Here is a 56,300-nt window from a genome sequence, read left to right as displayed (position 1 = left end):
GTCCATCGGGTGCTGCTCGCCGTCCAGGACGAGGTCGACGCGCTGGGCCTCAGGGGCCCAGACGCGGAACCCGTCAGCCGGACTCGTGGTGCTGGTCGTCATCGTGCTCACTCCTCGCTTGCGGTCTCGGCCGCATCGTCGGGCCGCGTCAGGACGGCGACGGGATACTGCTCCAGCAGCGCCGCGAGACGGACCTCGCCGCCCTGCAACTCACGGCCGGTCAGCACGTCGACGAGCCGGCCTTCCGGCAGGGTGACCGTGGTCGACTTCCAGCCACCGTGCTCCGCGAGCCGGAGCGAGAGCCGGGTCGCCACCGTGGTCACGCCACCACGTGAGAACGCGACGACGTGGTCGGCGGCCGGCCCGTCAGCTCCGATGGGGGTGTACTCGGCGAACCGCGACGGGTGCTCCCGTCGCAGGCGCAGCAAGCGACTGGTCACGAGGAGCTTCGCCGCTCCGTCCGCGTCGACCGGCGGCAGCCACCCCTCGTCGAGACGGGCCAGCACCGCACGACGCTCGGCGTAGTCGACCGGGCGACGGTTGTCGGGGTCCACGAGCGATCGGTCCCAGAGCTCGCTGCCCTGGTACACGTCCGGCACACCCGGCATCGTCAGCTGGATCGCCTTGGCGACCAGACTGTTCGACCATCCGGCCGCCTCGACGTCCGCGACGGCGTCGAGCAGCGCGGCGTTCGCACGACGGCTGTCGTACAGTCCGTCGACCGCGGCGTGCAGGGCGGCCTCGAACGTCTCGTCCGGTGCGGTCCAGGTGGTCGAGTCGCCGGCCTCGCGGGCGGCCTTCTCGACGTAGGCGTGCAGTCGTTCGCGCTCGATCGGCCAGGCACCGACGGCCGCCTGCCAGACCAGCTGCTCGAGCTGCCGGTCGGGGAAGCCGTTCGAGGTGTGGAGGGCGACGGCGTGCTCCGCCCACCGGTCCGCGACCTCACTCAGCGCGTCGATGCGGGCACGGACGTCCTCGCTGCGCTTCGTGTCGTGCGTGCTGAGCGTCGTCATCGAGGACGGCCATTCCGCCTGCCGCCGCGCCTGGCGGTGGTGGAACTCGGCGACGCTGATGTCGGTCTCGGCGGGGTCTCCGCCGACCTCGGTCAGCGAGGTGAGCGCCGTGTAGCGGTAGAACGCGGTGTCCTCGACGCCCTTCGCCATCACCATGCCCGAGGTCTGCTGGAACCGCGCGGCGAGCGGATCGGTCGAGCTGCGCAGGCGCGGAGCCAGCGCGGCGAAGGCCTCCGCGAGCTCCGGCCGGCGCGTCTCCGCCTCGTCGAGTGCGGCGTCCAGGTACTCGTCGCCGAGCGGCAGGTAGGAACGGTAGACGGGGAACGCGGTCAGGATCTCGGCGAGCGCGTCGACGGCGTCCGGCACCTCGGGGACGAGCCTCGCGAGGCGTCGGACCTCGGAACCGAGGATCCCGTCGGCGATGCCTCGCTTGGTGGTGTGCACGAGGTCGTCCCAGGCGTCACGCGTCAGCTCGATCCCCGCGAGCTGACCGAGCGTGGGCAGGCCGTCCGGGTCGACGAGCACCCGGTCGACGTCGCCCAGGGCGTCGTAGCCGGTGGTGCCGAGCGTGGCCCACTCGGCCGGCAGGTCCTCTTCGCCCTCGAGGATCTTCTCCACCCAGATGGGTGCTCCACCGATGCGCTCGGACAGTCGGTCGAGGTAGGCACCGGGGTCGAGGAGCCCGTCCGGGTGGTCCACGCGGATCCCGTCGGCGAGGCCGTCGTCGAACCAACGACCGATCTCGACGTGCGAGCCGTCGAAGACCGCCGGGTCCTCGACCCGGATCGCTGCGAGCGTGTTGACGGCGAAGAACCGTCGGTAGTTCAGCTCGCTGTCGGCGCGGCGCCAGTTCACCAGCTCGTAGTGCTGGCGGTCGTGTACCTCGCGGGCGCTCGCGTCGTCGTCCGCCGTCCCGGGAGCGATGGGCAGTCGGTGGTCGAAGTAGCGCAGTTCGCCGTCCTCGATGCTGAGGTCGTCGAGCGCACTTCGACCGTCCTCGTCGTCGCCGAGGATCGGCACCCGGATCCGACCGTCGCCGGCCTCCCAGTCGACGTCGAACGCGGCCGCGTGCTCTGCGTCCCGACCGTGCTGGAGCAGGTCCCACCACCAGGCGTTCTCCACCGGTGTCGCGACGCCCATGTGGTTCGGAACGGTGTCGATGAGGACTCCGAGGCCTGCGGCGTGGGCTGCCTCGGCGAGCGCCGTGAGCCCGTCGGCACCGCCGCGCTCCGGGTCGACCTCGGTGTGGTCGACGACGTCGTAGCCGTGGGTGGATCCGGGTTCCGCGCGGAGGATCGGCGACAGGTAGACCCAGTCGGCACCGAGGACCTGGAGGTAGTCGACGAGCGCCGCGGCGTCCTGGAGTCGGAAGTCCGCGGTCAGCTGGAGACGGTAGGTCGAGACGGGCACGGTGGAACGCTGTGGCCCGCCGCCGGACACGGTGGTCATGATGCGACCCCCGATCGCAGGAGGGTGAAGGAGGTCCCCTGCACGATCACCGTCGTCGACCCCTCGGCGAGCATCTGCTCCGGGTCACTCGATTCGACGAGCGCCCATGGCAGGCCGGGAGCCTTCGGCAGGCTGAACTCCACGCCGTTCTCGGCCGCGTTGAGCAGCAGGGCGAACGACGCCGATCCGGCGTGACGGAACACGAAGGTGATCGAGCGGGCGTCCGGGTTGTCCCAGTCCTCGTCGGCGAAGGGCTCGTCGTCGGACCGGGTGATGAAGACCCGGTCGTCTGCTTTGGAGCCCGGACCCTGGCGGAACCAGTCGGGTCGCAGGGCCGGCTCGGCGAGACGCAGGGCGATCAGACGCTTCGTGAAGCCGAGGAGGTCGTGGTCGGCGTGCTCCCAGTCGAACCACGACACCTCGTTGTCCTGGCAGTAGGCGTTGTTGTTGCCGCCCTGGGTGCGGGCGATCTCGTCGCCGCCGAGGATCATCGGGACACCGGCCGACAGCAGGACCGTCGCGAGGAAGTTGCGACGCTGACGGTCGCGGCGCGCGTTCACGGCGGGGTCGTCCGTCGGACCCTCCGCACCGTTGTTGCTGGAGCGGTTGTCGCTCTCGCCGTCGTTGTTGTCCTCGCCGTTCGCCGCGTTGTGCTTCGTCGAGTACGCCGTGAGGTCGGCGAGGGTGAAGCCGTCGTGCGCGGTGACGAAGTTGACGCTGGACAGCGGCGAGCGTCGGGACGCCTCGTAGACGTCGGGGCTACCGAGGACGCGCTGCGACATGGTGCCGAGCACGCTGTCGGCGCCGTTCCAGAAGTCGCGCACGTCGTCGCGGAACTTCCCGTTCCACTCGGACCAGCTCGCGGGGAAGCCACCGACCTGGTAGCCGGCGGTGTCCCACGGCTCGGCGATCATCTTGATCGGGGCGAGCACCGGGTCCTGCTCGATGAGCGAGAGGAACGCACTGTGGATCTCGGCGGAACCGTCCTGGCGGGTCAGCGTCGTCGCGAGGTCGAAGCGGAAGCCGTCGACGTGCATCTCGGTCACCCAGTAGCGCAGGGAGTCCATGATGAGGCCGAGCGCCGCGGGGTGGCCGACGTTGACGCTGTTGCCCGTGCCCGTGGTGTCGAAGTAGTGCTCGCGGTCCTCGTCGACGAGACGGTAGTAGGCCGCGTTGTCGATGCCCTTGAACGACAGGGTCGGGCCCATGTGGTTGCCCTCGGCCGTGTGGTTGTAGACGACGTCGAGGATGACCTCGAGGCCGGCGGCGTGCATCGCCTTGACCATGGCCTTGAACTCGTCGACCTGCCCACCGGTGTCGCCGGCGGCCGCGTACTCGCCGTGCGGGGCGAAGAAGCCGATGGAGTTGTAGCCCCAGTAGTTGCGGAGCCCCTTCTCCTCGAGGTGGCTGTCCTGCACGAACTGGTGCACCGGGAGGAGTTCGACCGCGGTCACGCCGAGGTCGGTGAGGTAGCGGATGGCTGCCGGGTGGGCGAGGCCGGCGTAGGTGCCGCGGATCTCCTCGGGCACCTCGGCGAGCTGCTTGGTGAAGCCCTTCACGTGGACCTCGTACACGATCGTCTCGGCGAGCGGGATGCGCGGAGCGACGTCCTGGCCGTCGGCGTCCCAGTCGAACGAGGACGGGTCGGTGACCACACCGAGCGCGACGTGGCCTGCGGAGTCGGTGTCGTCCATCGTCTCCGGAGCGTCGAGGCGGTGGCTGAACTGCGCCTGGCCGAGGTCGTAGCGCCCCGTGACCGCCGTCGCGTGCGGGTCGAGCAGCACCTTCGCCGGGTTGTGGCGGAGACCGTTCGCCGGGTCCCAGGGGCCGTCGACGCGGATGCCGTACCGCGTCCCGGGGACGAGGCCCTCCACCAGTCCGTGGAACACGTGTCCGGTGCGCTGTTCGAGGCGCGTCTGCTGCTCCTCCCCACCCTCGGGGAAGATGCACACGGTGACGGCGTCGGCGGTCTCCGAGTAGATGGCGACGTTCGCACCATCGCCCCGAAGGGTGACGCCGAGCGGATAGGGGGTCGAGAGCGTCATGGCGCCCTTTCACTCGAAGGGATCGATCGTTGTTGAGACGGTACACCGGCCGGATGACTTCCCCGGTTCCGGACGAAACGTGGTAATGGGCCGATCAGAACGCGAAGATGCCGATCGCGACGCCGATGGCGAGCCCCGCAGCGGCCGTCGCGGCGGCGAGGAGCAACGCGATCCGCGGGTCGACGCCCTGGTCGACGACGAGACCGAGGCGCGCACGCACCCGGCGGACCCGGCGGACGCGCGACTCCGACCAGATCTCGCGCAGGCTGGCCGCGACCTCGTGGGCGGCGGGTCGGTCCTCCGGCTTGCGGGCGGTCATCGACCGCAGCAGCGGGTGCCAGGCGGCGGGGAGCTCGGGCGGGATCACCGGGTCACGGTGCAGGCGTGCGATGGCGGCCTCGACGAGACCGCCGTCGAACTCCCGGCGCCCGGTGACGGCCTCGAGCAGGACGAGTCCGAGCGAGTAGATGTCCGTCTCGGTGCCGACGGTGTCGCCGAGCGCCTGCTCGGGCGAGAGGTAGGACGCCGTGCCGGAGATGGCCTCGGTGTTCGTGAGGCGCGACCCGCCCACGAAGTGCGCGATCCCGAAGTCGGACAGCTTCACGAGGTTCGCGTGGCCGAACGCGGCGATGTCGCTGAAGAGCATGTTGTCGGGCTTGATGTCGCGGTGCACGATCGACCGCGTGTGGATGAAGGACAGCGCGTCGGCGACCTGCGCACCGAGGGCGGCTGCGTCACGCGGGAGCATCGGGCCGGCCTGCAGCTTGTCGGTGAGCGTGGCGCCCGGGATGTACTCCATGACGAGGAACCGGTGCTCGACGCCGCGGTGGACGACGGAACCGGAGTCGTAGAGTTCGACGAGGCCCGGGTGGCGGAGTTCCCCGAGCAGACGGATCTCCCGCTCCTGACGCAGCCGGTCGTTCGCGGTCGCGGCCTCGTCGCGGAAGAGCTTCACGGCGACGGGGCGCGAGAGCAGCTCGTCGCGTGCGCGGTAGACGTTGGCGGACCCGCCGGAGCCGAGCTGCTCACCGATGCTGTAACGCCCGTTCGACAGGCTGACGCCGGTGACGACCGTCTCGGTGTGCTCGGTGAACATCGCAGCTGGATCGGTGATCGATCCGGCGTGTGCCGGCGGTCGGTGCAGGGAGTCGCTCACGGCCGCCCCCTTCACGGTGCAGTCGATGTTGGCCGCGCCACCGTGTTCTCGGCAGGCTGTTCCAGCAACCACGTTACAAGGCGTTCGTCGTTCAGGCGGATTCGTGTCGGAGTGTTGAGAACGGCTAGCGCACCTGGTAGGCGTCTGCAAGACCCCGATGCTCCCTTGCGGGCCCCGAACCGCGACGAGGACCATGGAGAGGGCCGGGGAACCCGGGCCGAGTCGTCTGCTGCGAGGAGCACCCATGTCCACTGTCGCTGAAACCGTCGTCGCCACCCTCCAGGCCAGCGGTGTACAACGCGTCTACGGCCTCCCCGGCGACTCCCTGAACGGCTTCACCGATGCTCTCCGCTCCTCCGGCGGCATCGACTGGGTGCACGTGCGCCACGAGGAGGCGGCCGCCTTCGCCGCGGCGGCGGAAGCGGAGCTGACCGGCGAGCTGGCGGTCGTCGCGGCGAGCTGCGGCCCCGGCAACCTGCACCTCATCAACGGCCTCTTCGACGCGAACCGCTCACGGGTACCGGTGCTCGCGATCGCCGCCCACATCCCGAGCTCCGAGATCGGGACCACCTACTTCCAGGAGACCCACCCGCAGGAGCTGTTCCGTGAGTGCAGCGTCTACGTGGAACTCGTCTCCCAGCCGGAGCAACTGCCGCGGGTGCTCGAGATCGCGATGCGCACCGCGGTCGAGCGCCGCGGCGTGGCCGTCGTGGTCGTCCCGGGCGACGTCATGCTCCAGCACGCGGTCTCGGAGCACGTCGCCGCCATCCGGGCGACGCGACCCCGGATCCTGCCGTCGGAGCACGAACTCGACGAGGCCGCTCGCCTGCTCAACGGCGGCAAGCGGGTCACCATCCTTGCCGGAGCCGGAGTCGCCGGAGCGCACGAGCAGCTCATCGCGACCGCGGACGCGCTCGGCGCCCCCATCGTCCACGCCCTGCGCGGCAAGGAGCACGTCGAGTACGACAACCCGTTCGACGTCGGCATGACCGGCCTCCTCGGGTTCGCCAGCGGCTACCACGCCATGCTCTCGTGCGACGTCCTCCTCATGCTGGGCACCGACTTCCCCTATCCGCAGTTCTTCCCCGAGCACGCGACCGTCATCCAGGTCGACATCCGCGGTGAGCAGATCGGCCGGCGTCACCCGGTCGACCTGCCGCTCGTCGGGACCGTCCGGGACACGCTCGAGGCGCTGCTGCCGAAGCTCGAGCGCAAGACGCACCGCAAGCACCTGGAGGAGTCGCTCAAGCACTACCGCAGCTCGCGGAAGGGCCTCGACGACCTCGCGACCGCGGACCACGACGGCCAGGCGATCCACCCGCAGTACCTCGCGAAGGTCGTCGACCAGCTGGCGACGGACGACGCCGTGTTCATCCCCGACGTCGGCTCCCCCGTCGTCTGGGCGTCGCGCTACCTCACCATGAACGGGCGGCGCCGACTCATCGGCTCGTTCAGCCACGGCAGCATGGCGAACGCCGTCTCCCACGGTCTCGGAGCCCAGGCGTCCCACCCCGGCCGCCAGGTCATCGCGCTCGCGGGCGACGGCGGACTCACCATGCTGCTCGGCGAACTCATCTCGCTCACCCAGAACAAGCTGCCCGTGAAGATCATCGTCATCAACAACTCCTCGCTCAACTTTGTGGAGCTGGAGATGAAGGCCGCCGGGTTCGTCAACTTCGGCACCGACCTTGTGAACCCCGACTTCTCGCGTGTGGCGGAGGGCATGGGGATCCACGGCGAACGCGTCGAGCGGGCGAGCGAGTTGGAGGGCGCCATCCGTCGGGCCTTCGATCACGACGGTCCGGCGCTCGTCGACGTCGTGACCGCCAGGCAGGAACTGTCGATCCCGCCGACGATCACCGCCGAGCAGATGAAGGGGTTCACCCTGTACGCGCTCCGGACGGTCATGTCGGGCCGCGGCGACGAACTGCTCGACCTCGCGAACACGAACCTGCTTCGCCGCATCCTGCCCGGTCACTGAGCGACGGCCGGATTCCCCCGCGGTATCCAGAGACCGCCGGGTAGACTCGTCTACCGTGTCCAGACTTCTCGTTACCGGCGGCGCCGGATTCATCGGCTCGAACTTCGTCCACTACGTCCTGAACAACACCGATCACTCGGTGACCGTCCTCGACAAGATGACCTACGCGGGCAACCGCGCCTCACTCGACGGCCTCCCGGCCGATCGTTTCGAGCTCGTCGTCGGCGACATCCAGGACGCGACGCTCGTCGACGAGCTCTTCGCCCGTCACGACGCCGTCGTGCACTACGCGGCGGAGTCGCACAACGACAACTCCCTGCATGACCCGCGCCCGTTCCTCGACACGAACATCATCGGCACGTACACGCTGCTCGAGGCGGCTCGCAAGCACGGCACGCGGTTCCACCACATCTCGACCGACGAGGTCTACGGCGACCTCGAGCTCGACGACCCGGAGCGTTTCACCGAGCAGACGCCGTACAACCCGTCGAGCCCGTACTCCTCCACGAAGGCCGGCAGCGACCTCCTCGTCCGCGCGTGGGTGCGGTCCTTCGGCGTCAAGGCGACGATCTCGAACTGCTCCAACAACTACGGTCCGTACCAGCATGTGGAGAAGTTCATCCCGCGCCAGATCACGAACGTGCTCGGCGGCGAGCGCCCGAAGCTGTACGGCACGGGCGAGAACGTGCGCGACTGGATCCACGCGAACGACCACTCGTCCGCCGTCCTCACGATCCTCGACAAGGGGGTCATCGGCGAGACGTACCTCATCGGTGCCGATGGCGAGAAGAACAACAAGGACGTCGTCGAGCTCATCCTCACCCAGCTCGGTCAGCCGGCGGACGCCTACGACCACGTGAACGACCGTCCCGGCCACGACCTCCGCTACGCGATCGACTCGTCGAAGCTGCGCACGGAGCTCGGCTGGACCCCGGCGTTCAGCGACTTCGAGGCCGGCCTCGCCGACACGATCGCCTGGTACCGCGACAACGAGTCGTGGTGGAAGCCGCAGAAGGCCGCCACCGAGGCGAAGTACCAGGAGCAGGGTCAGTAACCCTCAGACACCGTCACGAAGGCCCGCCCGGCATCAGCCGGGCGGGCCTTCGTCATGCAGTGCCCCGGCCCCCGAGCCCCGACACCGGCCCCTGAGCCACAACACCGGTCCCTGAGCCACAACACCGGTCCCTGAGCCTGTCGAAGGGCACCCGCCCTCGGGGTGAAACACGACTGCCCCGCCCGGAGTCGGGCGAGGCAGTCAATTCATTGGGTTCCGTGGCGTCAGTTGACGTTCGCGTAGAGCCACTCGAGCGGGTCGACCCAGGTGACGCCGTCGAGTCGGATCTCGAAGTGGAGGTGCGGGCCGGTGGACATGCCCGTGCTGCCGGTGAGGCCGAGGATGGTGCCGACCTTGATCGCCTGCCCCTCGACGACGCGGACCGAGCCGTGCTGCATGTGCGCGTAGACGCTCGAGACGAGGCGGCCGTTGATGGTGTGGTCGACGATGACGTTGACGCCGAGCGAGCCTTCGCCGTCTTCGACGTGGCGGACGACGCCGTCGGCGATGACTTGGATGGGCGCACCGTTGCCGGGGTTGAAGTCCTGGCCGTGGTGGTCGCTCGAGCAGCCGGCGCAGTCGCGGGCACCGAAGCGGTCACCGATGGTGACACCGACCGCGAACGGCCACTGGATGGTCCCGTTCGGGTTGTTCGTGAAGGTGTTCGCGGGGCGGATGCCCATTGCGGCGGCGGCTTCCTCGACGGTGCTCGTCGTGTAGTCGTCGCGGGTGAAGGTCAGCTCAGCCGATCCCTCGCTGTCGAGCGACTGCGACGCCTGGTTGCTCAGCCCGTTGCCGTCGCCGAGCTCGGCCTGCGAGGCCTCGGCCACCGACGTCGCGACGTCTTCAGCGGTGAGCAGCGCATTGGCGGGCACCGAGGTGGCCACGGCCATGAGGGCGACGAAGCCCATCGCGGCACCCGCGAAGATCTTGGTGGTGATGCGACGCTTGCGCGCGATGGTCGTCGGGCGGGGCGACGCCGGTGCGGCGGACGGACGGGACGATGCGCGGGGCTTCGAGGCCGGCTTCGGTGCAGCTGCGCGGCGTGCACGGGGAGCGTCGACGGTGGAGGCGTCGACCGTCACCGTGATGGACTCGGTGGCCTGAGCGGTGTCGGAAGCCACGGCCGGTTCGGCGATGAGCGGCTCTGCCTCGACCGGCGCGATGTCGGCGACGTCGGTGGTGTGCACGGCGTCGATCGCCTCGGCGATCATCTGGTCGACCGGGTCGATGGCCGCGGCCGCCTCCTCCTGGTCGGCGCTGGCCTCATGCGTCGGCTCCTGCAGAACGGACTCCTGGTGCTCCAGGGCGGCCGCCGCCTGACGCTCACGTTCGCGGAGTTCACGGCGGCTGAGCGGCGGCGTCTGCACGGGTGCAGCGCTGTTCTCGACAGACGTGTTCTGCGGGTCCTGAGGGTCGGGAAGCACAGGGGTGTCCTCAGGGCTTGCATGGCGTGACAAGGGGGCGGGGGCCTTTCAATGGGCTAGCAGGAAGATCTCGACGTCCGTCCGCGCGGGGGAACGCGAAGGTAACGAATGCATAAATGCTAGCAACGGGAGGCTGAAAAAGCCATGGCAGTGATCGGTTTTATCCGATAAAGACCTGGTCAAAGGCCATATGAGAGTTCTCTTATGAACGAGTCGCCACCGGAGCGCTACCGCGAGCGGCGGCGGCGCGCATGGAGTGTCACCCGATCGGCGTCGCGAAGCCCTGCTCGATGAGGAGCCGTTCGAGGACCGCGAGTAGCGGTGCATCGGCGGCCATGATGAGCTGCGTGGTGGCCGGAGCACCGTCGAAACCGGCGACCGTCGCGCCCGCCTCGGCAGCGATGAGCGCGCCCGCGACCTGGTCCCACGGCTTCAGGCCGCTCTCGTAGTAGGCGTCGAGGCGGCCGGAGGCGACGCTGCAGAGGTCGAGTGCTGCGGAGCCGATCCGCCTGACGTCGCGGAAGGTCCCGAGGAGGGCGCCGAGCACGGCTGCCTGCTCCATGCGACGCGAGGCGGTGTAGGAGAAGCCCGTGCCGAGCAGCGCCACGTTCGGTGCCACGCCTCGGTTGACCTCGAGGGCGCGGCCGTTCAGTCGTGCTCCACCGCCACGGGAGGCGGTGTAGTGCTCACCCAGGACCGGGTTCACCACAGCCCCGGCGAGGGCGGTCCAGGTGGCCGGGTCCGGTTCACCTTCGACGACCCCGATGCTGACGGCGTACGCGGGGATGTCGTAGAGGTAGTTGACGGTGCCGTCGATGGGGTCGACGACCCAGGTCAGGCCGGAGGTCCCCGTCGCGCCGCCTTCCTTGCCGGTCTCCTCGCCGAGGAATCCGTCGTCCGGTCGTGCCGCGAGGAGGCGGTCGCGGATGAACTGCTCGGACTCGCGGTCGGCTCGGGTCACGACGTCCTCGACCGACGACTTGCTCGCCGCGATCTCGACGCCCTCCCGGCGTCGGCGCAGGATCAGTTCGCCGGCCTCTGCGGCGATGTCGGTGGCGATCTGGAGGAGTTCTTCGTGTCCGGTCACCCCACCACCCTATGGCGGCCCCTCCTGCCCTTCGACACGTCGACCGCCTCAGTGCGCTGCAGCTCAGGGACCGGATCGAACCCGGGCACACGTCCGCCGCGGGCCGAGGCGGCGCAACCCGAGTGCCCTTCGACAAGCTCAGGGACCGAAACGTTCCAGGTACACCTCTCCCCGCTCACCGAGGCAGCGCAACCCGATTGCCCTTTGACACGCTCAGGGACCGGCGACTCCGGGCACCCCTCTCCCGGTCACCGAGCTTGTCGACGTGCCCACGAGGACGCCTCGTCGTTCCGGGCGCACCCCTACCGCTCACTGAGCCTGTCGAAGTGCCCACGAGGACGCCTCATCGTTCCGGGCACACCCTTCCCGGTCACTGAGCTTGTCGAAGTGCCCACGAGGTACCCTTCGACAGACTCAGGGACCGGACCCGTTCAGAACGGTGCGGGGTCCGGTTCCGTTTGATGGCGTTTGCCGTCGGGTGTCGTCCAGTCGAGGGCCCCGCCGGGCCCGTGGTCGAGGTCCCAGCCGGGGAGGTGCTTCAGCCTGTGGTGATGTCGACACAGGCAGGCGAGATTGCCGACATCCGTCGTGCCGCCGTCTTCCCAGGCGACCGAATGGTCGAGGTCACAAGCCCTGGCGCGTCGACCGCAACCGGGCGCCCGACAGGTGCCGTCTCGGAGGCGCACCGCGCGCTGGAGGTCGGCCGGAACGTGGTACTGGCCGCGCCCGACCGACAAGACCGCGCCGGTTTCCGGTTGGACGAGGATCCGGGTAAAGCTGGGCGCGTTCACCGCGATGCGGGCCGCAGTCTCCGGGTCGATCGGGCCGTAGCCGTCGAGCGTCGCCGGGGCATCGCTCACACCGGCCATACTGAGCGCCGGAACCGTGATCCGCACCGTCGGCTTGATGTGCTCCTGGACCTCGATCGGGTGCGGGAGCACCGGGCTCGACATGACGTCTTCCGGCGTGACGCCGGTGAGGGCGAGGGCTGCGAGGGCGTCGGCCTGGAGTTGTGCGCAGGTGCGGGTGTCGCCAGCTGCGCGTGACTCGGCCGCGGCGGCTTCAACGCGCTCGATGATGCCCTGCGCGATCGGCGCCGTCGTGAACAGGTGCACCCACGCCATGCCGTCCGCTGCGGGTTCGAACTCCGCCCGGCGGTCCGCCTCCGAGCGAGTTGCGCGCGCGGTGATGGACTCGGGGTGGAGGCGCTCGCGCAGGACGCGGGCACGCCTCCGGAGGTTCGCGTCGGTCAGCTGCTCCGCGGCCGGCAACACCGCCTCCAGGAACGCCGTCCGCCCTGCAGCCGGCACATCACTGAGCTGGTCGATGATCGTCCGCGCGTGCCGCGCCGAGATACGACCCGCCTCGAGCGAGGCAAGCACGGCAGGTGCTTCGTTCACGAGACGCTCGGCGCCGTTCGTCGCCCGCTGAACGGTCCGCTCAGGCGTGCGCGTCGCCATCGCAAGCGCTGCACATGCCGACCGGCGGGAGAGCGCCTGCCGCTCCGCGGGCGGAAAGATCGCCGGGACGGTGGCATCTGCGAAGGCGTCCGCGTAGGCAGCAGAACGGGCGAGTAGGCGAGCCTCCTCGGCGTCCAGAGCCGCGCGGCGACGCTGGATGTCCGCGTAGTGATCCGAGAACTCCGCGAGGCGCGCGCGCGCACTCGTCGCCAGCTCGAACTGCGGAGGCGGTGGTCTCGGTCATGGAACAAGTTCATCATGGACCACTGACATTCCAGATGGTGAGTCGAGCCGGTTGTGGAAGTTGCTCGTGTGCCCTTCGACAAGCTCAGGGACCGGTGAAGGTCGGCCGGATTGGCGGTGTTTTCCGTGTGCCCTTCGACAAGCTCAGGGACCGGAGGAGGCATGCCGGATTGGCGGGGTTCTCCGTGCACCCTTCGACAAGCTCAGGGACCGGAAAGGGTTGCTCAGGGACCGGAGAGGGTTGCTCAGGGACCGGAGCGGGTTACTGAGGGACCGGAGGAGGCATGTCGGGTTCGTGGGGTTCGCCGTTGGCACGTCGACGCTTCGACAGGCTCAGGGCGGCGCAGCTCAGGGACCGGCGGGGGTTCCCGCCAGACGCTCGCCAGCACAACGAAAAATCGCCCCATCCGAGGATGAGGCGATTTGTCCGTGGCGAGTGAGGGATTCGAACCCCCGAAGGCTGAGCCGTCTGATTTACAGTCAGATCCCTTTGGCCGCTAGGGTAACTCGCCAAGCGCGCCCGACCGACTTTCGAACAGCCAACCGAAAGCGCTTGACCAATATAGCCGTCAGACCGCCGGACGCGAAATCAGCATCGGCATCCGTCACCGGGCCGCTCAGCGATTGTCGGACGGCGCAGCTTCGGCGTACTCGTTCGCCGCTGCGGCGACCCGGCGAAGGTACTCGGGTGACGAGTTGTACGCCCGGATCCCGCTCAGCCAGCCGTCCTCCGTCCGCATGTCGTAGTCGCTCGCCCGGCAGAGGTAGTTCGCGGCCGCCATCGCCGCGTCGTCGAGGTTCTGCGGGTCGAGCACGCCGTCACCGCTCGCGTCGGTCCCCCAGTTCTCCCACGACTGCGGGATGAACTGGAACGGCCCGACGGCACGGTCATGGACCGGGTCGCCGTCGATGACCCCCTGGTCGGTGTCGGTGATCTCCTCGGTCTCGCCACCCTTCAGCGGCACACCGAAGATCGGCGGCGTCACGACACCGTCCTCGCCGAGCTTCGAGCCGTCGTGGCGACCGTGGTCGCTCTCGGCGAACCCGACGGCCGCGATCGTCGTCCAGCCGATACCGCACTCCGGCGTCAGCTCGGCCTTGCGGATGGCGGCACCGGCATAGGAACGCAGGGCACGCTCGGGGATGCCACTCGCCTCGGCGACCTCGGTGATCCACTGGGGATCGGCGAGGTCGACGTTCGCGACACCGCCGTCAGGGGCGTCGCTCTTCGGCGGGAGCTCGACGGGGACCGCATACGGGACGGGGTCCGGCTCGGGAGCGCAACCGCTCAACACGAGCACACCGATCGCCAGGGTCGCTCCGGCGAGCGCCCCTCGTCGTCCGACGATGGTCCGCTGGTCCTGCTTCACCGGGCTGCGCATCGCACCCACCCAACCACACCTGCCTGAGCGACACCGGCGCTACCATGGTCCACATGGCAGATTCATCGTTTGACGTCGTGAGCAAGGTCGACAAGATGGAGGCGGACAACGCCCTCAACCAGGCGCACAAGGAGGTCGAGCAGCGGTACGACTTCAAGAACGTCGGTGCCTCGATCGCCTGGAGCGGCGAGAAGATCCTCATGAAGGCCAACACCGAGGAGCGCGTGAAGGCGATCCTCGACGTCTTCGAGTCCAAGCTCATCAAGCGCGGCATCTCACTCAAGAGCCTCGAGGTCGGCGACCCGTTCGCGAGCGGCAAGGAGTACCGGATCGAGGCGACCCTCAAGGAGGGCATCAGCCAGGAGATCGCGAAGAAGGCCAACAAGCTCATCCGCGACGAGGGCCCGAAGTCGGTCAAGTCGCAGATCCAGGGCGACGAGCTCCGCGTCTCGTCGAAGAGCCGTGACGATCTCCAGGCCACCATGGCGCTGCTCAAGGGTGCCGACCTCGACATCGACCTCCAGTTCGTCAACTACCGCTAGCGGGCCGGACGCGGTCGATCACCTCGATCGCGTCATGATCGGTCCCCGCACCACTCTCTTCACCGGAGCACCCGCACGAGCGGGCTCGATGGTTGGAGTGGAGCAGTGGATCATCAGAGACCCGCGGACGGGTCGCATCTCGAACTCTTCCGGACCTCGCGCGCCGGCCAGGAGGTCGGTGTCCCGTGTTGGTGCGCGATCGGCGCGAATCACAGCTACGCCGACTGGCTCGCCGCCGGCCGACCGGATCCGCGGCGTCCGATGGGCTCGCGACGGCGCCTCCCGCCCGCTGAACGCTAGCGGTCGACGGCCGGCGGCTTCGTGAGGTAGCCACGTCCCCACGCGACGATCTGCTCGAACGCACGCTGTCGGACGGGCTCCTCGGACAGGAAGACGTCGTGCAAGGCGCCGTCGAGGCGCACGATCGTGACGGTCTCGCCGAGATCGAGTGCGCGTTCCGCGACCGCGTCGACGTCGAGCGCCGTGTCACTGCGCATCATCGCGTCGTTCCACCGCGGCAGCAGGACACTCCGCGCCGACAGCAGCGTGAGTGCCGGCACACGCAGCTGCAGGCCCGCGTCGACGAGCCGATGCCCTCGCAGGATCGCGTTCAACCATCCCGGATGCAACGGGAAGCCGTGGAGCGGACGCCAGGCGAAGTCGTAGTCCCAGGCGCCGTCCATCGTGCTCGACACGGAGCGGGTGTAGAACCCGAGGTCGACGACAGGGAGCTGCGCACGTGGGTCGATCCGCGATCCGGCTTGGACGAGCGGGGCGATCGCGAGCCGCCCGAGCTGTCTCGCCTGGAATTCGAGCCACGGACTGTTCAGGACGAGACCGGCGACGCGATCCTGGTTCCTGGCCGTCCAGAGACTCAGGGTGAGCCCGCCGGTCGAGTGGCCGAGGAGGACGAGTCGGCGCCGGGTCCGCCGCCCCGCGGGATGCTCCTCGGAGCCGTGCCCCATCACCGCGAGCGCGGCCTCGATGTCCTCGTCGTAGGTGCGGAGGTCGTCGACGTATCCCGGCGTCTGGTGCGGACGGAGACTCCGGCCGTACTTGCGCAGGTCGAGCGCGTAGAACCGCGCACCGAGCCTGGCCCAGAATCGCGCGAGGTGACGTTGGAAGAAGTAGTCGGACCAGCCGTGGACGTCGAGGACGTCGATACCGTCCGCGACGTCCGGCAGGAGGAACTCGCCCAGCTGTTCGAGGGGCGGCATCCGGTAGCGGACGAGGGTCGCGACGACGTCGCCCTCGTCATCCGGTTCGAGGGCCAGCGTGCGCTGCTGGAAGCCCTCGCCGAGGATGTCGGCGGTCCACCCTCGAGATCCGGCCATACCGTCACGTTACCGCGCCCGGTGATCGGTGGTCGGATGGTCGGGCTCGCGCGCCGACCACCCGACCTCCGACTACTGCTGGTACGGGTTGTGCTGCTGCGGAGCCTGCGGCTGCTGTCCGTAGGGCTGCTGCGCCTGACCGTGCTGCTGGTGGGAGCCCTGGTCGTGCTGACCCTGCTGGTGCTGCCCCTGCTGCTCGTGCTGACCCTGCTGGAACTGCTGACCGTGCTGCTGACCACTGTGCTGCTCGCGCGGAGCCTCGGCGAGGCCCTCGGGTGCGACGAACCGCGTCACGAGCACGGCGCCGATCGTGAGGAAGCCGGCGAGGGTGATCCCGTAGAGGATCGGCGAGAGGAAGCCCTGGTTGACGAAGAACGCCGGCGTGCCGTACTGCTCGACGACGCCGCGCACGATGGTGACGATGAGCACGATGAGCAGCATGACGCCGGTGCCGACGGCCGCGGCGATGCCCACCGACTGGATCAGGTCTCGGGCGGTGCGGACCCGGGTGAGCGGACGGACCATGATGAGGATGAGAGCTGCTCCCGCACCCCAGAGCGCGATGTTGACGAGGTTCGCGCCGAAGCTCAACAGGACGTCGCCGATGGGGTAGAACTCCGAGATGCTGAAGAACGACCCGATGAGGCTCACCAGGGCGACGGCCGCGGCGATACCCGCTGCGATCCCGACCGACACGAGGGCGAGACGCGTCTCGCGTGCACGGGGGTTCGGCGCCTTCGGAGCCTGCGCGTACTGCTGCGGCTGACCGTACTGGCCCTGCTGCGGCTGACCGTACTGACCCTGGGGGGCTCCGTACTGACCGGTCTGCTGCGGCTGGCCGTACTGGCCGGTGTCCTGGCCGTACTGGCCGGTGTGCTGCGGCTGGCCCGGGTGCTGGGGCTGGCCGTACTGGCCCTGCTGCGGCTGACCCCACTGGCCCGCCTGCTCACCCGTCTGCGGCTGACCCCACTGGCCACCCTGCTGCGGAGCCGGGGTCTGCTGGCTCGTCTGGTCCCACTGCTGCTGCACGGGGTCCGGGTGCATCTCGCCGTAGCGCGGCTGCTGCTGTTGCTGCTGCTGGCCGTCGGCGACGAATGCCGGCGGCTCGGACGGCGGTACGGACGTCGGCTGCTCCGACGGGACGTTCTGGGGCGCGTTGGGGTCGGTCATCCGTCCAGCATAGTGACCGACTCGCGCCGAAACCGGGTTCCGTGAAGCGGCTTGACTCGCGGCGATCGGCCGGATTGCGACCGTCGCCGGTGCGACTCAGGCGGACGGTGTCCCGTCATCCGACGACTGCGCCCGCGAGATCGCCACCATCTCCTCGCGCGGCACCACCTTGATGCGGGCACGACCCTGTGGTTCACCGAGCGCGATCTCGTGCTGGTCGAGGAGGTGCCAGCCCTCGAGGTCCGTGTAGGCGACGCCACGCGACTCGAGCAGCGCGACGACGGCCTCCTCCTCGGGTTCCGCGGGCGCCCACCAGTCCGCCTGATCGTTGATGACGTGACTGATGGTCTCCATCGCGTCCGACTTCGTGTGGCCGATGAGGCCGACCGGACCACGCTTGATCCACCCGGTCGCGTAGACGCCCGGGACGCGCTCGTTGCTCTCGGGGTGGAGGACCTTGCCCTCGTGGTTGGGGATGACGCCGTGCCGCGAGTCGAACGGCACGCCGGGCAGCGGGCTTCCGAAGTACCCCACCGCGCGGTAGAGCGCCTGGATCGGGACCTCGCGGATCTCACCCGTGCCCTCGACCCCGCCCTGACCGTCTGGTCTCGTCCGCTCGTACCGGAAGGCGGCGACCTTGCCGGAACCGTCGTCGACGACTTCGAGCGGCTTCGCGTAGAAGTGCAGGTGCAGTCGGCGCGAGGCCTGGCCGGTCTCGCGCTTGCGCCACTGCTGCAGGACGCGGTCGATGACCATGACCTGCTTGTTGCTCGCCACCGCCGCCTTCGACGCCTCGTCGTAGTCGAAGTCCTCGTCGGCCAGGATCATGTCGACGTCGTTGAGTTCCCCGAGTTCGCGGAGCTCCAGCGGCGTGAACTTCACCTGCGCGGGCCCGCGACGCCCGAAGACGTGCACGTCGGTCACGGGCGACTGCTGCAGCCCCTCGTGGACGTTGGCCGGGATCTCGGTCGGGAGCAGGTCCTCCGGGTGCTTCGCGAGCATACGTGCGACGTCGAGCGCGACGTTGCCGTTGCCGATCACGGCGATCGACTCCGCCTCGAGCGGCCAGGTGCGGGGGACGTCGGGGTGTCCGTCGAACCAGCTCACGAACTCGGCGGCGCCGTACGACCCGTCGAGGTCGATGCCCGGGATGTCGAGCGGGGCGTCCTCGACGGCGCCCGTGGAGAAGATCACGGCGTTGTAGTGGTGCTTGAGGTCGTCGAGCGTGATGTCGACGCCGAAGCGGACGTTGCCGAAGATCCGGATGTCGCCTCGGTCGAGGACGTCGCGGAGCGCGTTGATGATCCCCTTGATACGCGGGTGGTCGGGCGCGACGCCGTAGCGGACCAGGCCGTACGGGGCCGGCAGCTGCTCGAAGAGGTCGATGGAGACGTCGAACTTCCGTTCCGCCTTCAGGAGGATGTCCGCCGCGTAGATGCCTGCGGGTCCTGCGCCGACGATGGCCAGCCTGAGCTTGGTCACGGTGGTTCCTTTCGTGTCCCCGTGCGGGGTTCCGGGTGCGGCCGGTTGAGCGCTCCGGCCGTCATGCATGCGCGTCTGGGATGCCGTGCCGCTCCGGTGGAGCGGCGCCGCCATCAACTCCTTCGGTCGACGATCGCCTTCGCGAAGTGCACGAGCGCCTTCTTGACCGAGCCGTCGGGCAGCGGTGCCAGTGCCGCGATCGCTTCGTCGGCCCACTGCCGCGCCTCGGCGAAGGTCCGCGCGGTCACGGCGTGGTCGCGCAGGGTGGCGACCAGTGCGGCGAACCGGACAGGGTCGTGGTCCGTCTCCGTGACCTCGGCGTCGAGACGGGCGACGAGGGCCGCGGCTTCGGGGTCGGCGACCGCCTCGCGGCGCAGGTAGAGCATGGGGAGGGTGACGACGCCGGCCCGCAGGTCGGTGCCGGGGACCTTGCCGGTCTCCTCGGGTTGCGGCGACAGGTCGATGACGTCGTCGATGAGCTGGAAGGCGATGCCGACCTTCTCGCCGAACTCGACGACCGCGCTCTCGTACACCTCGGGGGCGTTGGAGAAGATGACGCCGCTCCGGGCCGCGGCGGCGATGAGCGAGCCGGTCTTGTCGGCGAGGACCTGGATGTAGTGCTCGACCTCGTCCTGACCCTCGCGAGGACCGGTGGTCTCGTGCAGCTGCCCCAGCACGAGGCGCTCGAACGTGGCGGCCTGGATCCGGATCGCCCGCTCGCCGAGGTCGGCCATGATCTGGCTGGCGCGCGCGAACAGGAGGTCGCCGGTGAGGATGGCGGTGTTGTTGCCGAACACCTGGTGGGCGCTGGGGACGCCGCGACGCTTGTCGGCGTCGTCCATGACGTCGTCGTGGTACAGCGAGCCGAGGTGGGTGATCTCGATGGCCTCGGCCGCCCGCAGGACGTTGTCGGTGATGCCGTCGCCGAGCTGGGCGATGAGCATCGTCAGCAGCGGGCGGACCCGCTTGCCGCCGGCCTCGAGCAGGTAGCGTGCGGTGACGTCGACGAGGTCGTCGGTGAACCCGAGCTGCTCCTCCAGACCGATCTCGAGGCGGGCCACGCCGTCGTCGATGGTCTTGGCGAGCTTCCGGTCTGCACCGGTCGCGAACATGCGTTCGGCAAGCCCGGCCTGGCTGGCCAGGTTGCTGACACGGCGGGTCGCGCTGGGATTCACAGCTCTAGCCTAGCCGGGGCAGCCCGTCACCTGTGCCGGAGGACCGGAATCCACGGGCGCGATCAGGCGATTGGCAGCTGTGGTCGGACCACATGACTCGGTTCAGCGGAGTCGCACGCCCTCCGCGTCGTAGAACGCCAGATGCGGGAACTCGTGCGCGAGGTCGAGCAGCATCGAGTATCCGTCGGTGTTGAGCGGCGGCCAGGTCCAGGCGTCGACACCCTGGGCGGTCGGCAACGCGGCGCGGAAGAGGCCCGCTTCGACGCCGGTCCCGAGGTGTTTCGGCGGCACGACGACGAGGGCGATCCTGGCCGACGGCCCGGACGCCACGAACTGGAGCCGCGCACCGGTCGCGTCGTCTCGCACGATGAACTCACGGGTACCCGGGGTGTCCGGCGGGATCTCGGTGGTGTCGTAGCGCTCGTACGGCTTCGCGAACGCGGACTTCGCCCGCCTGGCGTTCAGGAGGATGACGACGAGCACGAGACCGACGATCGCGACGCCCCAGATCCACGGGCCGCCTGGCAGGGTGTCCAACATCCCACCAGTATGCCCGGCCCGCCTGGACGACCCCGGGAGATGTGCCCTTCGACAGGCTCAGGGACCGGAAGGGGGAGGCTCAGTGGACCGGAGGTCAGGCGAGACCGCCGTCGACGGAGCGGCCGTACTCGATCGGCTCGTCGGGCACGAGGACCTCGGTGTCGCGGTTGAGGCTCTCCCCGCGGAAGAAGGGCCGCGAGGACTTCCGGCTGTACCAGAGCAGCATGAGCACGAAACCGAAGGCCAGCGAACCGACGCCGATGACGAACGTGCCGCCGACGCCGAACAGGACCGTGTAGCCGTAGTCGACGTCGAACATGTCGATGCAGCTCTGCACGAAGGCGAAGGTGAGCATGAGCGCCCCGAGGAGCGGGAAGAGGCCCTTGAAGAAGAAGTCCTGCGCGGAGCGGAAGAGCACCTTCCGGAAGTACCAGACGCACGCGTACCCGGTGATGCCGTAGTAGAAGGCGATCGCGAGTCCGAGGGAGAGGATCGAGTCCGCCAGGATATTCTCGCTCACGAGCGTCATGCCGACGTAGTAGACGATCGCGACGATGCCCATGACGAGCGTCGAGAAGGACGGCGTCTTGAAGGTCGGGTGGACGGTCGCGAACCGTTTCGGCAGCGCCTTGTAGGCAGCCATCGCGAGCGTGCCGCGCGCCGTCGGGAGGATCGTCGTCTGCGTCGACGACACCGCCGAGATGAGCACGGCGACGACCAGGATCCACGCCCACGGTCCGAGCACGAGGTCCTTCAGCGCCAGGAAGATGTCGTTCGCGTTGTCCTCGTTGGCGAGGCCGGTGCCCGTGGTACCGAGTCCGGCGTAGACCATGGCGGCGACCGTGACGGTGACGTAGGTGACCAGCAAGATGACCGTGGAGATGACCGCCGCGCGGCCCGGGATCTTCTGCGGGTCCTTCGTCTCCTCGTTCAGGGCGAGGCAGGTGTCCCAACCCCAGTAGATGAAGAGTGCGAGCAGCACCGCCTCGATGAAGCCGTGGTAATCGGTGAACGCGAACGGGTTGAACCAGTCGAGCGAGATCGGCGTCGCGTCGGGCGCGGTGCCGTTCGACGCTCCGATGAAGGCGAACACGGCGAACAGCACGAGGGCGAGGTACTGGACCGCGAGGAGGATGTTCTGGATCCGCTCCCCCAGCTCGATGCCGCGGTACGACACCCACGTCATGAGGGCGATGAACACGACACCGGTCGCGGTGACGAGCGGGACGTTCGAGGCGAGGGAGCCGTCACCGATGAGCAACCACAGGTACTGCCCCGCGATCTGTGCGAGGTTGGCGAGCACGACGATGCCGGCGAGCGCGACGCCCCACCCGCCGATCCAGCCGGTGACCGGGCCGAAGGCCTTCGTCGCCCAGGTGAAGGTGGTGCCGCAGTCCGGTACGTCGCGGTTCAGCTCGCGGTAGGCGAACGCGATGAACAGCATCGGGATGAAGGCGACGATGAAGGCGATCGGCGCCTGGGCACCCACGGCGAGCACGACGAACCCGAGCGTCGCGACGAGCGAGTACACCGGCGCGGTCGACGCCAAGCCGATGATCACGGAGCCGAAGAGGCCGAGGGTGCCGGTGGCGAGACCCTTGCCGCCGGTGGGTGATGCCGGCTGGGACCCGCTGGCCGTGTCCTGTGCTGTCATGACGGAACGGTAGGGCCGGGCGCACCCGTGTGTCAATGCTCCCGTTCGGGACCGGGCTACGGAATCAGTCGCGCCGACTCGCGGGAAGTGACGGGATCAACAGGTTCCACCCTTCGAGAATGCCGAGACGAACCCCGACGGTGACGAGACTCAGGCCGGCTTGAGTCCGCGGTGCAGGGCGACGATCCCGCCGGTGAGGTTGCGGTAGGCGACGTGCTCGTAGCCCGCTTCACGCAGCCAGGCGGCCAGCTCCGGCTGGCTCGGCCAGGCGCGGATCGAGTCGTTGAGGTAGGTGTACGCCTCGGCGTTCGACGATGCGACGCCGGCGACGAGCGGCATCACGCGCTCGAGGTAGAGGTTGTAGGCGGCGCGCATCGGGGCGAACGTCGGCGTGGAGAACTCGCAGATGACGATCCGGCCGCCGGGCTTCGTGACCCGGAGCATCTCGGCGAGGGCGTCCTTCGGGCGTACGACGTTGCGGAGGCCGAAGGAGATCGTCGTCGCGTCGAACTCCTCGTCGGCGAAGGGGAGGTCGGTCGCGTCGGCCTCGACGAACTGGATGTCGGAGCGGTCGGCGTACTTGTCGCGACCCACGGCGATCATGCCGGGCGAGAAGTCGGCGGCCACGACCTGCGCACCGTTGCGTGCCAGCGCCGCGGAGGACGTGCCCGTGCCGGCCGCGAGGTCGAGGATGCGCTCACCGGCGGCCGGACCGACCGCACGAGTGGTCGCGATGCGCCACAGGGCGTCGTTCCCGACGGAGAGGACCGCGTTCATGCGGTCGTACTTCGTCGAGACGTCGTCGAACATGGCCGAGACCTGCTCGGGCTGCTTGGAGAGGTCGGCGCGGTTCACCCGTCCATCCTACGTCCGCGCCGCTGGGAGCCGGCCGTCCGAGCACGGCTCCCAGGCTCGCGCTCAGTAGTCGATGCGTCCGTGCCGGTTGTGGAACTCCCCGGTGGGACCGTCCGGACCGAGCAGGGCGAGCGCGACGGTCGCGTCCGTCCCCTCGGTCACCGTCTGATGGCCACCGTGTCCGTTGAAGTCGGTCGCGGTGTAGCCCGGGTCGCTCACGTTCACCCGGAACCCGGGCAGGTTCTTCGCGTACTGCACGGTGAGTGTGATGACGGCCGCCTTCGACGCGGCGTACGGGATCGTCGGTACCGCGAACTCGTCGGCCTCCTCGGAGGTGAGGAAGCGGGGCCATCCCACTCCCGAGGCGACGTTCACGATGACGGGTCGGGACGAACGGCGCAGGAGGGGCAACGCGGCCTGGGTGACGCGGACGACACCGAGGACGTTCGTGTCGAGGACGTCCTGCATCGATTCCGGGGTGAGGTCGTCCACGCCGAAGGACGTGCCGAGCACACCGGCGTTGTTGACGAGCACGTCGAGCTCCGGAAGCGCCGCGAGGGCCGCGTCGACGCTCGCCTGGTCGGTGACGTCGAGCTGGACGGGGTGGGCGCCGAGCGCGGCGACGGCATCGCCGCGGCCCAGGTCGCGCATGCCGGCGTAGACGGTGTGGCCGGCGTCGATCAGTCGGCGTGCGGTTTCGAGTCCGAGGCTCTTGTTGGCCCCGGTGATGAGTGTGGTGGTCATGGGTCCATGCTCCGCCCGGCATGGTCGGTCCGCCAGGCCCCGGTCGACAGGGGGACCGGCAGTACCAGGATGCGGACCGACACCGGGGGCACAATGGCCGGATGGACGAATTCGCCGGTGTGCTCCGGGCCTGGCGCGAACGGGTCTCCCCTGCCGAGGTCGGTCTCCCCGCCGGCCCAGGAAGACGGACGGCCGGCCTGCGCCGCGAGGAGCTCTCGGCCCTCGCCGGCATCAGCGTGGACTACATCGTCAGGCTCGAGCAGGGCCGCGCCCGTAATCCCTCGCCGCAACTGCTGCGGGCCCTCGCAGTCGCACTGCGACTGACGGATCAGGAGCGCGACCACCTCTACCGGGTCGCCGGAGCCGCGCCACCACCGCCCGGGGTCGTCCCGCGGCACATCGGTCCGGGAGTGCAGCGCATCGTCGACCGGCTCGGCGACGTGCCGCTGGCGGTCTTCTCCGCCGCTCACGACATCCTGCTCTGGAACCCGCTGTGGGCCGCGGTGAACGGCGATCCCTCCACCCTCGTCGGTGACGATCGCAACCTGGTGTGGCGGCACTTCACCGCGGGGCACGACGGCACGGACTTCGACGAGCAGCACGAGGAGGAGTTCGCGAGCGACCTCGCCGCAGACCTCCGGGCGGCGGTCGGGCGCTACCCGCGGGACGACGAGCTCGCACGACTCGTCGCCCGGCTGCGATCGGTGTCACCCGAGTTCGAGCGGCGCTGGGCGGAGGCCAGGGTCGCGGAGCACCGGGCGAGCCGGAAGACGGTCACGCGGACGCCGGTCGGAGCGATCACCGTCGACTGCGACGTCCTGTCCACGCCGGGCGGCGACCTGCGCATCGTCGTGTACACGGCGGCACCGGGCACCGAGGACGCGGCGAAACTCGCACTGCTCGGGGTCACCGGGTTGCAGACGATCGGGACGCCCGGACGGTGAACGGCCCGCCGACGAGGCGGTGACCGACCCTCCGCCAGTCGGGCTGCGGCGGGGAGGGACCCCTCCTGCGCGGGCGTAGGGTTGAACGGTGACCATTCCCCTGACCTCGTCACTGGTCGCCCAGACCGTCGCCATCGACGACCCGCGCCAGCTCCTCCCGTTCGCCGACCAGACCTCGCCGCTCCTCTGGGTGCGGAAGGGACACGGGCTGGTCGGACTTGGTGAGGCGCTCCGCCTGGAGTTCTCGGGCCCCGACCGGTTCACGCGCGCCGCGGCTGCCTGGCGGGACGTCTGCGCCGCAGCAGTGGTGACGGACGAGGTACGACGGCCCGGGACCGGCCTGGTCGCCTTCGGCACGTTCGCCTTCGACGACGAGTCCTCCGCGACGAGCGTCCTCATCGTGCCGCGCACGATCATCGGCCGGTACCCCGACGCGAGCTTCATCACGCGGGTCTCCCTCGGCGACGGCGCCGAGGACGTCGATCCCGTGACCACGGCCTACGGGCCCGAGTACCGCATCCAGCTGACCCCCGGTGTGCAGAGCCGCGACGGCTACCTCGACTCGGCCGAGCGCGCCATCGCCCGCATCCAGGCCGGCGGCCTGAGCAAGGTCGTGCTCGCACGCGACCTGGCCGGGCACCTCCCCGCGGAAGCGGACCGCCGCCGGGTGCTCCACGACCTCGCCCTCGGCTACCCCGACTGCTGGACCTACGCGGTCGACGGCTTCATCGGCTCGAGCCCGGAGACGCTCGTCCGAGTGGATCGGGGTGCCGTCTCGGCGCGCGTCCTCGCCGGCACGATCTCGCGCGGTCCCGACGCCGAGAGCGACCACGACCAGGCCGTCGCACTCATGACGAGCGCGAAGGACCAGGGTGAGCACCAGTTCGCCGTGCAGTCGGTGCTGACCGCCCTGCAGGCACACAGCCCCCAGTTGCGCCGCAGCGAGGTCCCGTTCACCCTCAAGCTGCCGAACCTCTGGCACCTCGCGACCGACATCGACGGACGACTCTCGGACGGCTCGTCCTCGCTCGACCTCATGGACGGCCTGCACCCGACGGCCGCCGTCGCCGGGACCCCGACCCGCGACGCCGTCGCCCTCATCCGCGAGCTGGAACCGTTCGACCGCGGTCGCTACGCCGGTCCGGTCGGGTGGGTGGACGCCTCGGGTGACGGCGAGTGGGCGGTGGCCCTCCGGTGTGCGCAGATCGCGCCGGACGGCGACATCACCGCCTACGCCGGCTGCGGCATCGTCGCCGACTCGGACGCCGCGACGGAGCTCGTCGAGACGAAGATGAAGTTCCGTCCGATCGTGGAAGCCTTCGGCTGAGCCGAGGCCCCTCGGCGTCAGCTCGCCGCGAGTCGTGCCTGCTCGACGGCGATGTCGTAGTCGGCCGCCGGCCACTGCGGATCGATGTCCTCGAGGGCGTCGAGCAGCAGACGTTGGACCGCGATGCGCGCGTACCACTTGCGGTCCGCCGGCACGACGAACCACGGGGCGGCCTCGGTGCTCGTGCGCTCGAACGCCACCTGGTAGGCGTCCTGATAGGCCGGCCACAGCTCGCGTTCGTCCACATCGCCGGGGTTGTACTTCCAGTGCTTGTCCGGACGCGCGAGCCGGTCGGCGAGCCGCTCCTTCTGCTCGTCGGCGCTGATCTGCAGCATCACCTTGACGATGCGGGTCCCGCTCGCGACGATGCCCGCCTCGAAGTCGTTGATCGCCCCGTACCGACGCTCGATCTCGTCCGGCTCCGCGAGCTGACGCACCCGACCGATGAGGACGTCCTCGTAGTGCGAACGGTCGAAGACGCCGATCTGACCGGGCTTCGGCAGGTGCGGCTCCACCCGCCAGAGGAAGTCGTGGGAGCGCTCCTCCTCCGTGGGCTTCTTGAAGGCGTAGTGGTGCACGCCCTGCGGGTCGACGGAGCCGACGACGTGCTTGACGATGCCGCCCTTGCCCGCCGTGTCCATCGCCTGCAGGACGAGGAGCACCGCTTCCGGGGCTCCCTGCGTGCTCGCCGCGAAGAGTCGCTCCTGCAGTTCGGACAGGGCGGGCACCCCCGCGTCGAGCTCGAGCCTGCCCTGCTGCTTGTCGCCGTCGAAGCCCGGCGTCGATGAGGGATCGACGTCGGCGAGGCTGAACCCCTCCCCCACGCGCAGCGTGTCTCGGGGTGGGGCCGTCCAGGTCGATGCGTGCTTCGATGCCGTCATCCGCCCATTCTGGCCGCAGGTCGCGTCGGAAGTCGACCCCCGGGAGGACCCACGGATCAGGCTCGCGGCAGTGGGACCTCGATGAGGACAGGACCGGTCACCGGAGCGGTGAACGCCTGGTCGAGTTCCGTGCGGGTCCGGGCCGAGCGGTACTCCCACCCGTAGGCGGTCGCGAGCGACTCGAGCCGGACGTGCTGCGGCGTGTACTGGACGCGGTCGAAGAGCGCTCCGGGGGCACTCTGGGCGACTTCGAGCGCGTCGAAGATGGTGCCACCCCCGTCGTTGCCGACGATCACCTGGAGACGCGGCGCGACGTCGTCGTCGAGGAGCAGCGCGCCGACATCGTGGAGGAAGGCGAGGTCGCCGAGGAGCACCCGTGTGACACCGGGACCGCCGTCGGCCTGGCTCGCCAGCGCGACCCCCGTGGCGGTGGCGATGGTGCCGTCGATGCCGGCGAGTCCGCGGTTGGCGTGGACGCTGATCTTGCGGCCGGAGACGAGACCGTCGGCCACGCGGATGAGCCTCGACGCGCCGACGACGAGGCGGTCGTGCGGCCAGGTGGCACGCCAGACCGCGTCGACGAGGACCTCGCGGGTGACCGGGAGGCGGACGGCGTCGAGTTCGGCCCGGACAGAGGCCAGTCGCTCGGCGGGTGTCGTCGAGTGCAGCCCGTCGAGATCGGGGGCTGCAGGCGACGGGTCCACCACCCGTTCGCGGGATCCGACGACCCAGGCTCCGAGCCAAGCGCGATCCGCGGGCCCCGCCTCGACGGCGACGGAGGACACGATCCGGTCGGCCCGTCGACCGGGGTTGTAGACCTCGGCTCCTGCCGGGGCGACGACGATCGTCTCGACCTGCGGCTGCTGGAGCAGGAGAGGGACCTCGCGGCTGAGGGTCGGGTGGCCGAAGACGACGACGCGCTCGACGGCCTCGCGGTAGTCCTCCTCGCGTAGCAGCTCCCGGTAGGCGGCGATGACGTTCCGCCCGAACCGGGATCCGCTCGACACCTCCGCGATGAGCGGCCACCCGCCGTCGGCTGCGAGCTGCTCGGCAGCCGGGCCGGCGTGGTGCCCGGCGACGACGAGGGTCCTGGGTCCGCGCTCCAGCACCAGATGCGGTCGCCCCGGGTAGAGCGGTGCTTCCGTGGTGGCGTCCGTCTCGTCCAGGACGTCGGAGACAGCCTCGGCGACGACCGGGTCGAAGCCGCCCGAGAGCGGCTCCCGAAAGGCGAGGTTCAGGTGCACCGGGCCCGGATCGAGGACGTCCGTCGCTGCGAGGTACGCCCGCTGGGCGAGATCGCGGGCGGCGTCCTGCTCACCGGCGTCACCGGTCGGGGCCTCGACGACCACGGCGAGGCGCGCTGCGAACCCGTAGAGGTCGTCCTGCTTCGTCGTCTGGTTCGCGCGGATGCCGTGCGCCTCGGCCGGCCGGTCGGCGGTGAGGACGATGAGCGGGACGCGCGAGTGATGCGCCTCGAGGACCGCCGGATGCAGGTTCGCGGTCGCCGTCCCCGAGGTCGTGATCACGACGGCCGGACGGTCGGTCTCGACGCCGAGGCCCAAGGCGAGGAAGCCGGCGACCCGCTCGTCGATGCGCACATGCAGGGTGATCCGTCCGGAGGCCGCCAGCTCGGCAGCGGCGAGCGCGAGCGCCTGGGACCGGGAACCGGGGCAGACGACGACGTCGGAGACACCCACGGCGACGAGCGCGTCGAGGAGTGCCCACGCGGACGCGCTGGCCGGGCTCGACGAGCGAGCCGAGCCGACGGGCTCGGGAGCAGCGGACGGGTTCACGAGGCGCTCGGGGCGCCAGGCGGTCTGCGGCCGGAACCGTCGTCGGGCGTGTCGGATCCCGGGGTGGGGTCGTCGTGCGTCGTCGCATCCGGGCTGTCGCCCGACTCGTCGTCGAAGCGGTTGAGCTCGTCCTCGAGGTCGCGGATACGCTTCGTCTGCGCTCGGTCGGCGTCGAGCTTCTTGAGGAAGTCGGGGTCGTCGTCCGGCGCTGAGCCGCGGGGCACGGCCTTCGGAGCGCGAACCCGGCCGATGATCCACCAGAGGACTCCGCCGATGACCGGCAGGAGGAGGATGGCGATGATCCACGAGGTCTTGCTGATCCCTCGGACGCGGTCGCGCGGCATCGTGGCGCAGTCAACCACCGAATACACGATGAAGACGACTGCCGCGACGGCGAGGCCGATCCAGAGACGAACCATGTCTCCATCGTAAACGCCAGGTGACGTGATTACCTGGGGTTGCCTTCAGGCGGGACGCCTAGACTTGTCTGGTGAAACGCGTTCCCGCCGCCGTCCGGTACACCATCCTCCGCCTGTTGGCGTTCGTGGTGCCGCTCCTGCTCCTCGTCTTCCTCACGGGTCTGCAGCCCTGGGTCGCCGCGATCATCGCCGCGATCATCGGACTCTGCGTGTCCTACATCTTCCTGCGCACCCCGCGGGAGACCGTCGCGCAGGAGCTCTACGCCCGTCGGCACGGCGACAAGCCGACGCCGCACGACGATGAGGACTCCGAGGACGCGGCGCTCGATGCGAGCGCGGCGGCACCGGAAGCGCCGTCAGCCGGCGATGCCGGGCGTGTAGAAGAACGCCAGACCGAGGATCACCCCGAACGCTAGCTGCACGAGCCCCGTCAGCTTGAGCACCAGGATCTGCTCCCTGGCCGTCGTGGAGAACAGCACGATCACGCACGCCGGGATGGCGGCGAGCAGCGCGAACATGGTGAACCAGGCGATCGGGTAGAACAGCGCGAGGAACGCGGCGATGCCGAACGGCACGAGCAGCAGGACGCAGTAGAGCACCTTCGACGCGATCCGGCCGATGAACGTCGACAGGGTGCGCTTGCCGACCGCCTTGTCCTGTTCGAGGTCGCGGAGGTTGTTGACGACGAGCGCCGCGCAGGCGATGAGGCCCGCGCCGATCGCGCCGAACCACGCCTCTTGGTTCACCGTCCCGACCTGGACGAAGGTCGTGCCGAGCGTGGCGACGAGGCCGAAGAACACGAAGACGAAGACCTCGCCGAGCGCGAAGTACCCGTAGGGGCGCTTCCCGCCCGTGTAGAACCAGGCGGCGACGATCGCGACCGCCCCGACGAGGAGCAGCCACCAGAACTGGGTGAGGATCGTGAGGACGATGCCGGCCACCGCCGCGATACCGAAGAACGCCAGCGCGACGGTCAGGACCGTCTTGGGCTTCGCCGCGCCGGAACCGGTCAGTCGGCTCGGGCCGACCCGCAGGTCGTCCGTTCCGCGGATGCCGTCGGAGTAGTCGTTGGCGTAGTTGACGCCGATCTGCAGCGCGAGCGCGACGACGAGGCAGAGCAGCGCACGGACCGGGTGGTAGACCCCGGGGCCCGCGATGATCGTCGCGGCACCGGTGCCGATGAGTACGGGGGCGACGGCCATCGGCAGCGTACGGATTCGGGCCGCACCGACCCAGTCGCCGAAGGTCGCCGGCTTCGCGAGCGGGACCTTGCGACCGCCACCGCGCGCGGGGTTGCCGGATCGTCCACCGTTCGCGCCACGACCCGCCGTGCTGCGCGGTGCGGACGTCTTCTGCTGTTTCGGCGCTGCCGGCCGTGCTCCATGTGCCACGACGGCGAGTCTACCCGCGGAGCCTCGGGGCGGACGGCGTCACAGTGCGCCGGCGGCCTGGAGCGTCTGGAGGACCGCCGGAGCGATGTGCTCGGCGAACGCCGGGGTGAGGTGCACGCTGTCGTACTTCGTCGGCGTCGTCCCGGCGAACGCCGGGCAGACGCCATCCGCACAGCTGAACGGGAGCGACGACACGAAGCGCTCTCCGGCCGCTCCCGCCGCCGACTCGGTCGCCGCGGCGAAGTCGTTCCAGGCGGCGTCGACGCCGACGGCGCAGTCCTGTGGACTGGACACCCGCGAGTAGCAGGAACCGAGATCCGCACCGAGCGGCGGCGGCGCGAGGAACACGACGCGGCCCGGGACCTGATACCCCGCCGTCTCGGCGAGCGCCGACGCGACCATCGACGTCGTGTCGAGCGATCGGCCGTCGGTGGTGCGGCCTGCGGCGAACGCGTTCGAGACGATCACGAGGTCGGGCTGGTCCGCGGCGATGCGTTCAGCGATGTCGTGCTTGCGCGTCGGGCAGTCGTCCATGACCCCGGCGCCGCTGTTCTGAATGAGGTCCTGCGTGAAGCGGCACCCGTAGAGACCGATGGTGGTGATCCGCACCGCACCGCCGCTCTGGTCCGCGATCGCACGGAACGCCGGCGCGTAGGCGAGCGCGGTCGAGTCGCCGACGAGGTAGACGTGCTTCGGCGCAGCGGCATCCCCCCAGGTGCACGAGCCGTCGTCGGGCGTCGCACCCAGGTCGAAGCAGGCCCGTGCGGGGTTGGTGCTCGAGGTCGCGCGGATCGCGTCGTCGAGGCTCGGCGAGAGGTTGTCGGGCCACGCGGACGCCTGGCTCGCAAGTTGCAGCTCGGCGGCGATGCCCTGGAGCGGGTCTCCGGCCGGTGCCGCGACGGCCGCCGGTCCCCCGGTGGTCACCGGCATGCGGAGCGCGGGGCCGATGGCGATCACTGCGAGCCCGGCGACGATCACGAGTCCGACCGCCGAGTAGAGGAACTGGGAGGCGAACCGCTCGCGCCAGGCGGCCCAGGCGGCGTCCCTGGCGTCGCGGTCGCCGTGGAAGGAACCCACGAGTGGCGTGCGGTGCAACGGCTGTTCGATGAGCAGGAAGGAGAGCACCGAGACCCCGAGGATGAGCCCGAGCATCCCCGGGACCGTGCTGAGGGCGGTGTCGGGGACGAGCATCGGCACGAACACGAGGATCGGGAGGTGCCAGAGGTAGAGCGAATAGGAGATCGCTCCGACGCCACGGCTCAGCGGGTTCGCGAGCGGGAACATCCAGCGCGGGTACGCCGGGCCGGCTCCGGTCCCGGCGGCGATGAGCAGCATCGCGGCGACGACGGGGGCGACCGCCCAGGGGCCGGGGAACCCGATCGACCCGGTGATGAGCAGCGCGGATGCGACGATGCCGACGAGCCCCGCCCATCCGGCGACCACCCGGAGCGCCAGCGGCAGCCGACCGAGGAGCGGCGCGGACACGGCCAGGAGTGCGCCAGCCCCCAGCTCCCAGACCCGCGCGCCGGTCGCGAAGTAGGCGGCCTGCGGAGCCGCCCCGGACTGCAATACGGCGACGGCGAACGAGGCCGCGATGAGGACGACGAGGACGCCACCGACGACGAGGCGCGAGCGCAGCACGGGTCTGGCTCCGCGGGCCGCGACGGCGAGCAGGACGACGAGCAGCACCGGCCACACGAGGTAGAACTGCTCCTCGATCGAGAGGGACCAGAAGTGCTGCAGCGGTGACGCGGCGTCCGTCGCGTGGAAGTAGTCGGTGCCCGACGCCTCGAAACGCCAGTTCGAGACGAGCAGTGCGGCCGACACCGCGTCCCACCAGGTCGCGAGCGCCCGCGGGGCGTTGAACAGCCACGACGCCAGCGCGACGGTCGCGGCCAGGACGACGAGCGACGCGGGCAGGATCCGCTTGATCCGCCGCCCGAAGAAGGCCGGCAGGGAGATGCGTCCGGAACGCTCGTGCTCGCGCAGGAGCAACCCGGTGATGAGGAAGCCGGAGATCACGAAGAACACGTCCACGCCCACGAAGCCGCCGGCCGGCCAGCCGGTCGCATGGGCGAGGATCACCGCGGTCACGGCGAGCGCCCGCATCCCCTGGATGTCGGCGCGGAACGCCGTGGTCGGCCTCGTGGGCGCAGCGCCCATGTCGGTCCCCGTTGTCACCTGTCGTCGTCCCCCGGCTGCGGTCGCTCGTCGACACGCATGGGAGAGCATGCCCTATGCGACAACCGCCTGCAAACCGGCCCTCGCGGTCACGCGGAGGACGGGCTCAACCCAATCGTGAGCGGAGTGCGACGAGGTCGGGTTTGCCGCTCGCGAGCAGCGGCAGCTCGGCCAGACGGACCAGTCGGGCGGGGCGCGCCGGGCGGCCGAGCGCCTCCGCGACGGCGTCTCGGGCGGTCTGCAGCAGCGCGTCGTCCGGGCGCTGGTCCAAGGGGGTCCCGACCCCCGTCACGATCACGGACGCCTGGCCGAACCGCTCGTCGGGGACGGCGACGACGACGGCCTCGGCCAGCCCCGGCACCGACCGGACGACCGCTTGCACCCGGTCGAGGGAGATGTTCACCCCGCCGCTGATGATCACGTTGTCGGCCCGCCCGGTCACCCGGACGACGCCGTCGACGAGCTCGGCGGTGTCGCCGGTGCGGTACCACCGGCGGCCGCCGTCGTCCGGGAAGGCGGTCGCCGTGCGGTCCGGTTCGCCGAGGTAGCCCTCGGCAAGGACCGGTCCGGCGATGAGGAGCTCCCCGTTCACCAGCCGGGGTTCGACACCGGCGAACGGCACGCCGTCGTACAGACAGCCGCCGGAGGTCTCGCTCGAGCCGTAACTCCGCACGACGCGGATGCCGAGCGCCGCGGACCGCTCGAGCAGCGGAGCGGGGGTGGCCTGTCCCCCGATGAGCAGCCCGGCGAGTCCGGCGAGCGCGTCACGCACGGAGGTGCTCGTCTCGGCGGCGTCGACGAGCATGCGCAGTTGTGCCGGTACGAGGGCAGCGAATCCGGCATCGGCGTCGAGCCGCTCGACGAGTCCGCAGAACGCCCGGGCGTCGAACGACCCGGTCGGTGCCTCGAGCGGCCTGGTCCCGGCGACGATCGACCGGAGTAGCACGTTGACGCCGGCGATGTAGTGCGTCGGGAGTGCCAGGATCCACTGGGACGAACGGCGATGGGCTTCAGGGCCACCCAGAGCCACCGCGGAACCCGCCGCGCTGGCCAGGAGGGCCTCAGCCGAGAGGGCGACCCGCTTCGGCACGCCCGTCGAGCCGGACGTCTCGATCACGAGGGCCACCCGGTCGTCGACCACGGCCGGTGCCGCGGACGATCCGGGTTGCATTGGGAGGACCGCGGGTCCGGAGCCGTCGAGCGCCGCCTCCAGGGCTGCGAGCATCGCCGAGGCGGACGCGTCGACGGGGAGCAGCTGACGGGTCATGGATTCAGCGTACGCCGGGTGCGTCGGCGCTCCGCCGACTCCTCGCGGTCAGGCAGCTCAGAACTGCCAGGGGAACGGAGCCCAGTCCGGCTTGCGCTTCTCCAGGAAGGCGTCGCGCCCCTCCACCGCCTCGTCGGTGCCGTAGGCGAGACGGGTGGCCTCGCCCGCGAAGACCTGCTGGCCGACGAGACCGTCGTCGACGGCGTTGAAGGCGAACTTCAGCATGCGGATGGCGGTCGGTGACTTGCCGAGGATGGTGCGGGCCCAGGCGACGCCCGTCTGCTCGAGCTCGGCGTGCGGGACGACCGCGTTGATCGCGCCCGCCTGCAGCGCGCGCTCCGCGTCGTACTCCTGGGCGAGGAAGAACACCTCGCGGGCGAACTTCTGACCCACCTGCTTGGCGAAGTACGCGCTCCCGTACCCCGCGTCGAAGGAACCGACGTCGGCGTCGGTCTGCTTGAACCGCGCGTGTTCCCGACTCGCGATCGACAGGTCGCACACGACGCCGAGGGAGTGCCCACCGCCCGCGGACCATCCGGGAACGAGGTTGATGACGACCTTCGGCATGAAGCGGATGAGGCGCTGGACCTCGAGGATGTGCAAGCGACCGTTGCGCGCGGCGTCGATGCCGCTCGCCGTCTCGTCGTCCGCGGCGTCGTCGCTCGCGTACCGGTAGCCGTCGCGACCACGGATGCGCTGGTCGCCGCCCGAGCAGAACGCCCAGCCGCCGTCCTTCGCGCTCGGACCGTTGCCGGTGAGCAGCACCACTCCGACCGTCGGGCTCTGGCGAGCGTGGTCGAGCGCGCGGTACAGCTCGTCGACGGTGTGCGGGCGGAAGGCGTTGCGCACCTCGGGGCGGTCGAACGCGATGCGCACGAAGCCGCCCTCGCGCGCGACGTGGTACGTCAGATCGGTGAGGTCCTCGAACCCCGGTACGACGTCCCAGATCTCCGGGTCGAACAGTTCGGACACTCGATCGCTCATGCGTCCAGCCTAGGCACTACTTCGGCTTGTCGAGGTCCGCATAGGGCTTGAGCGCCTCCAGGTAGTCGGCGCGGTCCGCCTCCTTCAGGAGCGCATACGAGTCGAGGTGCAGCTCGATGCCCTCCGCCGCCATGTCGTAGTAGTCGACGTCGAACTCGCGGTCCTTCGCGACCGTGCCGGCCGAGTCGAGCGTGAGGTCGACGATGCTCGTCCGGAAGTCGCCGGCCCCCGTGATGGCGTTGTAGGTGTGCAGGTCCCACAGTGCCTGAGTGTCGATGGTCTCACCGCCGTACCGCTCGGTGAGCTCGCCCGGCTCACGCCAGGAGGACGGTGCGTTCTGCATGTCGAGGTTCGCGATGCCGTACCGGAGCAGCACCTGCCGGATCAGCTCGACGACCCGCGACTTCTCCTCGAAGGTGCGCACGGTCGTCGTCGTCTGCCACACCGGTGCCGTGTACTCGAAGAGCATGGAGTCCCCGCCGTACCCGTTCTGATCGACCTCCGTCTCGGCGGGCTGTCGCTCCACCCAGTCGAAGCCGAACTCGGCGGTCAGGGCCGTCCGGATCTCCGCGAGCATCTCGTCGGACGTCCCGACGAAGTCCTCGTAGCTCGGCCCGTCGAGGGTCTCCTTCGCGTCGACGTAGGCGGATCCCGGGTAGGTGTCCCAGATCGGGTCGTGCTCCTCGTCGCCGCTGCCACCGGCGGAGGCACCATTCCCGGCCCGATCCGTGGAGAGACCGCCGACCGCCATCGCCGTGACGGGGTTGACGACGAGGATGAGCACCAGCGCCAGCACACCCCAGCGGCGCCGCACCTTCCGGCGGATGACGATGACACTCCCGATGAGCAGCACGATCTGCACGACGACGACGAGGACGAACGCCACGAGGATGGCCCAGGCACCCTCGCCGGGCCGGTAGCTCACGGCCAGCAGGACGGTGAAGAGGGTGACGGCCACCACCGCGCCGAGCAGGGCGAGCGGCGAGAAGGAGGCGACGACACCCCGACTCCGCGCGCCGAGCTCGTCCCGCCCGGTCGGGGACGCACCGCCGGCAGGCGGGTGGGCCGCCGGACTCCGCTCGCCGCCGTCGGCCGAGATCGCCGCGGACTCGGGTTGCGAGGCGGCCGCGCGTGCCGCCGCCTTCCGTTGACGGCGCGACGACGGCTTCCGTGATGCGGGCTGCCGTGGCATCCGTCGTCCTCGGGACCCCGGACGACGGAACCTTGCGGTCTCCGCCTCCAGTTCCTCGGGCGTGCGCTCCGGGGCGGCAGGCGCTGGCGCGCTCGAGGACACGACTGCCGGCGGCGCTCCGGGGATCGGCGGGGCGTTCGGATCGCGCGGCTCGTCGGAGGATCCGCCGGGCGCTTCCTCGGCCACCGGGAGCACCTCGGCCTCGGGGCTCGGCTCGAAGATCGGCTCGGGCACCGAGAAGGCGGCGGGTTCGTCCGCGGGCACGCTTCGCCGATCGCCTGGCGTCGGCTTGCGTCGGGAGAACAGCGGCACGGGATCGATTGTGTCACGGGCGTCCCGCGACGGCTTCCGACGTCCGGGTGCAGGATGGGGTCATGCAAGCGAACCTCGACGACGTCCTCGCCACCGCCCGCGTGGTCTCCATCCCCCTCCGCGTCCGGTTCCGGGGCATCGACACCCGCGAGGCCGTCCTCTTCCGCGGGCCCGCCGGGTGGACGGAGTTCTCCCCCTTCGTCGAGTACGACGACCAGGAGTCAGCCGCGTGGCTGCGGGCCGCCATCGACTTCGGCTGGTCGGACCTCCCGCCCCTCCACCGGGATCGCATCCTCGTGAACGCGACGGTCCCGGCGGTGGACGCGGCGGACGTGCCGTCGATCCTCTCCCGCTTCCCGGGCTGCCGGACCGCGAAGGTGAAGGTGGCCGAGCGCGGGCAGGTGCTGGCCGACGACGTCGCGCGCGTCGCCGCCGTCCGGCGGGCCATCGGACCCGAGGGTCGACTCCGCGTGGACGCCAACACCAACTGGAACGTCGACGAGGCCGAACACGCCATCCGCGCTCTCGAACCCTTCGACCTCGAGTACGTCGAACAACCCTGCGCGACCGTCGCGGAACTCGCCGAGATCCGTGAACGGGTCTCCTCCCTGGACGTCGCCATCGCGGCGGACGAGAGCGTCCGCAAAGCCGAGGACCCCCTCGCCGTAGCTCGCGCCGGCGCCGCCGACCTGCTCGTCGTGAAGGCGCAGCCGCTCGGCGGCGTGCACGCCGCGCTCCGCATCGCGGGCGAGGCCGGCCTGCCGATCGTCGTCTCGAGCGCGCTGGACACCTCCGTCGGCATCTCCATGGGGGCCCACCTCGCGGCGGCCCTGCCGGAACTCGACTACGACTGCGGGCTCGCCACCACCGCGCTCCTCGGCGGCGACGTGACGACCGCACCGCTCGATCCCGTGGACGGCGGCATCGCCGTTCGGCGCGTCGAGGTGGACGTCGATCTCCTCGAGCACTTCACGGCGTCACCGGAGCGGACCGCCTGGTGGCTCGACCGGCTCCGCCGCACGCACGCGTTGCTCGGCTGAGGGCCGGCGCAGGGGCTTACAGGCCGCTGTAGGCGTGCAGACCCTTGAAGAACACGTTGACCACGACGAAGTTGAACATCACGGCACTGAAGCCGATGATGGCGAGCGTGGCCGCGCGTGATCCGCGCCAGCCGCGCGTCGCCCTGGCGTGGATGTACCCGGCGAAGATCACCCAGATGATGAAGGTCCACACCTCTTTGGTGTCCCAGCCCCAGTACCGACCCCAGGCGCGCTCAGCCCAGATGGCACCGGCCATGAGCGTGAACGTCCAGAAGATGAAGCCGATGATGTTGACGCGGTAGGCGAGGTTCTCGAGACGCTCCGCGTTCGGGAGGGTGAGCAGGAAGCGGAGACGCCCGGAGCTCTGGGTGGGCTGCACGAGCCCGAGCCGGCGCTCGCGACGCCCCTGCAGGAGCTGCACGACGCTCAACGCGAAGCCGATGGCGAAGAACGCCGTGCCGAGGCTCGCGACGAACACGTGGATGACGAGCCACGCCGACTGCAGCGCCGGCGGCAGCGGAACGACCTCGACGTAGAAGTTCGCGGTCGCGAGGCCGAGGAGCACGGTCACGAGGCCGATCACGAAGCTGCCGAGGAACCGGAGGTCCACGCGCGCGATGACCACGAGGAACACCGCGACGATGAGCAGCGTGCCCGTCATCGCGAACTCGTACATGTTCGCCCACGGGACACGACCGGCGGCGATACCGCGCGTCACGTCCGCGACGAGGTGGAGGAGGAAGGCGATGACGGTGAGCGAGACTCCGACCCGGAGGCTCGGCGACTTGCGCGACGCCTGCTGCTCGGGCTCGTCCGAGGGACGGCGGGTCTTGCGCGGGACACCGTCGCTCGTGACGATCGGTGCGGCGGTCCGCGCCGCGGCGGAGGCGAGTGCACCGACGCGTTCCTCGGCGGCTGCCGACCGTTCCAGCTCGGCCCGCTCGGCCGCGTCGATCGCCGCGGTGACCTCGGCGCTGCGGCGCGCGAGGTCGAACGTGAAGGCGATGAACGCCAGCGCGTAGACGGCGACGGCCGACCAGAGGCAGAGGTTCGAGATTTCGACGAGGGTCACGGGGTGATTCTACCTTCGGGTTCGGACGGGACAGGCGTTGGACTGTGCGCTTCGGCGATCGCCGCGACGGCCGCTTCGAGGCCGGGGTCCTCGCCGCGGGCGAGCCCGGCGTATTCGAGGGAGACGGTGCCGTCGCTCCCGGTCACGGCCTTCACCCAGACGCGGCGTCTGGCGACGAAGAGTGAGGTGATGAGACCGGACAGGGCGAGGATGGCGAACGCGAGCACCCACAGCTGGGTCGGGTCGTGGTGGACGTCGAACGAGGCGAACCGCTTGACGGAGCCGGCGTAGTTCTCGGTCGACGGGTTGGCGGCGACGTTGTCGAAGGACACCGTGCCGAGTCCGTTCGGCAGGTCGGTGATCTGGCCGGGCGTGAGTTCGATCGACTCGACGCCGGTGTCGCCCCCCGTGAGCTGCTTCATGTCGTCGACGTCGAGCGCGTAGACCGACTTCGGAGCACCGGCGTTGATCCCGAGGTCGCCGGAGTAGACGTTGAGCGTCAGCACCGGGTAGGCGAGGTCGGGGTAGGACGAGAAGAACGGCGGCTTGGACGCGGCCTGCGTCGGGTAGAAGAACCCGATCATGCCGAGCTGCTCCGCCAGGCCGTCCGGGACCTTGACGATGCCGAGCGACGTGAGCTGGGCGTCCTGCGGCAGGAACGGGATGGAGTCGCTGAACACGACCTTGCCCTCGGGATCGCGGACGGTGATCGTCGGCGCGTAACCGTTGCCGAGCAGGTAGACGTCGGTGCCCTCGAACCGGAGCGGATCGTTGACCTTGATCGTCGCGTCCTGCGGCTTCCCGCCGGGCGAGGTCGTCGTGACCTTCGCGCGGTAGTCGATCGCCTGCCCGTACGCGTCGAGGTTCTCGGTCTCGTAGGTGACGCCGAACTCGTCGAGCGTCAACTTGTAGGGGGCCAGCTCCGACTCGTTGAAGAAGCGGCCGGGGTTGAACGAGTCGTAGTCGAGCAGGGTGTTGACGAAGGTCTGACCCTCGACGAGCACGCGCTGACCGGAGAAGCCGAAACCGCCGCCGAAACCGACCGTCACGAGGATGCCGACGAGTGCCGAGTGGAAGACGAGGTTGCCGGTCTCGCGGAGGAAGCCGCGCTCGGCGGACACCGATGCGGACCCCTCGGCGTCGTAGCGTTCGACTCGGTAGCCCTGGCGCTTCAACTGCTTCGTCGCGTCGTCGATGAGCTCGGTGGCGGTCGCGCCGCTGTCGTCGCTGCGACGCTCGAACGCGGAGAGCCGCGACAGGCGCGCGGGCGTCCGCGGCGGGCGGGAGCGCAGGGCGAGCCAGTGGTGCTTCGTCCGCGGGATCACGCAGCCGATGAGCGAGATGAACAGCAGCAGGTAGATCGCGGAGAACCAGGCCGAGCTGTAGACGTCGAACGCCTGCACCTTGTCGAGGATGGGCGCGAGGTCCGGGTTGTCGGTGAAGTACTGGGTGACGCCGTTCGGGTCGCTCGACCGTTGCGGGACGAGCGAACCGGGCACCGCGGCGATGGCGAGGAGCAGCAGCAGGAAGAGCGCCGTGCGCATGCTCGTGAGCTGACGCCAGAAGAAGCGGAGCCAACCGACGAACCCGAGCTTCGGCTGGTTGATGCCGTCGGCCGGAGCCGGTGCGGCGGAATCGATGTGATCAGAGGGGCGTGACAAGGCCGCTCATCACCCCCTGCAACGAGTACATCCAAGCGGACCAGAGACCAGACACCATCAACACACCGATCACGATGAGGAGCACGCCGCCGATGATGTTGATCGTGCGGATGTGCCGTTTGAGGAACGCCAACGACCCCGTGACCCAACCGAGTCCGAGCGCGACGAGCAGGAAGGGGATGCCGAGACCGAGGCAGTAGAACAGCCCGAGGAGGGCCCCGCGCCAGGCGGAGCCGCCCGAGAGGGAGAGCGCGCTGATCGCGGTGAGGGTCGGGCCGAGGCAGGGCGTCCAGCCGATGGCGAAGACGAAGCCGAGCAGTGGCGCGCCGGCGAGGCCGGTGGCGGGTGCCCAGTTGGTGCGCACCGTGCGCTGCAGCCGCGAGAACTGTCCGATGAAGATGAGCCCCATGAGGATGACGACGGCGCCGAGGACGCGGGTGATGACGCCCTCCCACTCGACGAACCAGGCGCCGATCGTTCCGACGAACGCCGCGATCGCCACGAACACGACGGTGAAGCCGAGGATGAAGAGGCTGACGCCGAGCAGCACGCGCCGGCGACCCGCACCGGAGCGCCCCTCCTCGACCGTCGTCATGCCGCCGACGTATCCGAGGTAGCCGGGGACGAGTGGCAGGACGCACGGCGAGAGGAAGGACAGCAGACCGGCCGCGATGGCGATCGGGATCGCCACGAGGAGCTGGCCGCCGTAGACGAGCTCGCCGGGGCTCACTCTGGGGCGCTCTCGGCGATCGTGTCGCGGATGAGGGTGTCGAGGATGGTGCGGTCCTGCAGCTGCCCGAGGATGCGTGCGGCGACCCGACCTTCGGCGTCGAGGACGATGGTGGTCGGCACCGCGTTCGGCGGGACACTGCCCGTGAAGGCGAGCTTCGCCTCCCCGCTGTCGACGTCGAGGATGGAGGGGTAGGTGATGCCGAAGGTGCCGTTGAACGCCTTCGCGGTGTCGGCCGTGTCGCGGACGTTGACGCCGATGAAGGTGGCACCCTTGTCGGTGTAGGCCTCGTTGAGCGCCTGCAGGTCCTTCGCCTCCGCGCGGCAGGGGGCGCAGGCGGCGTACCAGAAGTTCACGACGAGGACCTGGCCCGCGTGGTCGGCGGAGGAGATCTGCTCGCCGTCCTCGCCGACGCCTGAGAAGCTGATCGACTCACCGCGGTCGTCGAGCGCGACCTCGGTCACGCTGCCGTCGCCCGCGACGTACCCCTTGCTACTGCCCTCGCGGTACTGCTCGGCAAGCGGATCGCTCCCGCACGCCGTGAGCAGGAGTGCCCCGACGGCCAGCACGGCGGCGACGGCGGACGTCCTCGATCGGCGGGCCATCAGACGGCCCCGACATCGGTCGCGCCGGACGACAGACGGGCCGCCGGATCGACGTAGCCGACCTCGACGAAGCCTTGCTCGGTCCGTTCGAAGGTGGTGATGCTCGACAGGGCGCAGCGTCGCTTCCGCGGGTCGTGACGATACGGCGCCCCGACGACGGAGCTGTGCAGCATCCAGATCGGCAGCTGGTGGCTGACGATGACGACGTCGCCCGACGGCGTCGCCCGCCAGGCGTCCTCGACGGCCGCGGTCATGCGGTTGACGATCGACGCGTACGGCTCGCCCCAGCTCGGGCGGGACGGGTTGCGGAGCTTGGGCCAGTTGAGCGGGTTCTTCAGGGCGCGGCTCATACGCTTGCCCTCGAACTCGTTGAACGGTTCGATCACGCGCGGCTCGGAGACGACGGCGAGCCCGAACGCTGCGGCGACCGGCGCTGCAGACTCCTGGGTGCGCTGCAGCGGGGACGCGTAGAGCGCGCCCACCGTGCGATCACGGCTCACGAGGTCGTCCGCGGCGGCTTGCGCCATGCGCTCGCCGAGCTCCGACAGTCGGAATGCGGGGAGTCGACCGTAGAGCACACGAGAAGGATTGTGCACCTCGCCGTGACGCACGAGATGGATCTGGTCGGCTACCACCCTTCAAGTGTACGTTTCCCCAAGCTGCGGATTCACCGTGACCTCCGTCCAGGTCCGAGCCACGAGCGACGGCTAAGCTGTCGGGGTGAGTGAACGCGTCGTTGTGAAGAACCTGGCCGCCCTGTCCGACGGTCCCGTCACCGTCTCCGGATGGGTCGAGACCGTCCGCGACCAGAAGAAGGTGCAGTTCGTCGTCCTCCGCGACGAGAGCGGCGCCGTCCAGCTGGTGAACCCGGCTGTCCGCGAGGTCGACCCGGAGGTCGGGGGCTCCGCCGAGCGCCTCGCCACCACCGAGGCCATCTCCGCCCTCGCGCACGGCTCCTTCATCACCGTCACCGGCGAGCTCAAGCACGACGAGCGCGTCAAGCTCGGCGGCATCGAGGTCAAGGTCGCCACGCTCGAGGTCGTCACCGCCGCCAACCCCGAGACGCCGATCGCCGCGGACTCCTCGCTCGACAAGCGGCTCGACTGGCGTTTCCTCGACCTGCGCCAGCCGAAGCAGGCCCTGATCTTCCGCATCCAGACGACGTTCGAGCACGCACTGCGTCAGTACTGGATCGACAACGACTTCATCGAGATCCACACCCCGAAGCTCATGGCGAGCGCGAGCGAGTCGCGCGCCGAGCTCTTCGAGGTCGACTACTTCGAGGGCAAGGCGTACCTCGCGCAGTCCCCGCAGTTCTTCAAGCAGATGGCGCAGTCCGCCGGCTTCGGCAAGGTGTTCGAGGTCGGACCCGCATTCCGCGCCGACCCGTCGTTCACCAGCCGACACGCGACCGAGTTCACGAGCGTCGACGCCGAGATCAGCTGGATCGAGTCCCACGAGGACGTCATGCAGCTGCACGAGGAGCTCCTCGTCGCCGGCTTCACGGCGGTCAAGGACAAGCACGGCGAGCAGATCTCCGAGCTCTTCGGCATCGAGCTCGAGGTCCCGTCGCGTCCGTTCCCGCGCATCCCGCTGGCCGAGGCCAAGCGCATCGTCGCCGAGCGCGGCTACGAGATCCCCCGCGCCGACGACGACATGGACCCCGAGGGCGAGCGTCAGATCGCTGCCTACGTCAAGGAGACCTTCGGTCACGACTTCGTCTTCCTGACCGACTACGCGTCGAGCATCCGGCCGTTCTACCACATGCGCAACGCCGAGGACGGCTCGCTCACCAACAGCTACGACCTCATCTACAACGGCGTCGAGATCTCCACGGGCGCGCAGCGCGAGCACCGCGTCGACGTCCTCGTCGAGCAGGCCAAGGAGAAGGGCCTGGAGCCCGAGGAACTCGAGTTCTACCTCGACTTCTTCCGCTACGGCGTCCCGGCGCACGGCGGCTTCGGCATGGGCCTCGCCCGCGTGCTCATGCTCATGCTGCACGAGACCTCCATCCGCGAGGTCACCTACCTGTTCCGCGGCCCGACCCGCCTCGCCCCGTAACCCCGCAAGAAGGACGCCATGCAGATCGTCATCCTGTACGGGACCGAATCAGGCAACGCCGAACGCCTCGCCGGCGACATCGGCAAGGCCATCGGCTCGCAGCACCAGTGGCGCGTCGCCGACCTCGGCGACGTCGACCCGGCGGAGCTGTCGACCGACGAGATCCACATCTTCATCACGTCGACGTACGGCGACGGCCTCCTCGGTGAGACCGGCCAGATCTTCTACGAGGCGCTCGAGGAGTCCGACGTCGAGCTCGACGGGCTCCGGTACGCCATCTTCGGGCTGGGCGACAGCAGCTACGAGGACACGTACAACCAGGGCAGCTCGCTGCTCGACGCCATCCTCACCGAGCACGGCGCGACCCGCTTCGGCGAGTTCGGTCTGCACGACGACGGCGGGTTCGAGCGCAAGAAGGACGTCGCGCTCGCCTGGCTGCCCGGCGTGCTCGCCGCCGCAGAACAGCTCTGACCACCGCTCTGGTGTGTGCCAGGACGCGACGGTAGCCTGACTCTCACCGGCCGTGCGGCGTCCTCGCACGTGAGCGAGGGGTGAGCCAGATGAACGCGACCGCCGGATCCGTGGTCCTGCGCCTTCGTGCGGCGGGGTGCGTCTTCGCCGAGGACGAGGCGGCGCTGCTCCTCACCGAGTCGGATGATCCGGATCGACTCGAACGGATGGTCGCGGCACGGGTCGCCGGCCGGCCGCTCGAACACGTCCTCGGCTGGGTCGCGTTCCGAGGACGCCGGGTGGTCGTCGAGGACGGGGTCTTCGTGCCGCGGCGACGGACCGAGCTCCTGGTCGACGCCGCCCTCCCGCGCCTCCGGAACGGTTCGGTGGTCGTCGAGCTCTGCTGTGGTGCCGCGGCTGTCGGGAGTGCCCTCCTCACCGAGGCACCCGGCCCGGTCGACGTCTGGGCGTCGGACATCGACCTCGCCGCGGTGGAGTGCGCACGGCGCAACCTCGAGCCACTCGGTGGGCATGCCCTGCCCGGAGACCTGTTCGACGGGCTGCCCCGGTCGCTCGCGGGGCGCGTCGACCTCCTGCTCGCGAACGCACCCTACGTCCCGACAGCGTCGATGGCGACGATGCCCCCGGAGGCTCGGGAGCACGAGGCCGTGATCGCGCTCGACGGCGGTGCCGACGGGCTCGACGTGCAGCGTCGGATCATCGCGCAGGCCCCGGACTGGCTCGCGCCGACCGGTTCCCTCCTGATCGAGACGAGCGAACGTCAGGCCCCCGAGACCGCCGCGCTCATGCGGGCGGCGGGCCTCACGGCGTCGATCGTCCGCGAGGACGAACTCGACGGCACCGTCGCCGTCGGCGTCATGGCCTGAGCCCTGCGGGTGCCGGGCTCAGTCGAGCTGGAAGTCGACCGCGGAGCGCTCGACGACGAGCTGACGGACGATCTGCACCACGCGGACGTGCTCCGGGTGGACCTGGTACCGCTCCAGGGCTTCGAGGCTCGGGTAGTCGCCGACCAGCACGACGTCCCAGTTGCTCTCGGGGTAGGCGATGTTGCGTCCGACCTGGAGGTGCTCGATGTCGTCCGGCATGAACCCGGCGAGTGCCTCGAGTTCGGACTGCATGGTGGCGAACGCCGCGTCGCGCTCGGCGTCGTCCGTTGCTGCCAGCTTCCAACTGACGATGTGGCGGATGGTCACTGGGCCCCCAAGGGTCGATGTGGATGGATGGACGTGCGGATCAGTCGGCGAGCAACGCGGACCGCAGGCGGTCGGGGTCGATGCGCCAGTAGTTGTGGACCCTACCGTCGATGAGGACGACGGGGATCTCCTCCCAGTGGCGGTCGTGGAGCGCGGGATCGTCGAGGATCGAGAGCTCCTCGCGTTCGATCGTCGGGCCGCCGGACGGGAGGCCTGCGACCACCTCGTCGATCACGGCACGTGCGTCGTCGCAGAGGTGACAGCCGGGCTTGCCGATGAGCGTGACGTGCAGAGTGGACACCTCCTCAACTGTACGGGGTGCCCGAGGTCGGAGCACGTCCAAGGAACCGACACGTGTGGTGTTTCACCGAGACATCTGACACGATGCCGGAATGATGATGCCGATGAACCCAAGGTTGAGAACCATGTGTGTCGAATCCACCGGGCTTAGACACTCTGGCATGCGCCGGTCGAGGTCCGTTGTCATTGTGTGATGCCTACACATTCGGAAGCCGCGACGATCCTCGGCGAGCGGCTGCGTGCCGCGCGCAACGAGCGACAGCTGACCCTCGAGGACCTGGGCGTGCTGGCCGGGATGCACTGGACGAACATCGGCAAGATCGAGCGAGGGCAGGTGCACCCGAGCGTGGAGACGCTCGTCCGGCTGAGTACCGCGCTCGACCTCGACCCGGCCCCGTTCATCACGGGCCTCAACGCCGACATGTACCCGGGGCGAGCGCACAAGCTGACGGCACGCGATCTGCTGGCCGCTCGCCGCGACCAGGAACGCTGACCCGCCCGCCGGAGACCACTCCCCTCCACCCGCCGGCGCCCATCAGAAGGTGACCCGCCAGAGGTACTGGTGGCCACCGGGACGGAACCAGGACACCTGCACACTGGTCGCGCGGGCCAGCTCGGTGCCCAACACCTCGAACTCCAGGGCGCTCCCCGGCGTCAGGCGACACGGTTCCAGTGGAGCGAGGAGTCCGGGTCCGATCAGGCGCAGCACGACCCAGTGGACGGCTTCGTCACCGACGTTCCGGAGTCGATAGCGAGGTGCGTCGTCTCGTTCGACGACGAACGGCACCCGGTACGCGAGCTCGCGTCGGTTGCGGTGGACGGTTGGCGGGAGATCGCGGGTCATGCGACGAACCTACGAAGGACCGCCGACGATCTCGGCGCGACGGACCGCGTGCCGCGACGCGCTGTGGATCAGTCCCGTCCGGCCTCGCCTGTGGAGGAACCTCGACGCCGCTCGACCCGCGGAGACCACACGCTCTGACCGACCAACGAGACGGATCACCTCGACAACGCCAGAAAGCGCCGTACCCCAATGGGCAGGCGCTTCCGGTGGACGAAGAGTCGTCAGATGCTCCGAACGGAGCAGCCGGCTACTTCTTGTTGCGGCGCTGGTGACGGGTCTTGCGAAGCAGCTTGCGGTGCTTCTTCTTCGCCATACGCTTGCGGCGCTTCTTGATAACAGAACCCACGGATTTACCTCACAGAATTGGGGGGCTTGGCCGCAGGGATCGCGACCGAAGAGAACAAGTCTTGTTGCCAGTCTAGCCGATTGCAGCGCGCGTCGTTCACACGCCGTACGCCTGCAGGCTGCTAGGAGCGGGAAACGCCTCAGCCGACGTCGGCGACCGGGCGCTGCCGGACGGCGTCGACGGCGGTCTCCGGCACTCGGAACGACTTCCCGAACCGGATGGCCGGGAGCTCCCCCGAATGCACCAGGCGATACACGGTCATCTTGGACACCCGCATCATCTCGGCGACTTCGGCCACGGTGAGGAAGCGGACGTCGGCAGTGTCCTGCGTCATCGAACCCCTCCTGCGCCTCTGGAAACCCGCTTGAACGGCGCCCCGAGGACCGGAACGCCGCATGGCAACTCTAGAGGGCTGACGCCCGCCCTGTACATCCCCTGTGTGAACGGTATGGGGGCCGGGCTACGGGCGGAGCTTCTTCGTGACCGACTGCACCGCGTGGGTCACGTCCGCAGCGACCTTGCCGACCGATCCGGCGACCGCCTTGGCCTGGTCCGGGAGTGACAGCGCCGCGAAATCGACACCGTCGTCCTGGTAGTCGACGCTGAGGAACGGGATGAGCCAGTCCTCCACGTCCTCGAGCGGCGCCGAGTCCAGGCTGTAGTAGCGGTGCTGGCCCTCCTCGCGCACCTCCACGAGCTCTGCTTCGCGCAGGACCTTGAGGTGCTTGGACACCGTCGGCTGGCTGAGGCCGAGCTGCGCGACGATCTCGGAGACGCTCGTCCCGGTGCCACCGTGCCGTTCGAGCAGCAGCGCGAGGATGTCCCGCCTGGTGGTGTCAGCGATCACGTCGAAAATGTCGGCCATGCTCCAACGATAGTGATGGAGCGCACGGAGTACCATTGCCTCCGGCGCAGTCCTGAGGTGTTGAGGGGTCAGATGAGCGGCAATGCCATGGGGCGTCGTCCCTCGATCACCGTTCGTCACGGACTCGCGAGGGTCAGGGAGGCCGTCAGCGACTTCGCCGCGAAGTCGACCTCGCGGTTCGCCATCCTCGTGTTCAGCTTCCTGATCTTCGTCTTCACGATGCTGTTCTCGCTCCCCATCGCGAGCGCCGACCGCCAGGTGACCCCGATCGCCGACGCCCTCTTCACCGCCGTCTCCGTCATCTGCGTCACCGGGCTCTCGACCGTCGACATGGCCACGCACTGGTCGCTCTTCGGTCACGTGCTCGTCTTCATCGGCGTCCAGATCGGCGCGCTCGGCGTCCTGACCCTGGCCTCGATCCTCGGGTTCGTGATCGCCCGACGACTCGGGCTCCGCCAGAAGCTCATGGCGGCGAGCGACACGAACCCCCTGCGGTCGCACCACGGCCCCGTCGCCGAGGGTCAGGCGGTCCGCCTCGGGGAGATCGGCAACCTGCTCGTCACCGTCGCCGTCAGCGCCCTCGTGATCGAGGCGGCCCTGGCCGTCCTGCTCTTCCCGCGCATGCTGCTCGACGGCATCAACCCCTGGGACGCCGCCTGGAACAGCGTCTACTACGCGGCCATGGCCTTCACCAACACCGGCTTCACGCCGAACGCCGAGGGGCTCGCGGCCTTCGAGAACGACTACTGGTTCCTCAGCATCCTCATGCTCGGGGTCTTCCTCGGCAGCATCGGCTTCCCGGTCATCTACGCCCTGAGCCGGAACTTCCGTCGACCGAGCCGTTGGTCGCTGCACGTCAAGCTCACGCTCGTCACGACGATCATCCTGTTCTTCGCCGGGGCGCTCGCCTTCATCCTGCTCGAGTTCAACAACCCCGAGACCTGGAACAAGTGGAACCTCTGGGACACGATCTTCCAGGGGTTCTTCCTGTCGGCCATGACGCGGTCGGGCGGCTTCTCCACCGTGGACATCGGCGACCTCAACGGCTCGACCCTGCTCGTCGCCGACATGCTCATGTTCATCGGCGGTGGCTCCGCCTCGACCGCCGGCGGGATCAAGGTCACGACGCTCGCCGTCCTGTTCCTGGCGGCGTTCGCCGAGGCCCGGGGCCGCGAGGGCGTGGAGGTCTTCCGCCGCCGGATCCCGCAGGACGTGCTCCGCGTCGCGGTGAGCGTCGTCCTCTGGGGTGCGACGATCGTCGCCCTGTCGACGATCGTCATCCTGCAGATGACGAAGGCCCCGCTCGACCACGTGCTGTTCGACGTCATCTCCGCCTTCGCGACGGTCGGGCTGAGCACCGGCCTCGTCGCGGACCTGCCCGACGCCGGGGTGTACGTCCTCGCCGTCACCATGTTCCTGGGCCGCGTTGGTACAGTGACACTCGCTGCAGCCGTGGCCGCGAGTCAGAGCGGCCAGCTGTTCAAACGACCCGAAGAGAGGCCCATCGTTGGTTGACCGCATCAAGCACGACGCCCCGGTCCTCGTCATCGGACTCGGTCGGTTCGGTGCGGCCTGCGCCGGCGAACTCGACCGACTCGACCGCGAGGTGCTCGCGATCGACGACAACTCCGACCTCGTGCAGAAGTGGTCCGACCGGGTCACGCACACCGTGCAGGCCGACGCGAAGAACATCGAGGCGCTCCGGCAGATCGGCGCGCAGGACTTCTCGGTCGCGGTCGTCGCGGTCGGATCCTCCATCGAGGCGAGCGTGCTCATCACCGCCAACCTCGTCGACCTCAAGATCCCGCAGATCTGGGCCAAGGCCGTCTCGCAGTCGCACGGCAAGATCCTCGCCCGGGTGGGGGCGAGCCATGTCATCTACCCCGAGCGCGAGGCCGGCGAACGCGTCGCCCACCTCGTGTCGGGCCGCATGCTCGACTTCATCCAGTTCGACGACGACTTCGCGCTCGTCAAGATGTACCCGCCGAAGCCCATCCGCGGGCTGAACCTGACGGAATCGGGCGTCCGGACGAAGTACCGGATCACGGTCGTCGGGGTGAAGTCTCCGGGGAAGCCCTTCACCTACGCGACCGCCGACACCGTCGTGTCGAACCACGACCTCATCATCGTCTCCGGCACGTCGGCCGACATCGAACGCTTCGCGTCGCTCGAGGGCTGAATCCTCCTCAGCCGAGGCTGCGCGCGTAGCAGCGCGACTGCGGCTCGTCGACGTACGGCCCGAACGCGTCGATCGGGTGGTACCCCTCGCGCTCGTAGAAGCGCATCGCGTCCGGCTGCTCCGTGCCGGTCTCGAGGACGAGCTCTGCGAGACCGAGCGACCGCGCTTCGTCCTCCAGTGCCCGCAGGAGCGCGGTGGCGACACCGGTCCCCCGGGCCTGCTGCACGACGAACATGCGTTTGATCTCCGCGCGGTCCTCGCCGAGCATCCGCAGACCGCCGCAGCCGAGCGGGGTGTCGTCGACGTCGCTGGCGACCAGGAATCGCGTGATGTCGGCTGCGGTCGGCGGTGTGCCGGGTTCGTGATCGTCGCTCCCGTAGCGCGCGTCGAGTTCGCGGCGTTGGGCGGCCCGCAGCGCGGTTCCCGCCTCGTCTTCCCAGGCCACCCGGCTGATCCTGATCGTCATGCGTGTTCTCCAGTCATTCCGTAACAAGCATTACGGTAACATCGGTTCCGAGGTGATCACGACATGGCAAGAACCAAGGACCCGACTGCCCAGGCGCGAATCTCGCACGCGGTCTGGGAGGTGCTGGGCGAGCACGGCCCGCACGGGTTGACCCTCCGCGCGGTCGCGGAGCGGGCCGGGTGCACGACGGGCCTCGTCCTGCATCGCTTCCCCGACAAGCGCGCGCTCCTGCTGCACGCTCGCGACCTGCTCCACGAGCGGACGGCGGAGCGGACCGAGGCGCTCGAAGCCGCAGCCGCGACCCCGCGTGACGCGCTGCGCGCCGTCCTCCGGCAGGCCCTGTCCCTCACCGACGAGACGCGCCAGGAGGCCCGGGTCTGGCTCGGCTACCTCGCGGCGGCGCTCGACGACGAGGTGCTGGCCGAACGGCACCGTGCGGGTCATGGCGTGTTCGTCGCGCGCACCCGCCGCCTCCTGGCCGAGATCCGCCCCGAGCTCACCGAGGCCGAGGTCGCCGCGACGGCCACCGTCGTGGTCGGATTCATCGAGGGCGTCAGCACCCTGAGCACGGCCGACGACGACCACTACGACGCCTCGGCCCAGCTCGCCGCGCTGGACCGACTGCTGCTCGTCCTCGGGCTCGACGAGACGAGCCACGCGTGATCGTCGTGGAACGGTGGGCGGATGCTCCGGCTCATCGTCGCGAGCGATTCGCCGAGCTCCTCGAGGAGTACCACCGCCGGACCGAGCATGAGAAACTCCTCGGCCGAGCGCCGGGTTTGGACGAGCCCACTCCGACGATCGCCCTCCCCGACCGCTACCGGGTCGAGATCGCCGACCCGGGCACCGCCTTCGCCTCCGAGGAGATCCTCCTGGCCGTCGAGGACGACCGGGTGCTCGGCTGCGTCGTCCTGACGGACGGCCCGTCGCCGGAGCTCAAGCGACTCTGGGTCGACCCCGACGCTCGTCGCCGGGGCGTGGCCGCAACCCTGCTCGAGGCCGCGACGACCGTCTCGCGACTGCGGGGTGACGACACCGTGCGTCTCTCCGTGTGGCACTGGCGCTCCGCCGCGATCGCGCTCTACCGGCGGTCCGGCTTCGTGGCGGTGGCTTCCTGGGACGACAGACCCGGCCTCGACTGCTTCGCGCGGTCCTTCGACTGATCGGGTCGCCGTCGGGTCAGGACGCCGACAGCTCCTCGGCGCGTGCGATGGCGGCTGCCGCGGCGCGGTCGAACGTATCGCTGAAGCCCGCCTCGGCGAGCACAGCGAGCGCCTGCTCCGTCGTCCCCTTCGGGCTCGTGACGTTGATCCGCAGCTGCTCGGCGCTCTCCCCCGTCGTCGCGAGGAGTTCCGTCGCGCCGCGGAAGGTTCCGTCGACCATCACGGACGCTTGCTCGGGGGTGAACCCGAGGCCGATCGCCGTGCGGGTCAGTTCCTCGATGAGGTAGTAGACGTACGCCGGACCGGAACCGGAGATGGCGCTGAGGGCGTCGATCTTCGATTCGGGGATGACGACCACCTGGCCGACGGTCTCGAAGAGCGCGGTGACGACGGCGAGGTCGTCCTCGCTCGACCGGGTGCCCGGCGCGAGCCCGGTGACACCCAGCCCGACGTAGGACGGGGTGTTCGGCATGGAGCGGAGGACCGACACCGACTCCGGCAGGGCGGACTCGAACGCCGCACCGCGGATACCGGCTGCAAGGCTCACGACGATCGTGCCCGGCTGCAACGCGTCGGCGATCTCGGCGAGGAGGTCGGCGACCAGGTAGGGCTTCACGCCGATCAGGACGATCTTCGCCGCGGCTGCCGCCCGACGGTTGCCGTCGGTGTCCTGCTCGAGAGCGATCGAGGTGACGCCTGGCAGCTCGGCGAGAGCCTCCGCCTTGGCGATGGTCCGGTTCGTCACCGTGATGCCACCGTCGACCTCGACACCCGGCTGGACGAGACCGCGGAGGACGGCCCCTCCCATCGAACCGGCTCCGAGGATGGCGATGCTGGGCAGGCTGATCGTTTCACTCACCCTGCGAGTCTAAGCACCTGCATGCTCGGCGGCACGTGCCCGGCCGGGTCAGTCGGCGAGGCAGGCGCCCGACGGGACCGCGGACTGCAGTGACCCGGCGAGCGCGACGACGGGCAGGACCTCGTCCATCGCGAGCGCGTACCCGACCGGCGCGGAGTTCGCGTCGCGGGCGAAGATCACGCCCGCAACCTCACCGGACTCGGTGAGGAGCGGGCCACCGGAGTTGCCCGGCTGCACCGTCCCGGACAGCGTCACGACCTGACGGCTCGTCGGGTTGTTCCCGCTGATGTCGGCGACGAGGCTCGGCCCCACCACGATGACCTGCGCGCCACCGGCCGTGTACGGGCCACCGAACGGATACCCGGCGACGACGGCGTTCGAACCGGGCGCCGGATTCGGTGCGAGCGGCAGCGATCGGGTGCCGAGGTCGTCGACGCGGATGACGGCGAGGTCGTCGACCGGGTCGAAGTAGACGATCCGTCCTTCCCTGGGCATGGCCCCCGGGACCTCGACGACCGGGTTCGTCACGCCGGCGAGGACGTGCGCGTTCGTCATGACCAGGTCGTCGGCGAAGACGAAGCCGCTTCCGGTGAGGCTCCGCGAGCAGGACTCGGCGGTGCCACTGATGCGCACCACGGACGCGGAGGCCGTCTGCAGCGCCGGCGTCGAGGTGTCGAGCTGCGGGGCGGCGGGCACGTCCGCGGTTCCACCGAAGGCCTCGATGACGCGTTGGGCCCCACCGTCGACCACCGTGGAGCGGAGCTGCGCGAGCGTGCTCTTCACCTGCACGGGCGTGACGCGGTCGATCGTGCCGATCACCGCGGACGACCCGACCGCCTGGGCGAGCAGCGGGATGCCGAGGGATCCGACACCGAGTGCCGCGGTCACGAGGACGAGCGCGGTGACGACGAGGTTGAGGGCGGCACCGAGCAGGCGTTCCAGACCGCGCAGGGGGGTCTTGCGGACGACGGAGCCGATGGCCCCACCGATGAACGCACCGATCGTGTAGCCGATGGCGAGGACGACCACCGCCGCCGCGACCGCCGCCCAGCCACGCCACGCCGCGTTCGGCACCCACGAGGCGACGAGCGGGATCGCGAAGAAGGCGCCGACCCCACCGGCCGCCAGCCCGACGAGCCCGCCGAGGCTCCCGAGGAGCCCCGCACGCCACCCGCGGATCAGGAAGCCGATCAGGACGACGACGAGGATGATGTCGAGGATCACGCCGGGTTGCATCCTGCGATCCTGCCATCACCCGCCGACAACGGGCTCCGGAAGTGCTGGGAGCAGCCGCATCCGGTCACCGATCCGGTCGAAGCGCGGGGAACAGCCCCACATCCGGTCACTGAGCCTGTCGAAGTGCAGGGAGCTTCGAAGCCGTGACAACCCTCAGAGGGCTCCGACGCCGCCCGTGCCCCGGAAGAAGTCGGTGAGGAGCGTCGAGCAGCGCTCGGCCTCCACGCCCGCGTAGACCTCGACACGGTGCTGCAGTCGCCGGTCGCGCAGGACGTCGTAGACGGAACCGACCGCACCGGCCTTCTCGTCCCAGGCCCCGAAGACGACCCGCGGGATCCGGGCGGCGAGGATCGCGCCGGCGCACATCACGCAGGGTTCGAGCGTGACGACGAGCGTCAGCTCCGTGAGGTGCCAGTCGGCCAGCGCGGCCGCGGCGGCGCGGATGGCGACCACCTCGGCGTGGGCGGTCGGATCGGTGTGCAGCTCGCGCTCGTTGCGCCCGACGGACACGACCGTGCCGTCCGGGGCGACGAGCACCGCGCCCACCGGGACGTCGTCGCTGGCCAGGGCCGCCTCGGCCTCGGCGATGGCGAGGTCCATCCACGCGGCGAACTCGGCCGGTGCGTGCATCCGTCATCTCCCCGAAATCCTGGTCGCCGCGCGAGCGACTAGATTGATCGTATGCGAGTGCACGTAGCCGACCACCCACTCATCACCCATAAGCTCACGGTGCTGCGCGACAAGACGACACCCTCACCGGTGTTCCGTGCCCTCACCGAGGAGCTCGTCACGCTGCTCGCCTACGAGGCGACGCGCGGCGTCACGGTCGAGGAGATCACGATCCAGACGCCCGTCACCGAGACGGTCGGCGTCAAGATCAGCGAGCCGCGTCCGCTCGTGGTCCCGATCCTGCGGGCCGGCCTCGGCATGCTCGAGGGCATGGTGAAGCTGCTCCCCACCGCCGAGGTCGGCTTCCTCGGCATGGTGCGCAACGAGGAGACCCTCGAACCCACCACGTACGCAGAGCGCCTCCCCGACGACCTGTCCGACCGCCAGTGCTTCGTGCTCGACCCGATGCTCGCGACCGGTGGCTCGCTCGCGGCTGCCATCGACTTCCTGTTCCAGCGTGGCGCGATGCACGTCACCGCCATCTGCCTGCTCGCCGCCCCCGAGGGCCTCGAGCGCCTCGAGGCCGAGACGGCCGGCAAGGACGTCACCATCGTCCTGGGCGCCCTCGACGAGAAGCTCGACGAGAACGGGTACATCGTCCCCGGGCTCGGCGACGCCGGCGACCGCCTCTACGGCGTCGTCTGACCCCTGCTCCCGCCGACATGAGGCGGATCGTCGTCCATCCCCGCGATGGACGACGATCCGCCTCATCTCAGTCGTGCCGCCAGCTGACAATCCCCGAGTAACAGAACGTCATCTTCCGCTCGCACTTGACAGGATCCGGGGGATTCCTGTTGTATTGCGGACTATGACGACCAACGCGCCCACCCCGACCTCCTTCGAGGCCCCTGGGAACGCCGGCATGATGATGCCCGGCCGCGCTGTCATGTGCTGTCGAATGTGTCGCTGATCCGACTCCTCCAGCACCGGTAGCGATCCACACGGATCCGCTCCACTGCCCCCAGCACCTCCGAGTCCGCCGCTCCCCCACCAGGTGAGCCGACTCCCGGACGTACCCCGTCCGTACCCGGCCGACGCGCCACTTCCCGGATCGCGGGACCGCAACTGCCCACCGGCAGGCGGGATCACCCCGAGCGCACCGCGCACGATCCGTCGTAGCATCATCACTCCCGAGGACCTCGCACTCATGTCTCTTGCAGCCGTTCAGACCACCCGCCCCACCCGCCAGCTCACCGCCGTCGAGGACGCGCCTCGGGCCGCGACCCCGCACGTCCGCGCCGTTCCAGCCGGCCCTGAAGCCCGAGGCTTCGTCCTCTACGTCGGTCTCGACGAGGCGAAGGCGGCGGCCGCCGGCACGAGCCTCGGTGAGATCGTCGAGGCCATCAAGGCCCTGACGGCCCAGTTCGCTCCGGAGGCCGAGACGCACGCGGCCGTCGCCCTCGCCCCCCGCGGTGCCGGCGGACGCGACCTCGACGTCGTCCGGCTCGCCCTCCAGGACCCCTCGGCACTCGCGGCCCACCGCGACGAGGTCGACGAGGAGGAGCAGGACCGCGCGCACGCCGGTGTCGTCGTCGACATCTCCCGGAAGCGCCTCGTCCTCGACAACGAAGCTGCGCCGCTCACGTACAAGGAGTTCGAGCTCCTCCAGTACCTCGTCCTCCGCGAAGGACGCACGATCGAGCGCGCGGAGCTCATCTCATCGCTGTGGCGTGCCGGCGACGACGAAGAGGTCCCGAACGAGCGGACCATCGACGTCCACGTGCGTCGGCTGCGCGCCAAGCTCGGCCGCTACGAGGACATCGTCCGCACCGTGCGCGGTGTCGGCTACCGCTTCGACCGCCACGCGGACGTCTCCATCCGCTACGCCAGCACCCCGTCGCCCGACCTGTTCTAAGCCGGTTCGGCGGCCCCACCGACGAGACGACGGGCCCGGTGAGCGGGTGTTCCACTCGCCGGGCCCGTCGGACGTCCTGCGTCAGATCACGCGCGGCTTCTTCGGCTTCTCGCCCGGTGCCGGGACCGGGCGCATCGCGAGCTTCCACACGCCGAAGACGGCGATCGCACCGGCGACGACGAAGAGCACGAGCGCGAACCA

At 69.7% G+C, this 56,300-nt stretch carries 57 protein-coding genes and 1 tRNA gene (2 of these 58 only partly in view); 17 read left to right on the top strand and 41 right to left on the bottom strand.

Features of this window, described 5'->3' with window-relative positions; all coding sequences use genetic code 11:
• The 4 genes from treZ to ACZZZB_RS13890 all read right to left on the bottom strand — a co-directional run.
• Positions 1-102 carry the 5' portion of a malto-oligosyltrehalose trehalohydrolase gene (gene treZ, locus ACZZZB_RS13905; protein ID WP_463529990.1) on the bottom strand. 1,674 nt of this gene lie to the left of the window's left edge, so the window shows 102 of its 1,776 coding nt (coding positions 1-102); the start codon lies at positions 100-102; the stop codon falls past the left edge of the window.
• A 5-nt stretch (positions 103-107) separates the two neighbouring features.
• On the bottom strand, positions 108-2,462 hold the full coding sequence (treY, locus tag ACZZZB_RS13900) for a malto-oligosyltrehalose synthase (protein WP_463529989.1): 2,355 nt from the start codon (positions 2,460-2,462) through the stop codon (positions 108-110).
• Entirely contained in the window at positions 2,459-4,507 is a 2,049-nt protein-coding gene (gene glgX / locus ACZZZB_RS13895) for a glycogen debranching protein GlgX (RefSeq protein WP_192005919.1), read from the bottom strand. Before glgX ends, treY begins: the two co-directional genes overlap by 4 nt.
• Before the next feature lie 94 nt (positions 4,508-4,601).
• On the bottom strand, positions 4,602-5,663 hold the full coding sequence (locus tag ACZZZB_RS13890; RefSeq protein ID WP_159453425.1) for a serine/threonine-protein kinase: 1,062 nt from the start codon (positions 5,661-5,663) through the stop codon (positions 4,602-4,604).
• Positions 5,664-5,907: 244 nt separating this feature from the next.
• Here ACZZZB_RS13890 and poxB point away from each other — a divergent pair, with 244 nt between their 5' ends.
• Both poxB and rfbB read left to right on the top strand, forming a co-directional pair.
• Complete coding sequence (poxB, locus tag ACZZZB_RS13885) at positions 5,908-7,644, top strand: ubiquinone-dependent pyruvate dehydrogenase (RefSeq protein ID WP_194645113.1); 1,737 nt, start codon at positions 5,908-5,910, stop codon at positions 7,642-7,644.
• 55 nt (positions 7,645-7,699) lie between these two features.
• Positions 7,700-8,698 carry a dTDP-glucose 4,6-dehydratase gene (gene rfbB / locus ACZZZB_RS13880; RefSeq protein ID WP_071258697.1) on the top strand — a complete coding sequence of 333 codons (999 nt, stop codon included), beginning with the start codon at positions 7,700-7,702 and terminating at the stop codon, positions 8,696-8,698.
• Between the two features lie 224 nt (positions 8,699-8,922).
• Here the strand turns inward: rfbB and ACZZZB_RS13875 are convergent, their stop codons facing one another.
• From ACZZZB_RS13875 to ACZZZB_RS13855, 5 genes are all read right to left on the bottom strand, one after another.
• Entirely contained in the window at positions 8,923-10,125 is a 1,203-nt protein-coding gene (locus ACZZZB_RS13875; RefSeq protein ID WP_463529988.1) for a M23 family metallopeptidase, read from the bottom strand.
• 259 nt (positions 10,126-10,384) lie between these two features.
• Entirely contained in the window at positions 10,385-11,212 is an 828-nt protein-coding gene (locus ACZZZB_RS13870) for an inositol monophosphatase (protein ID WP_192005926.1), read from the bottom strand.
• A 431-nt stretch (positions 11,213-11,643) separates the two neighbouring features.
• Positions 11,644-12,810, bottom strand: coding sequence for an HNH endonuclease signature motif containing protein (locus ACZZZB_RS13865; RefSeq protein WP_463530564.1), 1,167 nt, complete (start codon positions 12,808-12,810; stop codon positions 11,644-11,646).
• 535 nt (positions 12,811-13,345) lie between these two features.
• A tRNA-Tyr gene (locus ACZZZB_RS13860) sits at positions 13,346-13,427 on the bottom strand.
• A 105-nt stretch (positions 13,428-13,532) separates the two neighbouring features.
• On the bottom strand, positions 13,533-14,297 hold the full coding sequence (locus ACZZZB_RS13855) for a lytic transglycosylase domain-containing protein (RefSeq protein ID WP_463529987.1): 765 nt from the start codon (positions 14,295-14,297) through the stop codon (positions 13,533-13,535).
• 53 nt (positions 14,298-14,350) lie between these two features.
• Here ACZZZB_RS13855 and ACZZZB_RS13850 point away from each other — a divergent pair, with 53 nt between their 5' ends.
• Positions 14,351-14,839: a YajQ family cyclic di-GMP-binding protein gene (locus ACZZZB_RS13850; RefSeq protein WP_056014685.1), complete on the top strand. Its 489-nt coding sequence runs from the start codon at positions 14,351-14,353 to the stop codon at positions 14,837-14,839.
• A gap of 296 nt (positions 14,840-15,135) precedes the next feature.
• Here ACZZZB_RS13850 and ACZZZB_RS13845 read toward each other — a convergent pair whose 3' ends face one another.
• From ACZZZB_RS13845 to ACZZZB_RS13810, 8 genes are all read right to left on the bottom strand, one after another.
• The gene (locus tag ACZZZB_RS13845; protein WP_463529986.1) at positions 15,136-16,173 is read right to left on the bottom strand and encodes an alpha/beta hydrolase; all 1,038 of its coding nucleotides are present in this window, start codon (positions 16,171-16,173) and stop codon (positions 15,136-15,138) included.
• A gap of 72 nt (positions 16,174-16,245) precedes the next feature.
• The gene (locus ACZZZB_RS13840; RefSeq protein WP_463529985.1) at positions 16,246-17,343 is read right to left on the bottom strand and encodes a hypothetical protein; all 1,098 of its coding nucleotides are present in this window, start codon (positions 17,341-17,343) and stop codon (positions 16,246-16,248) included.
• A 96-nt stretch (positions 17,344-17,439) separates the two neighbouring features.
• Positions 17,440-18,825 carry an FAD-dependent oxidoreductase gene (locus ACZZZB_RS13835; protein ID WP_079707009.1) on the bottom strand — a complete coding sequence of 462 codons (1,386 nt, stop codon included), beginning with the start codon at positions 18,823-18,825 and terminating at the stop codon, positions 17,440-17,442.
• A gap of 113 nt (positions 18,826-18,938) precedes the next feature.
• Positions 18,939-20,000, bottom strand: a complete 1,062-nt coding sequence (locus tag ACZZZB_RS13830; protein ID WP_079706663.1) for a polyprenyl synthetase family protein — start codon at positions 19,998-20,000, stop codon at positions 18,939-18,941.
• A gap of 102 nt (positions 20,001-20,102) precedes the next feature.
• Positions 20,103-20,540, bottom strand: coding sequence for a hypothetical protein (locus ACZZZB_RS13825; protein WP_079706662.1), 438 nt, complete (start codon positions 20,538-20,540; stop codon positions 20,103-20,105).
• A 94-nt stretch (positions 20,541-20,634) separates the two neighbouring features.
• Positions 20,635-22,194: an APC family permease gene (locus ACZZZB_RS13820; RefSeq protein WP_463529984.1), complete on the bottom strand. Its 1,560-nt coding sequence runs from the start codon at positions 22,192-22,194 to the stop codon at positions 20,635-20,637.
• 150 nt (positions 22,195-22,344) lie between these two features.
• Positions 22,345-23,049 carry a demethylmenaquinone methyltransferase gene (locus ACZZZB_RS13815; RefSeq protein WP_079706660.1) on the bottom strand — a complete coding sequence of 235 codons (705 nt, stop codon included), beginning with the start codon at positions 23,047-23,049 and terminating at the stop codon, positions 22,345-22,347.
• A 63-nt stretch (positions 23,050-23,112) separates the two neighbouring features.
• Positions 23,113-23,793 (bottom strand): SDR family NAD(P)-dependent oxidoreductase, encoded by a 681-nt coding sequence (locus tag ACZZZB_RS13810; RefSeq protein WP_159875721.1) that lies wholly within the window; start codon positions 23,791-23,793, stop codon positions 23,113-23,115.
• Positions 23,794-23,894: 101 nt separating this feature from the next.
• On the opposite strand from ACZZZB_RS13810, the gene ACZZZB_RS13805 reads away from it, so the two are divergent.
• Both ACZZZB_RS13805 and ACZZZB_RS13800 read left to right on the top strand, forming a co-directional pair.
• Entirely contained in the window at positions 23,895-24,737 is an 843-nt protein-coding gene (locus tag ACZZZB_RS13805; protein WP_274500355.1) for a helix-turn-helix domain-containing protein, read from the top strand.
• 88 nt (positions 24,738-24,825) lie between these two features.
• Positions 24,826-26,064 carry an isochorismate synthase gene (locus ACZZZB_RS13800; RefSeq protein WP_463529983.1) on the top strand — a complete coding sequence of 413 codons (1,239 nt, stop codon included), beginning with the start codon at positions 24,826-24,828 and terminating at the stop codon, positions 26,062-26,064.
• A gap of 17 nt (positions 26,065-26,081) precedes the next feature.
• Here the strand turns inward: ACZZZB_RS13800 and ACZZZB_RS13795 are convergent, their stop codons facing one another.
• Genes ACZZZB_RS13795 through ACZZZB_RS13785 form a run of 3 tightly spaced genes read right to left on the bottom strand, consistent with a single transcriptional unit; the run spans position 26,082 to position 29,157 of the window.
• Positions 26,082-26,945, bottom strand: a complete 864-nt coding sequence (locus ACZZZB_RS13795) for a polyphosphate kinase 2 family protein (RefSeq protein ID WP_194603578.1) — start codon at positions 26,943-26,945, stop codon at positions 26,082-26,084.
• Positions 26,946-27,001: 56 nt separating this feature from the next.
• Entirely contained in the window at positions 27,002-28,738 is a 1,737-nt protein-coding gene (gene menD, locus ACZZZB_RS13790) for a 2-succinyl-5-enolpyruvyl-6-hydroxy-3-cyclohexene-1-carboxylic-acid synthase (protein ID WP_463529982.1), read from the bottom strand.
• Complete coding sequence (locus ACZZZB_RS13785; RefSeq protein WP_085514031.1) at positions 28,735-29,157, bottom strand: PLD nuclease N-terminal domain-containing protein; 423 nt, start codon at positions 29,155-29,157, stop codon at positions 28,735-28,737. Before ACZZZB_RS13785 ends, menD begins: the two co-directional genes overlap by 4 nt.
• A gap of 71 nt (positions 29,158-29,228) precedes the next feature.
• Here ACZZZB_RS13785 and ACZZZB_RS13780 point away from each other — a divergent pair, with 71 nt between their 5' ends.
• On the top strand, positions 29,229-29,573 hold the full coding sequence (locus ACZZZB_RS13780; protein ID WP_192005940.1) for a DUF4229 domain-containing protein: 345 nt from the start codon (positions 29,229-29,231) through the stop codon (positions 29,571-29,573).
• On the opposite strand, the gene ACZZZB_RS13775 is transcribed toward ACZZZB_RS13780, so the two are convergent.
• The 5 genes from ACZZZB_RS13775 to ACZZZB_RS13755 form a co-directional block, all read right to left on the bottom strand.
• A complete protein-coding gene (locus ACZZZB_RS13775) occupies positions 29,514-30,548 on the bottom strand; it encodes a 1,4-dihydroxy-2-naphthoate polyprenyltransferase (protein WP_192005942.1) in 1,035 nt (344 codons plus the stop codon). The two genes, ACZZZB_RS13780 and ACZZZB_RS13775, sit on opposite strands and share 60 nt — an antisense overlap.
• A 39-nt stretch (positions 30,549-30,587) precedes the next feature.
• Entirely contained in the window at positions 30,588-32,711 is a 2,124-nt protein-coding gene (locus tag ACZZZB_RS13770) for an acyltransferase family protein (protein WP_463529981.1), read from the bottom strand.
• A 124-nt stretch (positions 32,712-32,835) separates the two neighbouring features.
• Positions 32,836-33,996, bottom strand: a complete 1,161-nt coding sequence (locus ACZZZB_RS13765; protein ID WP_463529980.1) for an AMP-binding protein — start codon at positions 33,994-33,996, stop codon at positions 32,836-32,838.
• Positions 33,997-34,053: 57 nt separating this feature from the next.
• Entirely contained in the window at positions 34,054-34,980 is a 927-nt protein-coding gene (locus ACZZZB_RS13760) for a 1,4-dihydroxy-2-naphthoyl-CoA synthase (RefSeq protein ID WP_064294597.1), read from the bottom strand.
• A gap of 16 nt (positions 34,981-34,996) precedes the next feature.
• Entirely contained in the window at positions 34,997-36,436 is a 1,440-nt protein-coding gene (locus ACZZZB_RS13755) for a hypothetical protein (protein WP_463529979.1), read from the bottom strand.
• A 110-nt stretch (positions 36,437-36,546) separates the two neighbouring features.
• On the opposite strand from ACZZZB_RS13755, the gene ACZZZB_RS13750 reads away from it, so the two are divergent.
• Positions 36,547-37,524, top strand: coding sequence for an o-succinylbenzoate synthase (locus tag ACZZZB_RS13750; protein ID WP_124767396.1), 978 nt, complete (start codon positions 36,547-36,549; stop codon positions 37,522-37,524).
• Positions 37,525-37,540: 16 nt separating this feature from the next.
• On the opposite strand, the gene ccsB is transcribed toward ACZZZB_RS13750, so the two are convergent.
• The 5 genes from ccsB to ACZZZB_RS13725 are packed head-to-tail and all read right to left on the bottom strand — an operon-like array spanning position 37,541 to position 42,227.
• A complete protein-coding gene (gene ccsB / locus ACZZZB_RS13745; protein ID WP_079706648.1) occupies positions 37,541-38,596 on the bottom strand; it encodes a c-type cytochrome biogenesis protein CcsB in 1,056 nt (351 codons plus the stop codon).
• On the bottom strand, positions 38,593-40,257 hold the full coding sequence (resB, locus tag ACZZZB_RS13740; RefSeq protein WP_079003290.1) for a cytochrome c biogenesis protein ResB: 1,665 nt from the start codon (positions 40,255-40,257) through the stop codon (positions 38,593-38,595). Before resB ends, ccsB begins: the two co-directional genes overlap by 4 nt.
• On the bottom strand, positions 40,241-40,987 hold the full coding sequence (locus ACZZZB_RS13735; protein ID WP_124767397.1) for a cytochrome c biogenesis CcdA family protein: 747 nt from the start codon (positions 40,985-40,987) through the stop codon (positions 40,241-40,243). The genes resB and ACZZZB_RS13735 overlap by 17 nt, the downstream gene beginning before the upstream one ends.
• The gene (locus tag ACZZZB_RS13730) at positions 40,984-41,592 is read right to left on the bottom strand and encodes a TlpA family protein disulfide reductase (protein ID WP_138945214.1); all 609 of its coding nucleotides are present in this window, start codon (positions 41,590-41,592) and stop codon (positions 40,984-40,986) included. Before ACZZZB_RS13730 ends, ACZZZB_RS13735 begins: the two co-directional genes overlap by 4 nt.
• Positions 41,592-42,227 (bottom strand): histidine phosphatase family protein, encoded by a 636-nt coding sequence (locus ACZZZB_RS13725; protein ID WP_086474866.1) that lies wholly within the window; start codon positions 42,225-42,227, stop codon positions 41,592-41,594. The genes ACZZZB_RS13730 and ACZZZB_RS13725 overlap by 1 nt, the downstream gene beginning before the upstream one ends.
• A gap of 85 nt (positions 42,228-42,312) precedes the next feature.
• Between ACZZZB_RS13725 and aspS the strand changes: the two genes are divergently transcribed.
• The 3 genes from aspS to ACZZZB_RS13710 all read left to right on the top strand — a co-directional run bounded on the left by aspS (position 42,313) and on the right by ACZZZB_RS13710 (position 44,990).
• Positions 42,313-43,653 carry an aspartate--tRNA(Asn) ligase gene (gene aspS / locus ACZZZB_RS13720; protein ID WP_463529978.1) on the top strand — a complete coding sequence of 447 codons (1,341 nt, stop codon included), beginning with the start codon at positions 42,313-42,315 and terminating at the stop codon, positions 43,651-43,653.
• An 18-nt stretch (positions 43,654-43,671) separates the two neighbouring features.
• Positions 43,672-44,124, top strand: coding sequence for a flavodoxin domain-containing protein (locus ACZZZB_RS13715; RefSeq protein ID WP_124767400.1), 453 nt, complete (start codon positions 43,672-43,674; stop codon positions 44,122-44,124).
• An 89-nt stretch (positions 44,125-44,213) separates the two neighbouring features.
• Positions 44,214-44,990, top strand: a complete 777-nt coding sequence (locus ACZZZB_RS13710) for a putative protein N(5)-glutamine methyltransferase (protein WP_463529977.1) — start codon at positions 44,214-44,216, stop codon at positions 44,988-44,990.
• Positions 44,991-45,008: 18 nt separating this feature from the next.
• On the opposite strand, the gene ACZZZB_RS13705 is transcribed toward ACZZZB_RS13710, so the two are convergent.
• Both ACZZZB_RS13705 and ACZZZB_RS13700 read right to left on the bottom strand, forming a co-directional pair.
• The gene (locus tag ACZZZB_RS13705; RefSeq protein ID WP_079706641.1) at positions 45,009-45,317 is read right to left on the bottom strand and encodes a Dabb family protein; all 309 of its coding nucleotides are present in this window, start codon (positions 45,315-45,317) and stop codon (positions 45,009-45,011) included.
• A gap of 40 nt (positions 45,318-45,357) precedes the next feature.
• Positions 45,358-45,618: a glutaredoxin family protein gene (locus tag ACZZZB_RS13700; RefSeq protein WP_274500344.1), complete on the bottom strand. Its 261-nt coding sequence runs from the start codon at positions 45,616-45,618 to the stop codon at positions 45,358-45,360.
• Positions 45,619-45,810: 192 nt separating this feature from the next.
• Between ACZZZB_RS13700 and ACZZZB_RS13695 the strand changes: the two genes are divergently transcribed.
• Positions 45,811-46,110, top strand: coding sequence for a helix-turn-helix domain-containing protein (locus ACZZZB_RS13695; protein WP_064294610.1), 300 nt, complete (start codon positions 45,811-45,813; stop codon positions 46,108-46,110).
• Between the two features lie 42 nt (positions 46,111-46,152).
• Here ACZZZB_RS13695 and ACZZZB_RS13690 read toward each other — a convergent pair whose 3' ends face one another.
• From ACZZZB_RS13690 to ACZZZB_RS13675, 4 genes are all read right to left on the bottom strand, one after another.
• Positions 46,153-46,461, bottom strand: coding sequence for a hypothetical protein (locus tag ACZZZB_RS13690; RefSeq protein WP_079706639.1), 309 nt, complete (start codon positions 46,459-46,461; stop codon positions 46,153-46,155).
• A gap of 247 nt (positions 46,462-46,708) precedes the next feature.
• Positions 46,709-46,807, bottom strand: a complete 99-nt coding sequence (locus ACZZZB_RS13685) for a 30S ribosomal protein bS22 (RefSeq protein WP_003792170.1) — start codon at positions 46,805-46,807, stop codon at positions 46,709-46,711.
• Between the two features lie 139 nt (positions 46,808-46,946).
• Positions 46,947-47,141, bottom strand: coding sequence for a helix-turn-helix domain-containing protein (locus tag ACZZZB_RS13680; protein ID WP_079706638.1), 195 nt, complete (start codon positions 47,139-47,141; stop codon positions 46,947-46,949).
• 126 nt (positions 47,142-47,267) lie between these two features.
• On the bottom strand, positions 47,268-47,672 hold the full coding sequence (locus ACZZZB_RS13675) for an ArsR/SmtB family transcription factor (RefSeq protein WP_064294613.1): 405 nt from the start codon (positions 47,670-47,672) through the stop codon (positions 47,268-47,270).
• A 72-nt stretch (positions 47,673-47,744) separates the two neighbouring features.
• Here ACZZZB_RS13675 and ACZZZB_RS13670 point away from each other — a divergent pair, with 72 nt between their 5' ends.
• Together ACZZZB_RS13670 and ACZZZB_RS13665 are read left to right on the top strand one after the other, a co-directional pair.
• Positions 47,745-49,187: a TrkH family potassium uptake protein gene (locus ACZZZB_RS13670; RefSeq protein WP_079706637.1), complete on the top strand. Its 1,443-nt coding sequence runs from the start codon at positions 47,745-47,747 to the stop codon at positions 49,185-49,187.
• A complete protein-coding gene (locus ACZZZB_RS13665) occupies positions 49,180-49,851 on the top strand; it encodes a potassium channel family protein (RefSeq protein WP_056013885.1) in 672 nt (223 codons plus the stop codon). Before ACZZZB_RS13670 ends, ACZZZB_RS13665 begins: the two co-directional genes overlap by 8 nt.
• A gap of 7 nt (positions 49,852-49,858) precedes the next feature.
• On the opposite strand, the gene ACZZZB_RS13660 is transcribed toward ACZZZB_RS13665, so the two are convergent.
• A complete protein-coding gene (locus ACZZZB_RS13660; protein WP_463529976.1) occupies positions 49,859-50,317 on the bottom strand; it encodes a GNAT family N-acetyltransferase in 459 nt (152 codons plus the stop codon).
• Between the two features lie 63 nt (positions 50,318-50,380).
• Between ACZZZB_RS13660 and ACZZZB_RS13655 the strand changes: the two genes are divergently transcribed.
• Together ACZZZB_RS13655 and ACZZZB_RS13650 are read left to right on the top strand one after the other, a co-directional pair.
• Entirely contained in the window at positions 50,381-50,980 is a 600-nt protein-coding gene (locus ACZZZB_RS13655; RefSeq protein WP_463529975.1) for a TetR/AcrR family transcriptional regulator, read from the top strand.
• Positions 50,977-51,480 (top strand): GNAT family N-acetyltransferase, encoded by a 504-nt coding sequence (locus tag ACZZZB_RS13650; protein WP_463529974.1) that lies wholly within the window; start codon positions 50,977-50,979, stop codon positions 51,478-51,480. Before ACZZZB_RS13655 ends, ACZZZB_RS13650 begins: the two co-directional genes overlap by 4 nt.
• Positions 51,481-51,496: 16 nt before the next feature.
• On the opposite strand, the gene proC is transcribed toward ACZZZB_RS13650, so the two are convergent.
• The 3 genes from proC to tadA all read right to left on the bottom strand — a co-directional run bounded on the left by proC (position 51,497) and on the right by tadA (position 54,205).
• Positions 51,497-52,339: a pyrroline-5-carboxylate reductase gene (proC, locus tag ACZZZB_RS13645; protein ID WP_463529973.1), complete on the bottom strand. Its 843-nt coding sequence runs from the start codon at positions 52,337-52,339 to the stop codon at positions 51,497-51,499.
• A gap of 48 nt (positions 52,340-52,387) precedes the next feature.
• Positions 52,388-53,575 (bottom strand): MarP family serine protease, encoded by a 1,188-nt coding sequence (locus ACZZZB_RS13640; RefSeq protein ID WP_192005959.1) that lies wholly within the window; start codon positions 53,573-53,575, stop codon positions 52,388-52,390.
• Between the two features lie 153 nt (positions 53,576-53,728).
• Positions 53,729-54,205: a tRNA adenosine(34) deaminase TadA gene (gene tadA, locus ACZZZB_RS13635; RefSeq protein WP_463529972.1), complete on the bottom strand. Its 477-nt coding sequence runs from the start codon at positions 54,203-54,205 to the stop codon at positions 53,729-53,731.
• A 51-nt stretch (positions 54,206-54,256) separates the two neighbouring features.
• Between tadA and upp the strand changes: the two genes are divergently transcribed.
• A complete protein-coding gene (gene upp / locus ACZZZB_RS13630) occupies positions 54,257-54,889 on the top strand; it encodes a uracil phosphoribosyltransferase (RefSeq protein WP_064294620.1) in 633 nt (210 codons plus the stop codon).
• Between the two features lie 502 nt (positions 54,890-55,391).
• Positions 55,392-56,099 carry a winged helix-turn-helix domain-containing protein gene (locus ACZZZB_RS13625; protein WP_079706629.1) on the top strand — a complete coding sequence of 236 codons (708 nt, stop codon included), beginning with the start codon at positions 55,392-55,394 and terminating at the stop codon, positions 56,097-56,099.
• An 81-nt stretch (positions 56,100-56,180) separates the two neighbouring features.
• On the opposite strand, the gene ACZZZB_RS13620 is transcribed toward ACZZZB_RS13625, so the two are convergent.
• Positions 56,181-56,300, bottom strand: the 3' portion of a protein-coding gene (locus ACZZZB_RS13620; RefSeq protein ID WP_463529971.1) for a DMT family transporter. 888 nt of this gene lie beyond the right edge of the window; 120 of the gene's 1,008 nt are visible here — the last part of the coding sequence; its start codon lies off the right edge, out of view; its stop codon occupies positions 56,181-56,183.

It is taken from the genome of Plantibacter sp. AC185, from assembly GCF_979258065.1.
Note: the sequence above shows the minus strand (reverse complement) of the source record. Positions and strands in the feature narration are given on the sequence as shown.

Coding starts and splice junctions, on each gene's coding strand:
- treY (WP_463529989.1), bottom strand. CDS start 2,462: ATGACCACCGTGTCCGGCGGCGGGCCACAGCGTTCCACCGTGCCCGTC.
- glgX (WP_192005919.1), bottom strand. CDS start 4,507: ATGACGCTCTCGACCCCCTATCCGCTCGGCGTCACCCTTCGGGGCGAT.
- poxB (WP_194645113.1), top strand. CDS start 5,908: ATGTCCACTGTCGCTGAAACCGTCGTCGCCACCCTCCAGGCCAGCGGT.
- ACZZZB_RS13855 (WP_463529987.1), bottom strand. CDS start 14,297: ATGCGCAGCCCGGTGAAGCAGGACCAGCGGACCATCGTCGGACGACGA.
- ACZZZB_RS13850 (WP_056014685.1), top strand. CDS start 14,351: ATGGCAGATTCATCGTTTGACGTCGTGAGCAAGGTCGACAAGATGGAG.
- ACZZZB_RS13845 (WP_463529986.1), bottom strand. CDS start 16,173: ATGGCCGGATCTCGAGGGTGGACCGCCGACATCCTCGGCGAGGGCTTC.
- ACZZZB_RS13840 (WP_463529985.1), bottom strand. CDS start 17,343: ATGACCGACCCCAACGCGCCCCAGAACGTCCCGTCGGAGCAGCCGACG.
- ACZZZB_RS13825 (WP_079706662.1), bottom strand. CDS start 20,540: ATGTTGGACACCCTGCCAGGCGGCCCGTGGATCTGGGGCGTCGCGATC.
- ACZZZB_RS13820 (WP_463529984.1), bottom strand. CDS start 22,194: ATGACAGCACAGGACACGGCCAGCGGGTCCCAGCCGGCATCACCCACC.
- ACZZZB_RS13810 (WP_159875721.1), bottom strand. CDS start 23,793: ATGACCACCACACTCATCACCGGGGCCAACAAGAGCCTCGGACTCGAA.
- ACZZZB_RS13805 (WP_274500355.1), top strand. CDS start 23,895: ATGGACGAATTCGCCGGTGTGCTCCGGGCCTGGCGCGAACGGGTCTCC.
- ACZZZB_RS13795 (WP_194603578.1), bottom strand. CDS start 26,945: ATGACGGCATCGAAGCACGCATCGACCTGGACGGCCCCACCCCGAGAC.
- ACZZZB_RS13785 (WP_085514031.1), bottom strand. CDS start 29,157: ATGGTTCGTCTCTGGATCGGCCTCGCCGTCGCGGCAGTCGTCTTCATC.
- ACZZZB_RS13770 (WP_463529981.1), bottom strand. CDS start 32,711: ATGGGCGCTGCGCCCACGAGGCCGACCACGGCGTTCCGCGCCGACATC.
- ACZZZB_RS13765 (WP_463529980.1), bottom strand. CDS start 33,996: ATGACCCGTCAGCTGCTCCCCGTCGACGCGTCCGCCTCGGCGATGCTC.
- ACZZZB_RS13760 (WP_064294597.1), bottom strand. CDS start 34,980: ATGAGCGATCGAGTGTCCGAACTGTTCGACCCGGAGATCTGGGACGTC.
- ACZZZB_RS13750 (WP_124767396.1), top strand. CDS start 36,547: ATGCAAGCGAACCTCGACGACGTCCTCGCCACCGCCCGCGTGGTCTCC.
- ACZZZB_RS13730 (WP_138945214.1), bottom strand. CDS start 41,592: ATGGCCCGCCGATCGAGGACGTCCGCCGTCGCCGCCGTGCTGGCCGTC.
- ACZZZB_RS13715 (WP_124767400.1), top strand. CDS start 43,672: ATGCAGATCGTCATCCTGTACGGGACCGAATCAGGCAACGCCGAACGC.
- ACZZZB_RS13710 (WP_463529977.1), top strand. CDS start 44,214: ATGAACGCGACCGCCGGATCCGTGGTCCTGCGCCTTCGTGCGGCGGGG.
- ACZZZB_RS13695 (WP_064294610.1), top strand. CDS start 45,811: ATGCCTACACATTCGGAAGCCGCGACGATCCTCGGCGAGCGGCTGCGT.
- ACZZZB_RS13690 (WP_079706639.1), bottom strand. CDS start 46,461: ATGACCCGCGATCTCCCGCCAACCGTCCACCGCAACCGACGCGAGCTC.
- ACZZZB_RS13680 (WP_079706638.1), bottom strand. CDS start 47,141: ATGACGCAGGACACTGCCGACGTCCGCTTCCTCACCGTGGCCGAAGTC.
- ACZZZB_RS13675 (WP_064294613.1), bottom strand. CDS start 47,672: ATGGCCGACATTTTCGACGTGATCGCTGACACCACCAGGCGGGACATC.
- ACZZZB_RS13670 (WP_079706637.1), top strand. CDS start 47,745: ATGAGCGGCAATGCCATGGGGCGTCGTCCCTCGATCACCGTTCGTCAC.
- ACZZZB_RS13660 (WP_463529976.1), bottom strand. CDS start 50,317: ATGACGATCAGGATCAGCCGGGTGGCCTGGGAAGACGAGGCGGGAACC.
- ACZZZB_RS13655 (WP_463529975.1), top strand. CDS start 50,381: ATGGCAAGAACCAAGGACCCGACTGCCCAGGCGCGAATCTCGCACGCG.
- ACZZZB_RS13640 (WP_192005959.1), bottom strand. CDS start 53,575: ATGCAACCCGGCGTGATCCTCGACATCATCCTCGTCGTCGTCCTGATC.
- tadA (WP_463529972.1), bottom strand. CDS start 54,205: ATGCACGCACCGGCCGAGTTCGCCGCGTGGATGGACCTCGCCATCGCC.
- upp (WP_064294620.1), top strand. CDS start 54,257: ATGCGAGTGCACGTAGCCGACCACCCACTCATCACCCATAAGCTCACG.
- ACZZZB_RS13625 (WP_079706629.1), top strand. CDS start 55,392: ATGTCTCTTGCAGCCGTTCAGACCACCCGCCCCACCCGCCAGCTCACC.